This window comes from Herbaspirillum camelliae (genome assembly GCF_001929405.1).
GTDB lineage: Bacteria > Pseudomonadota > Gammaproteobacteria > Burkholderiales > Burkholderiaceae_D > Herbaspirillum > Herbaspirillum seropedicae.
The window spans coordinates 569,713-624,928 of record NZ_KV880769.1 but is presented as its reverse complement, the minus strand read 5'-3'; the positions used below and the strand labels follow the sequence as shown (position 1 = coordinate 624,928).

Annotated in this window: 55 protein-coding genes, 1 tRNA gene and 4 pseudogenes (2 of these 60 running past the window's edge); 45 read left to right on the top strand and 15 right to left on the bottom strand. The window is 62.0% G+C overall.

What is annotated here, in order from left to right; all coding sequences use genetic code 11:
* The 4 genes in view from BGK68_RS02840 to BGK68_RS02825 are tightly spaced (at most 20 nt apart) and all read left to right on the top strand, a layout consistent with a single transcriptional unit that may run on beyond the window.
* Nucleotides 1-286, top strand: partial view of a serine hydrolase domain-containing protein gene (locus tag BGK68_RS02840; protein WP_075255847.1) — the 3' portion only. The gene continues 905 nt to the left of window position 1, outside the view; the window shows 286 of its 1,191 coding nt (coding positions 906-1,191); its start codon lies off the left edge, out of view; its stop codon occupies nt 284-286.
* Nucleotides 287-306: 20 nt separating this feature from the next.
* Nucleotides 307-1,359, top strand: coding sequence for a zinc-binding alcohol dehydrogenase family protein (locus BGK68_RS02835; RefSeq protein ID WP_075255846.1), 1,053 nt, complete (start codon nt 307-309; stop codon nt 1,357-1,359).
* The gene (locus BGK68_RS02830) at nt 1,356-2,582 is read left to right on the top strand and encodes an MFS transporter (protein WP_075255845.1); all 1,227 of its coding nucleotides are present in this window, start codon (nt 1,356-1,358) and stop codon (nt 2,580-2,582) included. The genes BGK68_RS02835 and BGK68_RS02830 overlap by 4 nt, the downstream gene beginning before the upstream one ends.
* On the top strand, nt 2,579-3,748 hold the full coding sequence (locus BGK68_RS02825; RefSeq protein WP_075255844.1) for an MFS transporter: 1,170 nt from the start codon (nt 2,579-2,581) through the stop codon (nt 3,746-3,748). The genes BGK68_RS02830 and BGK68_RS02825 overlap by 4 nt, the downstream gene beginning before the upstream one ends.
* A 5-nt stretch (nt 3,749-3,753) precedes the next feature.
* Here BGK68_RS02825 and BGK68_RS02820 read toward each other — a convergent pair whose 3' ends face one another.
* Nucleotides 3,754-4,668, bottom strand: a complete 915-nt coding sequence (locus BGK68_RS02820) for a LysR family transcriptional regulator (protein ID WP_233149224.1) — start codon at nt 4,666-4,668, stop codon at nt 3,754-3,756.
* A gap of 142 nt (nt 4,669-4,810) precedes the next feature.
* Between BGK68_RS02820 and BGK68_RS02815 the strand changes: the two genes are divergently transcribed.
* Complete coding sequence (locus tag BGK68_RS02815; protein WP_075255842.1) at nt 4,811-5,998, top strand: MFS transporter; 1,188 nt, start codon at nt 4,811-4,813, stop codon at nt 5,996-5,998.
* Nucleotides 5,999-6,251: 253 nt separating this feature from the next.
* Here the strand turns inward: BGK68_RS02815 and BGK68_RS02810 are convergent, their stop codons facing one another.
* On the bottom strand, nt 6,252-7,163 hold the full coding sequence (locus BGK68_RS02810) for a LysR family transcriptional regulator (RefSeq protein ID WP_233149223.1): 912 nt from the start codon (nt 7,161-7,163) through the stop codon (nt 6,252-6,254).
* A 154-nt stretch (nt 7,164-7,317) separates the two neighbouring features.
* On the opposite strand from BGK68_RS02810, the gene BGK68_RS02805 reads away from it, so the two are divergent.
* The gene (locus tag BGK68_RS02805) at nt 7,318-8,022 is read left to right on the top strand and encodes a type 1 glutamine amidotransferase domain-containing protein (protein ID WP_075255840.1); all 705 of its coding nucleotides are present in this window, start codon (nt 7,318-7,320) and stop codon (nt 8,020-8,022) included.
* A gap of 3 nt (nt 8,023-8,025) precedes the next feature.
* Nucleotides 8,026-9,219 carry an MFS transporter gene (locus tag BGK68_RS02800; RefSeq protein WP_075255839.1) on the top strand — a complete coding sequence of 398 codons (1,194 nt, stop codon included), beginning with the start codon at nt 8,026-8,028 and terminating at the stop codon, nt 9,217-9,219.
* Between the two features lie 163 nt (nt 9,220-9,382).
* Here the strand turns inward: BGK68_RS02800 and BGK68_RS02795 are convergent, their stop codons facing one another.
* Nucleotides 9,383-10,315: a LysR family transcriptional regulator gene (locus tag BGK68_RS02795; protein WP_075255838.1), complete on the bottom strand. Its 933-nt coding sequence runs from the start codon at nt 10,313-10,315 to the stop codon at nt 9,383-9,385.
* A 129-nt stretch (nt 10,316-10,444) separates the two neighbouring features.
* Between BGK68_RS02795 and BGK68_RS02790 the strand changes: the two genes are divergently transcribed.
* From BGK68_RS02790 to BGK68_RS28625, 4 genes and pseudogenes are all read left to right on the top strand, one after another.
* Nucleotides 10,445-11,641, top strand: coding sequence for an MFS transporter (locus BGK68_RS02790; protein ID WP_075255837.1), 1,197 nt, complete (start codon nt 10,445-10,447; stop codon nt 11,639-11,641).
* Nucleotides 11,634-12,650 carry an EthD domain-containing protein gene (locus tag BGK68_RS02785; protein WP_075255836.1) on the top strand — a complete coding sequence of 339 codons (1,017 nt, stop codon included), beginning with the start codon at nt 11,634-11,636 and terminating at the stop codon, nt 12,648-12,650. Before BGK68_RS02790 ends, BGK68_RS02785 begins: the two co-directional genes overlap by 8 nt.
* Nucleotides 12,651-12,701: 51 nt before the next feature.
* Complete coding sequence (locus BGK68_RS02780) at nt 12,702-13,142, top strand: MaoC family dehydratase (protein WP_075259655.1); 441 nt, start codon at nt 12,702-12,704, stop codon at nt 13,140-13,142.
* A pseudogene (locus tag BGK68_RS28625) lies at nt 13,082-13,255 on the top strand (LysR family transcriptional regulator); the annotation flags it as partial. The gene BGK68_RS02780 and the pseudogene BGK68_RS28625, both read left to right, overlap by 61 nt.
* A 150-nt stretch (nt 13,256-13,405) precedes the next feature.
* On the opposite strand, the gene BGK68_RS02775 reads toward BGK68_RS28625, so the two are convergent.
* Nucleotides 13,406-13,753, bottom strand: coding sequence for an ArsR/SmtB family transcription factor (locus BGK68_RS02775; protein WP_075255835.1), 348 nt, complete (start codon nt 13,751-13,753; stop codon nt 13,406-13,408).
* Nucleotides 13,754-13,969: 216 nt separating this feature from the next.
* Between BGK68_RS02775 and BGK68_RS02770 the strand changes: the two genes are divergently transcribed.
* The 4 genes and pseudogenes from BGK68_RS02770 to BGK68_RS27135 all read left to right on the top strand — a co-directional run.
* The gene (locus BGK68_RS02770) at nt 13,970-15,349 is read left to right on the top strand and encodes an MFS transporter (RefSeq protein WP_233149436.1); all 1,380 of its coding nucleotides are present in this window, start codon (nt 13,970-13,972) and stop codon (nt 15,347-15,349) included.
* Nucleotides 15,350-15,364: 15 nt separating this feature from the next.
* Nucleotides 15,365-16,282: pseudogene (locus BGK68_RS28190) on the top strand (LysR family transcriptional regulator).
* A complete protein-coding gene (locus BGK68_RS02760; protein WP_075255833.1) occupies nt 16,282-16,521 on the top strand; it encodes an EexN family lipoprotein in 240 nt (79 codons plus the stop codon). The pseudogene BGK68_RS28190 and the gene BGK68_RS02760 overlap by 1 nt, the downstream one beginning before the upstream one ends.
* 117 nt (nt 16,522-16,638) lie before the next feature.
* Nucleotides 16,639-17,327 (top strand): annotated as a pseudogene (locus tag BGK68_RS27135) (DUF3363 domain-containing protein); the annotation flags it as partial.
* Here the strand turns inward: BGK68_RS27135 and BGK68_RS02750 are convergent.
* Complete coding sequence (locus tag BGK68_RS02750; protein WP_083657712.1) at nt 17,310-17,756, bottom strand: helix-turn-helix domain-containing protein; 447 nt, start codon at nt 17,754-17,756, stop codon at nt 17,310-17,312. The pseudogene BGK68_RS27135 and the gene BGK68_RS02750 overlap by 18 nt on opposite strands.
* A gap of 79 nt (nt 17,757-17,835) precedes the next feature.
* Between BGK68_RS02750 and BGK68_RS02745 the strand changes: the two genes are divergently transcribed.
* The 17 genes from BGK68_RS02745 to BGK68_RS02665 all read left to right on the top strand — a co-directional run bounded on the left by BGK68_RS02745 (nt 17,836) and on the right by BGK68_RS02665 (nt 33,310).
* Complete coding sequence (locus BGK68_RS02745) at nt 17,836-18,330, top strand: DUF2938 domain-containing protein (RefSeq protein WP_075255830.1); 495 nt, start codon at nt 17,836-17,838, stop codon at nt 18,328-18,330.
* A 47-nt stretch (nt 18,331-18,377) separates the two neighbouring features.
* Entirely contained in the window at nt 18,378-19,550 is a 1,173-nt protein-coding gene (locus BGK68_RS02740) for an MFS transporter (RefSeq protein ID WP_075255829.1), read from the top strand.
* 25 nt (nt 19,551-19,575) lie between these two features.
* Nucleotides 19,576-20,520, top strand: coding sequence for a LysR family transcriptional regulator (locus BGK68_RS02735; RefSeq protein ID WP_075255828.1), 945 nt, complete (start codon nt 19,576-19,578; stop codon nt 20,518-20,520).
* The gene (locus BGK68_RS02730; RefSeq protein ID WP_075255827.1) at nt 20,520-20,759 is read left to right on the top strand and encodes an EexN family lipoprotein; all 240 of its coding nucleotides are present in this window, start codon (nt 20,520-20,522) and stop codon (nt 20,757-20,759) included. Before BGK68_RS02735 ends, BGK68_RS02730 begins: the two co-directional genes overlap by 1 nt.
* A gap of 248 nt (nt 20,760-21,007) precedes the next feature.
* Nucleotides 21,008-23,008, top strand: coding sequence for a conjugal transfer protein TraG (locus BGK68_RS02725; RefSeq protein ID WP_075255826.1), 2,001 nt, complete (start codon nt 21,008-21,010; stop codon nt 23,006-23,008).
* Nucleotides 23,005-23,469: a CopG family transcriptional regulator gene (locus tag BGK68_RS02720; protein WP_075255825.1), complete on the top strand. Its 465-nt coding sequence runs from the start codon at nt 23,005-23,007 to the stop codon at nt 23,467-23,469. The genes BGK68_RS02725 and BGK68_RS02720 overlap by 4 nt, the downstream gene beginning before the upstream one ends.
* Nucleotides 23,466-24,533 carry a P-type conjugative transfer ATPase TrbB gene (gene trbB / locus BGK68_RS02715; RefSeq protein WP_075255824.1) on the top strand — a complete coding sequence of 356 codons (1,068 nt, stop codon included), beginning with the start codon at nt 23,466-23,468 and terminating at the stop codon, nt 24,531-24,533. Before BGK68_RS02720 ends, trbB begins: the two co-directional genes overlap by 4 nt.
* Entirely contained in the window at nt 24,530-24,922 is a 393-nt protein-coding gene (locus BGK68_RS02710; protein WP_075255823.1) for a TrbC/VirB2 family protein, read from the top strand. Before trbB ends, BGK68_RS02710 begins: the two co-directional genes overlap by 4 nt.
* Nucleotides 24,919-25,191, top strand: a complete 273-nt coding sequence (locus BGK68_RS02705) for a VirB3 family type IV secretion system protein (protein ID WP_075255822.1) — start codon at nt 24,919-24,921, stop codon at nt 25,189-25,191. The genes BGK68_RS02710 and BGK68_RS02705 overlap by 4 nt, the downstream gene beginning before the upstream one ends.
* 12 nt (nt 25,192-25,203) lie before the next feature.
* On the top strand, nt 25,204-27,663 hold the full coding sequence (gene trbE / locus BGK68_RS02700) for a conjugal transfer protein TrbE (protein WP_075255821.1): 2,460 nt from the start codon (nt 25,204-25,206) through the stop codon (nt 27,661-27,663).
* A complete protein-coding gene (trbJ, locus tag BGK68_RS02695; protein WP_075255820.1) occupies nt 27,660-28,397 on the top strand; it encodes a P-type conjugative transfer protein TrbJ in 738 nt (245 codons plus the stop codon). Before trbE ends, trbJ begins: the two co-directional genes overlap by 4 nt.
* Nucleotides 28,398-28,409: 12 nt before the next feature.
* Nucleotides 28,410-28,721, top strand: a complete 312-nt coding sequence (locus tag BGK68_RS02690; protein ID WP_075255819.1) for a hypothetical protein — start codon at nt 28,410-28,412, stop codon at nt 28,719-28,721.
* A complete protein-coding gene (trbL, locus tag BGK68_RS02685; RefSeq protein WP_075255818.1) occupies nt 28,718-30,076 on the top strand; it encodes a P-type conjugative transfer protein TrbL in 1,359 nt (452 codons plus the stop codon). Before BGK68_RS02690 ends, trbL begins: the two co-directional genes overlap by 4 nt.
* Nucleotides 30,077-30,094: 18 nt before the next feature.
* A complete protein-coding gene (trbF, locus tag BGK68_RS02680; RefSeq protein ID WP_075255817.1) occupies nt 30,095-30,799 on the top strand; it encodes a conjugal transfer protein TrbF in 705 nt (234 codons plus the stop codon).
* Nucleotides 30,796-31,788, top strand: a complete 993-nt coding sequence (trbG, locus tag BGK68_RS02675) for a P-type conjugative transfer protein TrbG (RefSeq protein ID WP_075255816.1) — start codon at nt 30,796-30,798, stop codon at nt 31,786-31,788. The genes trbF and trbG overlap by 4 nt, the downstream gene beginning before the upstream one ends.
* A gap of 2 nt (nt 31,789-31,790) precedes the next feature.
* Nucleotides 31,791-33,062 (top strand): TrbI/VirB10 family protein, encoded by a 1,272-nt coding sequence (locus BGK68_RS02670; RefSeq protein ID WP_075255815.1) that lies wholly within the window; start codon nt 31,791-31,793, stop codon nt 33,060-33,062.
* Nucleotides 33,059-33,310 (top strand): DUF2274 domain-containing protein, encoded by a 252-nt coding sequence (locus tag BGK68_RS02665; protein ID WP_075255814.1) that lies wholly within the window; start codon nt 33,059-33,061, stop codon nt 33,308-33,310. Before BGK68_RS02670 ends, BGK68_RS02665 begins: the two co-directional genes overlap by 4 nt.
* 140 nt (nt 33,311-33,450) lie before the next feature.
* Here BGK68_RS02665 and BGK68_RS02660 read toward each other — a convergent pair whose 3' ends face one another.
* Entirely contained in the window at nt 33,451-34,170 is a 720-nt protein-coding gene (locus tag BGK68_RS02660; RefSeq protein ID WP_075255813.1) for a glutamine amidotransferase, read from the bottom strand.
* On the bottom strand, nt 34,167-35,003 hold the full coding sequence (locus tag BGK68_RS02655) for a YggS family pyridoxal phosphate-dependent enzyme (protein ID WP_075255812.1): 837 nt from the start codon (nt 35,001-35,003) through the stop codon (nt 34,167-34,169). Before BGK68_RS02655 ends, BGK68_RS02660 begins: the two co-directional genes overlap by 4 nt.
* Before the next feature lie 65 nt (nt 35,004-35,068).
* Here BGK68_RS02655 and ptsJ point away from each other — a divergent pair, with 65 nt between their 5' ends.
* Nucleotides 35,069-36,376, top strand: coding sequence for a MocR-like B6 salvage transcription factor PtsJ (gene ptsJ, locus BGK68_RS02650; RefSeq protein ID WP_075255811.1), 1,308 nt, complete (start codon nt 35,069-35,071; stop codon nt 36,374-36,376).
* A 653-nt stretch (nt 36,377-37,029) separates the two neighbouring features.
* Here the strand turns inward: ptsJ and kefC are convergent.
* Nucleotides 37,030-38,847: a glutathione-regulated potassium-efflux system protein KefC gene (gene kefC, locus BGK68_RS02645; RefSeq protein ID WP_075255810.1), complete on the bottom strand. Its 1,818-nt coding sequence runs from the start codon at nt 38,845-38,847 to the stop codon at nt 37,030-37,032.
* A gap of 51 nt (nt 38,848-38,898) precedes the next feature.
* A complete protein-coding gene (kefF, locus tag BGK68_RS02640; RefSeq protein ID WP_075255809.1) occupies nt 38,899-39,420 on the bottom strand; it encodes a glutathione-regulated potassium-efflux system oxidoreductase KefF in 522 nt (173 codons plus the stop codon).
* 296 nt (nt 39,421-39,716) lie between these two features.
* On the opposite strand from kefF, the gene BGK68_RS02635 reads away from it, so the two are divergent.
* From BGK68_RS02635 to BGK68_RS02615, 5 genes are all read left to right on the top strand, one after another.
* Nucleotides 39,717-40,853: a gamma-glutamyl-gamma-aminobutyrate hydrolase family protein gene (locus tag BGK68_RS02635; protein ID WP_075255808.1), complete on the top strand. Its 1,137-nt coding sequence runs from the start codon at nt 39,717-39,719 to the stop codon at nt 40,851-40,853.
* Nucleotides 40,854-41,074: 221 nt separating this feature from the next.
* The gene (locus BGK68_RS02630) at nt 41,075-41,383 is read left to right on the top strand and encodes a DUF883 family protein (RefSeq protein ID WP_013236311.1); all 309 of its coding nucleotides are present in this window, start codon (nt 41,075-41,077) and stop codon (nt 41,381-41,383) included.
* Nucleotides 41,384-41,394: 11 nt separating this feature from the next.
* On the top strand, nt 41,395-41,802 hold the full coding sequence (locus BGK68_RS02625; protein ID WP_075255807.1) for a phage holin family protein: 408 nt from the start codon (nt 41,395-41,397) through the stop codon (nt 41,800-41,802).
* 19 nt (nt 41,803-41,821) lie between these two features.
* Nucleotides 41,822-42,253 (top strand): hypothetical protein, encoded by a 432-nt coding sequence (locus BGK68_RS02620; RefSeq protein ID WP_075255806.1) that lies wholly within the window; start codon nt 41,822-41,824, stop codon nt 42,251-42,253.
* Nucleotides 42,254-42,420: 167 nt separating this feature from the next.
* A complete protein-coding gene (locus BGK68_RS02615) occupies nt 42,421-43,146 on the top strand; it encodes an OmpA family protein (RefSeq protein WP_075255805.1) in 726 nt (241 codons plus the stop codon).
* 102 nt (nt 43,147-43,248) lie between these two features.
* Here BGK68_RS02615 and BGK68_RS02610 read toward each other — a convergent pair whose 3' ends face one another.
* On the bottom strand, nt 43,249-43,818 hold the full coding sequence (locus tag BGK68_RS02610) for a c-type cytochrome (protein ID WP_069375116.1): 570 nt from the start codon (nt 43,816-43,818) through the stop codon (nt 43,249-43,251).
* A 233-nt stretch (nt 43,819-44,051) separates the two neighbouring features.
* Between BGK68_RS02610 and BGK68_RS02605 the strand changes: the two genes are divergently transcribed.
* Nucleotides 44,052-44,127, top strand: a tRNA-Arg gene (locus tag BGK68_RS02605).
* A 477-nt stretch (nt 44,128-44,604) separates the two neighbouring features.
* On the opposite strand, the gene BGK68_RS02600 is transcribed toward BGK68_RS02605, so the two are convergent.
* Nucleotides 44,605-44,919: a hypothetical protein gene (locus BGK68_RS02600; RefSeq protein WP_075255804.1), complete on the bottom strand. Its 315-nt coding sequence runs from the start codon at nt 44,917-44,919 to the stop codon at nt 44,605-44,607.
* A gap of 57 nt (nt 44,920-44,976) precedes the next feature.
* On the opposite strand from BGK68_RS02600, the gene BGK68_RS02595 reads away from it, so the two are divergent.
* Complete coding sequence (locus tag BGK68_RS02595; RefSeq protein WP_075255803.1) at nt 44,977-45,405, top strand: helix-turn-helix domain-containing protein; 429 nt, start codon at nt 44,977-44,979, stop codon at nt 45,403-45,405.
* Here the strand turns inward: BGK68_RS02595 and BGK68_RS02590 are convergent.
* Nucleotides 45,311-46,087, bottom strand: a complete 777-nt coding sequence (locus BGK68_RS02590; RefSeq protein WP_075255802.1) for an IS3 family transposase — start codon at nt 46,085-46,087, stop codon at nt 45,311-45,313. The genes BGK68_RS02595 and BGK68_RS02590 overlap by 95 nt on opposite strands.
* A gap of 41 nt (nt 46,088-46,128) precedes the next feature.
* Nucleotides 46,129-46,443: a transposase gene (locus BGK68_RS02585; RefSeq protein ID WP_017455550.1), complete on the bottom strand. Its 315-nt coding sequence runs from the start codon at nt 46,441-46,443 to the stop codon at nt 46,129-46,131.
* A gap of 253 nt (nt 46,444-46,696) precedes the next feature.
* Between BGK68_RS02585 and BGK68_RS02580 the strand changes: the two genes are divergently transcribed.
* Nucleotides 46,697-47,095, top strand: coding sequence for a hypothetical protein (locus tag BGK68_RS02580; protein ID WP_075255801.1), 399 nt, complete (start codon nt 46,697-46,699; stop codon nt 47,093-47,095).
* Here the strand turns inward: BGK68_RS02580 and BGK68_RS02575 are convergent.
* On the bottom strand, nt 47,087-47,935 hold the full coding sequence (locus tag BGK68_RS02575; RefSeq protein WP_075255800.1) for a hypothetical protein: 849 nt from the start codon (nt 47,933-47,935) through the stop codon (nt 47,087-47,089). The two genes, BGK68_RS02580 and BGK68_RS02575, sit on opposite strands and share 9 nt — an antisense overlap.
* Before the next feature lie 119 nt (nt 47,936-48,054).
* Here BGK68_RS02575 and BGK68_RS02570 point away from each other — a divergent pair, with 119 nt between their 5' ends.
* From BGK68_RS02570 to BGK68_RS02560, 3 genes are read left to right on the top strand one after another with little or no spacing between them, the layout of a single operon-like run.
* Nucleotides 48,055-50,781, top strand: coding sequence for an integrase catalytic domain-containing protein (locus BGK68_RS02570; protein ID WP_083657711.1), 2,727 nt, complete (start codon nt 48,055-48,057; stop codon nt 50,779-50,781).
* Nucleotides 50,778-51,884, top strand: a complete 1,107-nt coding sequence (locus BGK68_RS02565) for an AAA family ATPase (RefSeq protein WP_075255798.1) — start codon at nt 50,778-50,780, stop codon at nt 51,882-51,884. The genes BGK68_RS02570 and BGK68_RS02565 overlap by 4 nt, the downstream gene beginning before the upstream one ends.
* Nucleotides 51,877-53,229, top strand: a complete 1,353-nt coding sequence (locus BGK68_RS02560) for a TniQ family protein (RefSeq protein ID WP_075255797.1) — start codon at nt 51,877-51,879, stop codon at nt 53,227-53,229. Before BGK68_RS02565 ends, BGK68_RS02560 begins: the two co-directional genes overlap by 8 nt.
* A gap of 53 nt (nt 53,230-53,282) precedes the next feature.
* On the opposite strand, the gene BGK68_RS02555 is transcribed toward BGK68_RS02560, so the two are convergent.
* Nucleotides 53,283-54,899 carry an OmpA family protein gene (locus tag BGK68_RS02555; protein WP_075255796.1) on the bottom strand — a complete coding sequence of 539 codons (1,617 nt, stop codon included), beginning with the start codon at nt 54,897-54,899 and terminating at the stop codon, nt 53,283-53,285.
* Between the two features lie 153 nt (nt 54,900-55,052).
* On the opposite strand from BGK68_RS02555, the pseudogene BGK68_RS27285 reads away from it, so the two are divergent.
* Nucleotides 55,053-55,216, top strand: a pseudogene (locus BGK68_RS27285) (IS21 family transposase) (its annotated part continues 160 nt past the right edge of the window); the annotation flags it as partial.

Sequence of the window (55,216 nt, the reverse complement as noted above, 5' to 3'; positions counted from 1 at the left end):
GATCGCGGAGATGGCGCGAGATCAAACGGCCGGTCGGGAACTGCCCGATGCGCCGGGCTTCGGCTTCGGACTGGGATTCTCGGTCTTGCGCGACCCGGTGCTGGCCGCTTCCCCTGAATCGGTGGGCACCTGGCGCTGGGGCGGCGCCTACGGCCATTCCTGGTCCGTGGATCGGGCGCAGGGCCTCAGTGTCGTCGCCTTCACCAACACGCTGTACGAAGGCATGTCCGGTCGCTTCGTCACCGACTTGCGCGATGCCGTCTATGGCGCGCTGGAGGTGCGGTGATGAAGACGACACCCGTACACATGGCCGCCATCGCGTTTCGCCGCGGTTCCACGCTGGACGCCCCCGACTGCCTAACCGATGTCGACACCGAGCGTCCCGAGCCGGGGCCGCACGACTTGCGCGTCGCGGTTCATGCCGTCTCGGTCAATCCGGTGGACACCAAGATCCGGGCCGGCCGGGTCGCGGTGCCCGATGGCGTCCGCTCGCTGGGCTGGAATGCCGCGGGCATCGTCGAAGCCGTCGGCGAAGCAGTCACGTTGTTCCAGCCGGGTCAGAAGGTCTACTACGCCGGCTCCTTTGATCGCAGCGGCAGCAATGCCCAGTTCCACCTGGTGGACGAACGCCTCGTCGGCCACATGCCACAGACCTTGGGCTTCGCCGAGGCGGCGGCGCTGCCGCTCACTTCACTGACGGCCTGGCAACTGCTGTTCGACCGCCTGGGCGTGGCACCCGGCAAGCCGGCCGATGCTGGCAGCCTGCTGGTGCTGGGCGGTGCCGGCGGCGTCGGCTCCATGCTGATCCAACTCGCGCGGCGGCTGACCGGCCTGACGGTGATCGCCACGGCCTCGCGCGAAGAAAGCCGCGACTGGTGCCTCGCCCTGGGCGCGCATCATGTCATCGATCATCGGCAGCCGCTGCTGGCGCAGGTCGGCGCGTTGCCGGCGCCACCGGTCACCCACATCGCCGCGCTGTCGCACACCGCCGAGCATCTGCATGAGCTGGTGGAACTGATCGCGCCGCAGGGCCGGCTGGCGATCATCACCGACCACGACACGCTTGACGCGGCGCCGTTCAAGGCCAAGAGCGTGTCGCTACATTGGGAGATGGTGTTCACGCGCCCGCTGTATCGCACCCCGGACATGGTCGCGCAGCACCGTATCCTCGACGAAGTGGCCGCGCTGGTGGACGCGGGCGTGTTGCGCTCGACTGCCAGCCACGTGCTGCATCCGCTGGACTCACCCCGCCTGATCGAGGCCCATCGGTTGGTGGAAGGCGGTGGTGTTGCCGGCAAGGTTGTCGTGGCCCGCACGCCGGACGACACGGCGCCACTCGTGCGAGAGGCCGGACGATGAGCGCCGCTGCCGATGACCGCCTGCCGTTGGCGTCGTTGCTGGCATTGGCGATGGCGGCCTTCATCACCATCCTGACCGAAGCACTGCCGGCCGGACTGCTGCCGCAGATGGCGCAGGGATTGGCGGTATCCGAAGCCTGGGTCGGCCAGACCGTGACGATCTACGCCATCGGTTCGCTGGTGGCGGCGATTCCGCTGACCGCCGCCACGCAGGGCGTGCGCCGCCGCCCGTTGCTGCTGGCGGCCATCGCCGGTTTTGTCGTCGCCAATACCGTCACGACGTTCTCCGGCAGCTATGTCCTGACGATGGTGGCCCGCTTCCTCGCGGGCCTGTCGGCCGGGTTGCTGTGGGCGCTGCTGGCGGGCTATGCCGCGCGCATGGTGCCCGAGCACCAGAAGGGGCGCGCCATCGCCATTGCGATGGTTGGTACGCCGCTGGCGCTGTCGCTGGGCGTGCCGGCCGGCACCTTTCTCGGCAACCTGGTCGGCTGGCGGACGTGCTTCGGCATCATGAGCGCGCTGGCGCTGGTGCTCATGGTGTGGGTGCGCGTCCAGGTGCCGGACTTCGCCGGGCAGGCAGCGGGCAATCGGCTCTCGCTGGGGCGTGTCTTCACCATCGCCGGCGTGCGCCCGGTCCTGTTCGTGGTGCTGGCGTTCGTGCTGGCGCACAACATCCTCTACACCTACATCGCGCCGTTCCTTGCGGCGGCGGGCATTGCCGAGCGGACGGATCTGGTACTGCTGGTGTTCGGCGTGACCTCGCTGCTGGGCATCTGGATCGTCGGTGTGCTGATCGACCGCTATCTGCGTGCGCTGACGCTCGCCAGCACCGTCGTGTTCGGGATGTCCGCGCTGGCGCTGGGCGTGGCGGGCGACGCGCCTGCCGTGGTCTATGCGGCGGTGGCCGCCTGGGGCCTAGCCTTCGGTGGTGCGGCGACGTTGTTCCAGACGGCGTTGGCCAAGACGGCGGGCGAAGCGGCGGACGTTGCCCAGTCCATGCTGGTCACCGCCTGGAATACGGCGATTGCCGGTGGCGGCATCGTGGGCGGTGTGCTGCTCGAACGGCTGGGCGTCGGCGCGTTCGCCCCGGCCTTGCTGGTATTGCTGGTGGCGACGCTGGTGGTGGTGTGGGCGGCCAGGCGGCATGGCTTTCCCGCTCCGGTGGGTGCGGCCGGGTCATGCCCGACAACGACGCCCGATCGAAAGACCGAGACGCGGCCATGAACGGCATCCGGCCATTGTTCTTCATCGCACTGGGGCTGTTCGGCCTGTATGCCGTCGAGTTCGGCGTGGTCGGCATCCTGCCGGCCATCGTCCAGCGTCACGGCATCAGCGTGGCCCAGGCCGGCTGGCTGGTTGCGTTGTTCGCAGGCGTGGTCGCGGTGTGCGGGCCGGCCATGGTGCTGTGGCTGTCGCGCTTCGACCGGCGCAAGGTGCTGGCTGCCTCGCTGCTGGTCTTCAGCCTGTGCAGCCTGCTGTCGGCCTGGGCGACCAGCTTCGGGGTGCTGATGGCGCTGCGCGTGCCGTCGGCGCTGCTGCACCCGGTGTTCTTCTCGGTGGCCTTCGCTGCGGCTGTGTCACTGTACCCGCCGGAACGTGCCGCGCACGCCACCTCGATGGCATTTCTTGGCACCACGCTAGGGCTGGTGCTGGGCGTACCCCTGGCCACCTGGATTGAAGCGACGGTTTCCTACGAGGCGGCGTTCTACTTCTGTGCCATGGTGAATCTGGCGGCCGCAATCGGGTTGTGGATCATGCTTCCGCCCAGGCACGAGGCCAGGACCAGCGCGCCGGGACAGGCTCTGGCGGTCCTGCGCAGACATGCGGTGTGGCTGTCGATCATGGCGGCGGTGTGCGTGTTCGCCGCCATGTTCTCCGTCTACAGCTATGCCGCCGAATACCTGGCGCGGCAGGCGCGCCTGGACGGCCAGGCGATCAGCGTATTGCTGGCGGTCTTCGGCGTGGGCGGCGTGCTGGGCAACCTGCTGGCCGGGCGTGCGCTGGGACGTCGGCTCGCCTGGACCGTGCTGGGCTATCCCTTGGTGCTGGCAATCGCCTATGGCGTGCTGCTGCTGTTCGCTTCGCCGTCGTTCGCGGCCATGCTGCCGATCTGCTTGCTATGGGGCGCGGCGCACACCAGCGGTTTGATCGTCAGCCAGATGTGGATGACCTCGGCGGCGCCGGACGCGCCCGAGTTCGCCACCAGCCTCTATGTCTCGGCGGCCAACCTCGGCGTGGTGCTGGGGGCGTCGGCTGGCGGCGGTTTCATCGACGCCGTGGGGATGCGGGGAACGGTCTGGAGCGGCTGGTTGTTCGCGGCGTTGGCGATGGCTGCCGTGCTCGCCAGGAAGCCGTGGCGCTCAAACCTGCATGAATACACGGAGGGATGAGAATGTCAGGATTCCCAAGGTGCCTGCCGCCACTGCTCGACCAGGAACTCCACGAAGGCGCCAACCCGGCGCGGGAGCGGATCACGCCGCACCCGCACGATGCTGATCGTCGAGGGCGTGGCTTCCCATTCTGGCAACACGCGTACCAGCCGCCCGTCACCCAATTCCGCGTGGATATCCCAAGTCTCGCGCAGCGTGACCCCCATCCCGGCAACACTCCACGCACGCACGGCGTCGCCGTTGTCGCTGCGCAGATCTCCCACAATGTCCACCACCTCGGTTCTGCCGTTTCGGCCTCTTTGCTTGAGCGTCCAACGGTTCTGCCTGAGGTCGGGATAGGCAAACAGCAAGCATTGGTGCTGGGGCAACTCGCGGGGATGCGAGGGAGTTCCCATACGCTGCAAATACGCCGGGGCCGCTACCAGAATTCGTCGACTGTCGGTCAGCTTGCGGCTGACCAACCGGGAGTCTGCGAGGTGGCCGGCGCGCACAGCCAAGTCGATATTGCTGTCATAGAGATCGACCACATGGTCGCTCAACTGCAAATCGAAGCCCACCTGGGGATGACGCTCACGGAAGGCAGCGATGACGGGCGCGAGATAACGCACCCCTACCGCCACTGGCGCCGTCACGCGCAACATCCCAGTCAAGGTCTGCGCACCTTGTCGGGCCACATCGGCTGCCTCATCAAGCAAGGCGAGTGCCGGCCGCACCCGCTCAGCGACGGCTCGACCCTCATCGGTGATGCGCAAACGCCGAGTGCTGCGCTCGAACAGCCGTGCGCCCAAAGCCACTTCCAGACGCGCGATCTGCTTGCTGACATTGGCCGGAGCCAAGTTCAGTGCCCGCGCCGCAGACGAAAAGCCCTCGCAGTCCACCACTTTGAGGAATACACAAAGGTCATCGAGATTGCGCAACATCACTTGTTCCATATCAGCATAAGTATTCCGCCAATTTACTCCTTTTCGGAAACCTCCATCACCCCAAAAATGACGGTTGTTTCCCTTGCCTGTGTCCGCTCGAGATGGTTCGTCGCCGCAGGTCCTATTCTGGAGTTGCTCGATGCCCGTCGTAATCTACGTTTTCACGCTCTGTGCATTCGCCATCGGTTTTACCGAGTTCATCAGCATTGGCCTGGCGGCGTCTTTGGCCGAGAGCCTGAAGGCCAGTACGGCTCAGGTTGGGTTGGCGGTTACGCTCTACGCGACTGGCGTGGTGATCGGCGCGCCGGTCCTGACCGCACTGGCGTTGGGATGGTCGCGCAAGCGCCTGCTACTGGTCGCCATGCTGGCCTTTACCGCCAGCAATGTCTTGGCGGCGCTGGCTACGCATTTGCCACTACTGCTGGCCGCACGTTTACTGTCGGGGTTGGCACATGGCGTGTTTTTCGCAGTCGCCTCCAGCGTCGCGACTCGGTTGGTGGCGCCGCAGCGTGCAGGCGCGGCGCTGTCACTGGTGTTCGGCGGGGTGACCGTAGCGATGGCGCTGGGCGTGCCTGCGGGCACTTGGTTGGGCAGCGTACTGCCGTGGCAGTGGATCTTTGCCTTGATCGCTGGCTGTGGCCTCATCGGCGCGCTGGGGCTGGCTTGGTGGATGCCCGCCGGTGCAGGCGACCTCGACAAGGCCGGTGCAGGTTGGCGGCAGTTGCCGGTGCTGTTCGATCGGCGCTTGCTGGCCGGAGCCAGCTTGCCGTTGCTGTCCTATACCGGTTCGTTCGCACTCTATACCTTCATCACGCCGTTGCTTCTGCAAGTCACCCTCACCGATATTCGAGGTGCGAGCGCGATGTTGCTGGCTTATGGGATTGGTGCGGCGGTCGGCAATGTCGTGGGCGGGCGGATGACCGATCGCATGGGCATGGATCGCGCCTCCCTCTGGCTGTTGGTTGGTATTGCAACGGTGCTGGCCCTGATTGGCATAGGCCAGGCAAATTTTTCGCTGATGCTGGCGTTGATCATGGCACTCGGACTGACGACCTATGGCGCCATCCCACCATTGCAGTCGCGCATCCTGGCACTGGCGCACCGGCACCGGCCACAGGCACTCGACGTGGCGTCGGGCTTGAACATCGCCGCCTTCAACGGTGGCGTGGTCGTGGGCTCGATGTTGGGCGCAACCGCGCTTGCGCGCTGGGGACTGTCCAGCTTGGCTTGGGTGGGACTGGCCTTTGCGATGTTGGCCGTTCTCACCTTACTGTGGCAGCGAGGCTCGCCGGCCATGCGGCTCGATGCCCCCATGGCATCGGAATGAGGCGGGCTCCCATGCCACCACATCCCCAAGTCCGTGCTTTTCTTGATGAGCGGAATCGAGCTGATCTGCACATTACCGCTCCCAAGTTGCGCGCAGGTTTTTCCATCCCAGCAAGTGCTGCGCCATCGGGTACGCGATCGCTGCGAGGCGAGGAGGCAACATGGGCCAAACCATGATGAGGGCACCGCCACGGCCAAAAGCGGGTAAGTGCTTCGTCAAGTTGCCAGTCGGTCTGCCTGCCAATGCCGGATCGTCAGACCTCCTCCCACGGAGCGTTCTGCCACCGTTCCAGCAGGAAATCGCTGAAGGCTGTCAGCCGGCACGGCACGGGTTCGCGCCGTGCCCGCACAATGCTGATTTTCGAGGGCGTGGCTTCCCATTCCGGCAACACGCGCACCAGCCGTCCGCTGCGCAATTCCTCGTGGATGTCCCAGGTTTCGCGCAGCGAGATGCCCATACCGGCCAGGCACCACGCATGCAGAACGTCGCCACTGTCGCTGCACAGCGTACCGCTGACCGCAATGGGCTTCTCCCGGCGGCCCTTGCGCAGCGGCCAGGTGCTTTGCAGCAAGCCCGGATAGGCGAACACCAGACAGTTGTGCCGTTCCAGCTCCTCCGGCTGCGCAGGACTGCCATGTGCTTTCAGGTAGGCGGGAGACGCCGCCAGGATGCGCCGGTTGTCGACCACGCGCCGCGCTATCAACCGCGAGTCGGCCAACTCGCCCATGCGGATCGCCAAGTCCAGGTCGCCGCTGTACAGATCCTGTACCTGGTCGGACAGGCGCAGGTCGAAGGCAACGCGGGGGTGTAGGCGGCAGAAGTCGTGGATTGCCGGGGCCACGAACTTGCGCCCGAATGGCGCGGGTGCCGTCAGGCGGATGGTGCCGCTCAGTTCTTGACTGCTGCCGGTCGCCAGTTCCTGCACCTCCTCCAGCACCGCCAGGGCGACCCGCGCCCGTTCGGCGATGGCGCGGCCTTCGCCGGTGATGCGCAGGTTACGGGTATTGCGCTCGAACAGCGTGGTGCCCAGCGCCTGCTCCAGCCGCGCGATCTGCTTGCTGACCGTCTTGGGCGCGAGGTGCAAGTCGCGTGCGGCAGCCGAAAAGCTCTGGCGCTCTACTACACGCACGAACACCACCAGGTCATCCAGATTGCGCAAAGCCATTTGGGCCATTCCGTAGAAAGTGTTTGTCTATTTTGGTCATTTCAAGGGTACACCAAATTCATCAGAATGACTTTCCTAGCACTTCATGTCGCAACGTGCGCGCACCCTCGGGAAGCGTATGACGGCGTGCTCAATTCGCTTGCAGGAGCTACTGATGACTCAACGTATTCTTTTCGTCCTGACCAGCCACGACCGCAAAGGACCGTCCGGTGCCACCGACGCCGCGCCCAGCGGCTTCTATCTCTCCGAAGTCACGCATCCTTACCGGGTTCTGGCCAATGCCGGCTATGCGGTCGATTTCGTCAGCCCCAAGGGCGGCAAGGCGCATGTCGATGGACTCGATCTGGACGACCCGATCAACGCGGCGTTCTGGAACGATGGGGCGCTGCGAAGCGCCACCGAGAACACCTTGGCACCCGCGCAGGTCGATCCCGATGCCTACGCCGCGATCTTCTACGCAGGTGGCCACGCGACGATGTGGGACTTTCCGGACAACACCGAACTGGCCGCCATCGCGGCGCGCATCTACGAGCGCGGCAGCGTGGTCGCGGCGGTCTGCCACGGCCCGGCCGGGCTGGTGAACGTCAAGCTATCCGATGGCAGCTATTTGGTCGACGGCAAGGACGTGTCGGCCTTCACCAACGACGAGGAACGTGCAGTTGGCTTGTACGACACGGTGCCGTTCCTGCTGGCCGATGCCTTGCAGGAACGCGGTGCCCGGCACGTTCCCGCGCCGAATTTTCAGGCGCAGGTGGTGGTGAGCGAGCGGCTGGTGACAGGTCAGAACCCCGCTTCGGCCAAGAGCGTGGCCGAAGCGATGCTGCCGCTGCTGGCGGCGGCATCCACGGATCGGGCCTGAGGCATGAACGAGCGCCTGCCTTTCGTCATCTACGTCTTCGCGCTTTGCGCGTTCGCCCTGGGCTTCACCGAGTTCGTGACCATCGGCCTAGTGTCCACCATTTCCGCAGATCTGAATGCCAGCGTCAGTCTGGTCGGCACGGCGGTCACAGCTTATGCGCTGGGCGCAGTGATTGGTGCGCCGGGCCTGACGGCGCTTGCAACTCGCTGGCCGCGCAAGCGCCTGCTCCTGGTGGCGATGGGGCTGTTCACGGTGGGCAACGCGGTGGTCAGCATGTCCGATGCGCTGACGCCCCTGTTGGTCGCTCGCTTCGCGTCGGGGCTGGGACATGGCGTGTTCCTGGCTGTGGCCTCCAGCGTGGCGACTCAATTGGCGGGCCGGCATCGCGCCGGCGCGGCGGTGGCCGTGGTGTTCGGCGGCCTGACGATGGCACTGGCGCTGGGCGTACCGCTCGGCACCTACCTGGGCAGCGTGTTGAGCTGGCAGGTCATCTTCATGGCCGTGGCCGCAAGTGGTGCCATTGGGTTCGTCGGCCTGCTGGCCCTGATGCCGACAGATCGCAACGATGCCTCGGCACAGGCCAATGCGATGGATGGCCTGAAAGCCATGTTCAATCCACGTCTGCTGGCCGGGGCTGGCATCACTGTGTTGGCGTATGCGGGGTCGTTCGCGCTCTATACGTACATTTCGCCGATCCTGCTGCACGTGACGCATGTCAGCGAGAGCACTGCCAGCCTGCTGATGCTGGGCTATGGCGTGATGGCCGCTATCGGCAACATCTGGGGCGGACGATTGACCGACCGCAAAGGCGCGGACTTCGCGGTGATGTGTGTACTGGTCGGCCTGGCCGTGGTGTTGGTGGCGATTTGGGCATCGGCGCCCTCGTTGCCACTGATGGTGCTGTTGACGGGACTGCTGGGCGCGCTGACCTACGCGGCGGTGCCGGCCTTACAGGCGCGGGTGATCGGCCTGTCGCATGTCCACGCACCACAAGCGCCAGCGGTGGCGGCTGGTTTGAACATCGCTGGGTTCAATGGCGGCATCGCACTGGGTTCGCTGCTGGGTGGTGCAAGCCTCGAAGCCATGGGCTTGACCAGTACCGCCTGGGTTGGCGCGGTTGCCGTGGGCTTGGGGATCATGTGGATGCGGCGGCAGATGCGACGTCCCGCATTCCTCGGAACAAGACTTCAAGGGTAGGGGAGCGATGGAACTTCGGCATCTCGGATGTTTCCTGGCCGTTGCCGAAGAATTCTACTTCGTCCGCGCGGGAGGGCGGCTACAGATCGAGAAGCCGCGTTTGCTGCAGGCGTTCAAGCTTACAAGAGCAGAGCCCAAGATGACTTATGCTAAAACTGCGTTGTCACCGTGCAGCCGGTTTGGCTTCCCAAGGAGGCTTCGGAAGAAACCGCTCAGCCAGAAGATCCACGACGCGCCGCACCTTGGCCGACAGGTGCCGGTTCTTCTGCCACACCGCATGGATCGGAAATCCCTGGGTTCCGACCTTGGGCAATACCCGCAGCAACCTTCCTGCGCGCAGGTGCTCGGCAACCAACCAGTCGGACAGCAGCGCGATGCCATGCCCGGCCAGTGCGGCGTCCAGGATGGCTTCGCTGTGATTCAGGCCCAGCCGCCCTCGCACCGCCAGCGGTTGACTGCGGCCGTTGCGATCCAGAAAGTGCCAGGGCCGCGCCTGCCCGCCGCTGCCAAAGGTGATGCAGGCGTACCGGTGCAGGTCGTCCGGGGTTTGCGGTTCGCCGTGTCGGGTCAGGTAGTCAGGATTAGCGACCAGCACCGCCTGCTGCACGCCCAAGGGCTTGGCGACCAGCGTGGCGCTGTCTTGCAGCGGCCCGATACGGATCACCAGGTCGATGCCGTCTTCGACCAGATCGACCCGGCGATCGGTCAGGCTCACGTCCAGTTCGAGCGCGGGGTGCTGCGTGGCGATTTCCAACAGCGCCGGCAGCACCCAGTGCCGGCCGAAGACCACGGGCAGATCGACGCGCAGGCGCCCGGCCAGTTCCTGCCGTTGCGTCGTCGCCAGCGCCTGCGCGTTCTCCAACTCCGCCAAGGCCCGCTGGCAACCGTCGCTGAACTGGCGGCCTTCTTCGGTCAGATTCAGGCGGCGCGTGGTCCGCTGGAACAACCGCACGCCCAGCGTGGTTTCCAGGCGGGCGATGCTCTTGGCGACCCCCGACTTGCTCATGTCCAGCCGCTCGGCCGCCAGCGTGAAGCTGCCGGCCTGCACGACCTGCATGAAGACGGCGATGCCCTGGAAAGGGTCTGGGGTATTCATGGCGCACCTATTGGCGAATCTCAGTCAACTATATTACGATTTTCAAGTGATATATCAAACTACTATTCGCCAATAAGATATCTCGCAAGGACGGTTCGTTCGGACCGTCGATCTTTCTGCGAGGGTCTGATGCCACAACCCGCCGTTACGTCTGCTTTTCGCCTGGATGGCGCGTTGTTGCTGTTGGCGACCTGCGCTGGGCTGGGCGTGGCGAACGTCTATTACCTTCAACCGGGTCTGTCCCAGGTGCAGTCTGAGTTCGGCGCCAGCCCGGAACAGGCCGGCTGGGTGCCGACCCTGACGCAGATCGGCTACGCGCTGGGCATGCTGTTGCTGGCTCCCCTCGGGGACGTGGTGCCGCGACGGCGGCTCATCTTGGTCAAAGCGGCGCTGCTGGTGCTGTCCCTGCTGGCGGCCGGTATCTCCCCCGGCCTCGGCTGGGTGGTGATTGCTAGCGTCGCCGTCGGCCTGCTGGGCAGCATCGGCCAGGACTTCGTGCCCATCGCCGCGCAACTGGCCCCCGACGAACAGCGCGGCCGGGCCGTGGGCACCGTGACGACCGGGTTACTCAGCGGCATCCTGCTGTCGCGCACCCTGGGCGGCTGGGTCGCCGAGTCCCTGGGCTGGCGGGCCATGCAGTTCGTGGCGGCTGGCCTGATGCTGGGGGTGATGGTGATCGCCTGGCGCACCGTGCCGAACCTGCCGCCCGCCAGCCGCAGTCGCTACGGCGCGCTGATCGCCAGTTTGTGGACGCTCTGGCGGCAGTACCCGACCGTGCGCTTGGCCGTATTGGCACAGGCGCTGCTCGCGTCAACGCTGGGCGCGTTCTGGTCCACGCTTGCCCTGGTGCTGGCGGCGGCGCCGTTCCACCTGGGCGCTGGCATAACGGGCACCTACGGTATCGCCGGCGCGGCCGGTGCCCTGGCCGCGCCCTGGTTCGGCCGACTCAACGACCGCCACGGGCCGCTGCCCGCCATCCGCCTCGGATGCGCGCTGGTGATTGTGGCGTTCCTCGGCATGGGAATCCTGCCACCCAGCCTCTGGAGCCTGGCGGTCGGTGCCATGGTCTTCGATCTGGGCGTGATGGCGGCGCTGGTTTCGCACCAGGCCATCGTCAACGGGCTGGACCCGCAGGCCCGCAGCCGCCTCAATGGCCTGCTGATGACCGGCGCAATGGTTGGCGTGGCGGCAGGTGCCGCCATCGGCAGCGCCTTGTGGGCGCATGCGGGCACGCTGAGCCTTTATGGCTTTGCGGTAGCGGCCGGGCTGGCGGCGTTGGCCGTGTCCTTCCTTCACCATCTCCCTGGAGAACATCCCCATGACTAAAACTGTCGAGGAACGGCTGTTCCGCCCCCCCTACCTACAACCCCAATCCGGCAGCGACCGGCCGCTCACCGTGTTGTGCTCGTTGCTCTCGCGTGCCGACAACACGCCGCTGGCCGAGCGGCGCCGCGCCGACGGCCATGTGCTTGACCATGCCGGCAACGTCATTGCCGACCCGGCTACCGACGCCAGCGTGAATGCTTTCGAGGGCAATCCGAACCTCAACTTCGAGCATTGGGGCGAATATTGGCGCAAGGTGCATGGTGTGCGCTTCCTCCATGCCGAGGAAGCGGACGACCGCAGCCTGGAACGGCTTCTGCGCTACGACCAGTTGCACCGCTTCGCCCCTGGGCCGACGCATACCGATGCACCGCCGTATCGCGCACCTGCCGATGCGCGGGGCGAACTCTGGCCCACCGTCATCGGACATATCGAAGCCTACCGTCGCCCACGCTGGGATGGCATTGCTTACCTGAACTTCGCCGACCCCGAGGATATTGCTGTCGTGCTGGCGAATGCCCGTGTGCGCGAGAAGATCCTGCCCGAAGATCAGGCAATCTTCCGCGACATTGCACCGGTACTGTCGCGCCAATTCATCATCGTACCGAGTGCCACTGGCAACGAGGCCGTCACGCTCGTCAAACTGCATGGTCGGGTGGAGTCAGTCAGCCGCGAGGCTTTCCAGCATTGGTGGCTGCATGAGCATGCGCCACTGGCGGCGGCAAAGATCGGCGCTTGGGTGAAGCGCTACGTGCAACTCCACAACATTGGGCCGACGGACCCAGGGCAGCCGTTCTACCACCCGCAGGCCAGAAATATCGACGGCGTAACGCTGATGAACTTTGCCAGCGTCAACGATCTGGAGGATTTCCTTCGCAGCGCCGAATACAAACTGATCGCCGAAGACGAGGCACGTATGGGGAATGTGGCGGCTAGCGAGTGGTGGACAGCCATTGGCATGGTCTTGGTGAATCGCATTACCCCGGAACGGACTACAGAGGTGGGCGCTTAAACAGCCGAACGATCAACAGTTATGAGCGTGCGTTCATTGAAGGACTTACAGATGACATCCCCTTTCAGAGTTGGCGAGTCGGTATCGAAAATGGCCGTTTTCGATGCTGAAGCTATTCGATCATTTGCAGTCGCTACAGGGGACATGAGCCCGTTGCATCACGATGCGAAGTTCGCATCATCGACTCGCTTCGGCGGCTTGATCGTTAGTGGCGGCCAACTGTCCGCATTGATGATGGGGATGGTGGCCACGTTTCTAACCGCTAGGCGCGTTGGCCTTGGCCTGGAGTTCGACTTCAAGTTCAAGAAAGCGGTCATCGCTGGAGAGTCATTCACCGCGGAATGGAAGATTGTCGCGATGGAGTCGGCTGCGAAATATGGCGGAGACGTGATCGAGCTTGAAGGCAGTATCGTCAATGAAAAAGGCGAGATGTGCGTAGCGGCTCGATCCAGAAGTTTGAGTTTTCCGGAACAAATGCTGACTCTTTCGTAATTGCTCATCGAAGCATTGATAAAGGGAGCAATACCTTGGAATTGCGCCACCTACGCTGTTTCCAGGCGGTAGCCGAAGAACTCCACTTCGGCCGCGCAGCGGAGAAACTGCATATCGAGCAGTTGCAGCAACTCAGAAGACTCACCGACGATCTGTATGACATGGGCTTTGCCCAGTTTGATGAAGTAGATCAGGGCACCGCGACTGAGGCAGTGTGGAGTGATTCTTTAATAGTAACGGTGTCTGCACCAGCCAAGATTTACTCAACACTTGGGCAGATTCTTCGCCGTCATTTCGGTTGTGAGCGAATCCTCCCGTACGGCCAGAAGCAACGAGTCGAGCAGGCCCGGAAACCGGGCATCCAGATCCTCGCGGCGCAACGACAACAGGTTCTCACGACCATCGGGGCGCTGCCAGATCACACCACTGTCACGCAATACCCGCCAGTGGTGGGTCAGTGTGGATTTGGGGATGCCGTGCAGCACGGCGCTGCACGCATGCTCACCACCTTGGGCCAGCATCCGTATCACAGTCAGGCGCAACGGGTTACCCAAAGCGGTAAGCACGTTTTCCAGACGAATCTGATCACGGTCAGGATGGTTGGCAGTCATCCCAATAATTTATCCAATAGTACGAGGACAGTCAAACTATCTTTGTGGCATGGGTCGGATGAGGTGCAAGGGCTTGTCAAATGTACGAATATACGCGTACAGTATAACTGTTCGTATTTATTCGTACTTTCGATCACCTTGCCCTGGAGTACGCATCCCATGTCCTCTATCCCCCTACCACCCGGCACCCATCGCTCTCTCGGTTGGAGCTTGGCCTTGCTGGCATTCGCCCAGCTCATCATCTCGCTCGATATCAACATCGTGTTTGTGGCCCTACCGGAGATCGGCAAGGGTCTGGGCTTCTCGGAGCAGACGTTGCAATGGGTGGTCAGCGCCTGTACGGTGTTCTGCGGCGGCTTCCTGCTGCTGGGTGGACGGGCCGCCGATTTGCTGGGACAGCGGCGCGTCTTCATCTTCGCGCTGTGGCTCTATGCGCTGTCGTCAATGCTCGGCGGGCTGGCCTGGAATCCCGAGGTCATCATCGCCGCACGAGCGGTGCAAGGCATCGGCGGCGCGCTGCTCTTCCCGTCCACACTGTCACTCATCAACCGGCTGTTTGCCGAGGGCGCGCCGCGCAACCGCGCGTTGGCGATCTGGGGCGGTGCGGGGGCCAGTGGCTTGACGCTGGGGTCACTGGCAGGTGGTTTCCTCACCAGCGCTTTCGGCTGGCCCTCGGTGTTCTTCGTGAACGTGCTGCTCGCCAGCATTGCCATCGTGGCAGCGTTCTTCTTAATCCCTAAAGATGCACCCAGAACCGAGCGTCGCAGTTTCGACCTGCCGGGTGCGCTGACGGTGACGGCGGGTGCCACGCTGCTGGTCTATGCGCTGGTGCAGGGTCCGGAGGACGGCTGGCGTGCCACGTCCATCGTGACATCCCTGGTGCTGTCCATGCTGTTGCTGCTGGCCTTTGCGATCATCGAGTCACGCAGCCGCGATCCACTGATGCCGGTGCGGCTGTTCGGCAATCGCAGCCTGGTAGCAGGTATGACGATCACGTTCATCTACATGGGGACGTTCGGCGCACTGCCGTACTTCCTGACGGTGCTGTTCCAGAGTGTGCATGGGTATACCGCGCTGCAAACCGGCCTGGCTTTCATCGTGCCATCGGTGGCGATCTTCACGGGAACACAGGTGGGTGCGCGGCTGGCAAACAAGCTGTCCACACGCGGCACGCTGGTGGTGGGGAGCTTGGTCGGCATCGCAGGCACGCTTGCGATGGCACCGGCCACCTTTGTGGGCGCGGGCTATGTGTTGATCGTGCCTGGGCTGGTGATCTCCGGCATTGGCCAAGGCATCGTGTGGACAGCGATGTGGATCGCGGCCAGTTCGGGCGTGGCCCATCACGAGCAAGGCATCGCTTCGGGTATGGCCTCGACCACACTCAACGTGGGCAACGCGATTGGCTTAGCAGTGCTGGTGGCACTGGCGAACGCCGGGCTATCCGGTCTGCACGGCGAACCGCTGCGCAGCGGCCTAGCGCATGGCGCACAGCAGGCTTTCTATTTAGCGGCAGCAGGGATGGTCTTGGGACTGCTGGTAGCGCTTACGTTGCCGCGTAAGGCGGTGAGCGCCACGCAGTCCGGCGAAGCAACTTGAGCGAAGGAGACGGCCATGGAACTGCGACATCTACGTTGCTTCTTGGCTGTCGCCGAAGAACTCCACTTCGCCCGTGCCGCCGAACGGTTGCATATTGACCAGTCACCTCTGTCGCGCACGATCAAGGAGCTGGAAGAAGATCTGGGTGCGCCTTTGTTCGCGCGCACCACGCGCAGCACCCGATTGACCCGTGCCGGCAAGCTGTTGCTCGAACACGTGCCACGCGTGTTTGCCACACTGGATCAAGCCCGCGCCAGCGTCCGCGCGGCCGCCGCAGGCTACGACGGTCAACTGCGTATCGCGCTGTCCGATGGCATCGCCCCGGCGCGCTTCTCCTCGCTCATGGCACTGTGCCGGCAGGAAGATCCGGAGATTGCGATCCACTTCGATGAAGTCCCGCTCACCCACCAGCTCAAGGGGCTGCACGAGGATTTGTACGACGTGGGATTTGCGCAGTCCGCCGATGTCGGCGACGGCATTCTTGCCGAACCCGCATGACGCGATCCGCTGCGCGTCGCTATTCCGGCGCGCCATCCCTTGCTCGCGCATGCACGCATTCCCCTGGACGAGGTATTTCGCTATCCGCTGGTGATGGGTGACCCGCAGGTCTGCGAGGGCTACAACCACCAGATCGAACGGGTGCTGCGTGCGCTGGACAAGGAGCCGCTGGTGACCGAACGCGTGATGTCCTTCGACTTGATGATGGCCCTGGTCGGCGCTTCGCAGATTGCCGCCAGCCGCGAGCCCAACATCGTCGCACGCCCACTGGCCGGCGGCTCGCCAATGCTCACCACCTACCTGCTAAGGCGAGATAGCGATCCGTCAGAAGCACTGAGTCGGTTTGTTGCCCGCGTCGGAAGACTGGAAGCCGATACCAGCAAGGAACATGTGCATGCTGGCGACGCTCCTTCCGATGAACCGGAGGATTCCTGATGAACGCCATTTTCCGCACTGCTCATGCACTCGCCCTGGCCGGCTTGCTGTCGGCCTGCGAACCATCGCCCGCCAATGACACGGTGGAGTTCCTGACCGCCCATCCCGAGCGCATCAAAGAAGTCCAGCGACTGTGCCGTGAAGAGCGCTCAAAGGTTTCAGATGACCTGTGCCTGCGCGCGGCTGAAGCTGCCAAACGACGCTTTTTCGGCGACGGACCCGAACAGCCCGCCAAGTAATTCGCCGAACGTCTCCTGTCGCAAAGTCGCGACGGATTTACTCCCGAATAGCTCATCACCCCGCAGCACGATTGGGCTGCCGCCGCCACCGAGCCATTGAGCAAAGCCGCGCCAATCGATCCGAAAGAGGTTACGGCGGCCCACTTCCGTCGGTGGGAAACCCCTGCGCCAGGTCACCATCGTGGACACGTGTGGCGAAAGGGCTATGACAGATGCGGGCAACCTGCTGGAACGTGGTCTGCAGTGCCACGCGCAACGCCTAGGAGGTGTGGCGGTGGAACTAATCACACCTGCCCATCGAGCGCCAAGCACGCGTCATTGGCACCACCTTGCTGGATCAATAGTGATCGGCGGCGGCAAGAACTTGCGCGACTTGGGCTTTGGCAGCGACGTCAAGCAAGCGACGCAGCAACACGCTGACAGCCTGATCGAATAGGGGCTGACCGAGCGGCGCGGGCAGCGTGTGATCCTGGCGCGCAACCTGCTGGGCATATGGCGCAACCGGGAGCTCGCACAAGCCTCCAAGGACATTGCCGCCGAAACGGGCCTTGAGCATCTGCCCGTGACCTTCGGACCGCGCGTGGCCTGCATCTACCGGGGCAGCGTTATACCCGCCCGCGAGCGTTACGCAATGCTCGATGACGGTATGGGTTCAGCCTGATCCTATGGAAGCCGGTGATTGAGCAGCAACGGGCCACAAGATCACCGCGACGGCAAGCGGCGGTAGCGTGTCATTGGCAATGGGCACGCACGGGTCTTACCTCACAAACGCCAGTCTTGCAGCGTCACTATGGAAATTGCCCTAACTTTCGTTGGCCTGTACTGATGCTTGGCGCCCGGCTTTGCTTCAATCGGGCCGCGGCAGCGACCTTGACCAAGCGCTTAAACGTCGGGCACTGCGCATGGCTGGGAGCGGTGCATTCCGCTGCATGGCGCAGGCCCTCGCTCATAGCTCGCAAGCGCTTGATGGTAGCGTCGATTTCATCCGCCTTGGCCATCAGCACGCTCCTGTTCACTTTGGGGACGCCGGCGGGAGTAAGCATGGCGCCAATCTCGTCCAAAGAGAGCCCCCCGGCTTGCCCTAACGCAATCAATCCAAGCTGATCAAGCACATCTGGCGCGAAGTTCCGCCGTTCGCCGGAGCGGCTCGTTGCTGAGATCAAACCTTTCTTTTCGTAAAACCGCAGCGTGGAGGCAGGCACGCCCGTGTGACGGGCAACTTCAGAAATGTCCATAGCATATCCTTGACTTGAAGTTGACTTCAACTTCTATCATGCCTGCAAATCTGGTTTTCAGCAATGCAAGGAGTGATCGATGGCATCGGTGGACGAAGTGACAAGGATGGTCGCAGTCGGCATTGGCGCGACCATGGTGATGGATGTATGGACAGCGATCCTGAAAGGTCTGGGTGTCCCTACGCTCGACTACTCACTCTTGGGTCGGTGGGCAGGCCACTTGCGCTATGGCCGTCTTGCACACGCCAGCATCGGCAAGTCCCCGCCTATACAAGGCGAGTTGCCGCTGGGTTGGGCCATCCATTACGCAGTTGGCATCGCGTTTGCGATGCTGCTGATGGGCATCTGCGGTATTGAGTGGCTACGCGATCCTGCATTGGGTTCGGCCTTGGCTGTGGGCGTGGCGACGATTGCCTTTCCCCTGTTCGTGATGCAACCGGCTATGGGTGCCGGCATTGCAGGGTCGCGCACGCGCACGCCCCTGAAGAACGGTCTGCGCAGCTTGGCAACCCACGCCATTTTTGGATGCGGTCTCTATCTGTCGGCCACCGTGCTCAGGCTCGTTTGGGCGTAAGGGACGTACCAGAGACCACCACCGTGAACGAAATGAGGAACCACACCATGAACATGAGAAAGCATGTCAGGTCGATGCCGCCGGCCATCTATCTTCTCGCCCTGAGCCTGTTTGCAATGGGCAGCGCTGAGTTTCTGATGGGGGGCATTCTCCCAATGATTGCAACCGACTTGCAGATCACACTGCCCATGGCCGGTACCTTGATTTCTGCGTTTGCAATCGGCGCGCTGATCGGTGGGCTGCCATTCGCCATCCTGACGCTGCAGTGGCCCAAACGCACCACACTGGTAGCCAGTCAGATTGCATTCGTCGCCGCAACGGCGGTCAGTCTGCTTGCACAAGGCTACTGGCCTTTGCTTGCCGCACGCTTTGCCATGGGGCTGGCATATGCCTGCTTTTGGGCTGCTGCAGCATCGACTGCCGTTCAACTCTCGCCTCCTGATCGTCGCGCCAAAGCGCTTTCCATTGTGGTCAGCGGCCTGACCGTAGCCATGATCGTGGGTGGTCCCGTGGGGACTTTCATCAGTGACATCACCGGTTGGCGCGGCGGGTTCTGGGCGGTGGCAGCAGTCACGGCGATCGCAGCGGTTGCCGGATTTCTCGTTCTGCCTGAGAAGACCTCCGGGGAGGCAAAGGAGCCCGATCTCAAGATCGAATTGCGCGCCATGAAGCGTCCCGTCCTTTGGGTGGCATTTGCCACCACGGCAACCACTACAGCGGCCTACATGGGCACGTTCGGCTATCTCGGGGCTTTGCTGCTCGACGTGAGCGGACTGCCCTCGCACTGGCTGCCGGCTGTGCTGACCCTGTTCGGTGTGGGCGCCTTCATCGGATTGACCATTGGTGGTCGAACGGCAGATAGTCGCCCGTTCACCACACTGGTGGTCGGAATCTTTGGGCTGGTCCTCATCTCCGGCGCGATCGCTCTGCTGGCATCGGATGCGGGAACGACTGTCGCGCTGGTGTTTCTGCTCGGCGTCGCGGGTTTCCTGCTGAATCCGGCGGTGTGGGGCCGAGTCTACGCGGTCGCTCCCGACGCTCCGATGCTGGCGGGAGCGGCAAATTCGTCGGCCTTTCAGGCTGGCCTGACACTCGCACCACTACTGGCCGGGATACCGATCAGCTTGGGTCATGGACTTTCAGCGGTCGGCTGGATGGGCTCTGCCATTGGTGTTGCTGCTCTCGGTTTGGCCGTTCTCGGCAAGCGGTGGATTGCGTAAGAAGCCTTTATCTTGAGGAGGAAACATGGAGCTTCGCCACCTCCGCTGTTTCTTGGCTGTCGCGGAAGAACTCCATTTTGCCCGTGCCGCTGAACGGCTGCATATCGACCAGTCGCCCCTCTCGCGCACGATCAAGGAGCTGGAAGAAGATCTGGGTGCGCCTTTGTTCGCGCGCACCACGCGCAGCACCCGATTGACCCGGGCAGGCAAGCTGTTGCTCGAACACGTGCCACGCGTGTTCGCGACACTGGATCAAGCCCGCGCCAGCGTGCGCGCGGCCGCCGCAGGCTATGACGGTCAGTTGCGTATCGCGCTGTCCGACGGTATTGCCCCGGCACGCTTTTCCTCGCTCATGGCACTGTGCCGGGAGGAGGACCCAGAGATCGCCATCCACTTCGATGAAGTCCCGCTCACCCAGCAGATCAAGGGGTTGCACGACGATCTGTACGACGTGGGATTTGCCCAGTCCGCCGATGTCGGCGATGGCATTCTTGCCGAACCCGCCTGGCGCGATCCGTTGCGGGTCGCTATTCCGGCGCGCCATCCCTTGCTGGTGCATGCACGCATTCCTCTGGACGAGGTCTTGCGCTATCCGCTGGTAATGGGTGACCCGCAGGTTTGCGAGGGCTACAACCACCAGATCGAACGGGTGCTGCGTGCGCTGGACAAGGAGCCACTGGTGACCGAACGGGTAATGTCCTTCGACTTGATGATGGCGCTGGTCGCGGCCGGGTTCGCCCTGGCGTTGGTCGGTGCCTCGCAGATTGCCGCCAGCCGTGAGTCCAACATCGTTGCACGCCCACTGGCCGGTGGCTCGCCAATGCTCACCACCTACCTGCTAAGGCGAGATAGCGATCCGTCAGAAGCACTGAGTCGGTTTGTTGCCCGCGTCGGCAGACTGGAAGCCGATACCAGCAAGGAACATGTGTCTGCTGGCGACGCTCCTTCCGATGAACTGGAGGATTCCTGATGAACACATCTTTCCGAACCGCTCATGTACTCACCTTGGCCGGCTTGCTGTCGGCCTGCGGCCCATCGCCCGCCAATGACTCGGTGGAGTTCCTGACCGCTCATCCCGAGCGCATCAAAGAAATCCAGCGCCTGTGCCGTGAAGATCGCTCAGAGGTCTCGGACGAGCTGTGCCTGCGTGCGGCTGAAGCTGCCAAACGACGCTTCTTCGGCGACCGCCCCGAACAGCACACCCAATAGTTCGCCAAACGTCTGCTGTCGCACAGTCGCGACGGATTCACTATCGATTTGCTTGCCACGCCGCAGCACGCTCGTGCCTGCGGCATTTTTATGGGCTTCGCCCCCGCAAGAAGTCCGGCTTTTTCTGCCTTAATTCCCGCCACAACGGCCTTTGACCGGCCCTGATCCCGCACCGAACCTGACGACTGCGGCACGTCCCCGTGCTGCTTTTCTTGGGCTTCATTTTGCGGGAGCGTTGGGAGGTCGGCATGCAAGGTCAAGGGGTCCTGTTCGGGCAAATCGGTGTCGTCTTCGGCATTGTGATTGTCGGTGTGTGGTCCGCCACCCAATGGACAGCCGCCGCCCTGGGCTACCAGCTACGCCTGGGCTCGCCCTGGTTCGATCTCTTGGGGACGCCGATCTATCACCCCTGGCGGTTGTTCGAGTGGTGGTTCTTCTACGACGCCTATGCGCCGCGCATCTTCGACACCGGCGGCCTGATCGCAGGCGGCAGCGGCCTGGCTGCCGTGGTGGTCGCCATCGCCATGTCGGTGTGGCGTTCGCGGCAGTCGAAACTGGTCACCACCTACGGTTCGGCACGCTGGGCTGATGCGGCCGATATTCGAGAAGCAGGGCTCACCCAGCCCGCCGGCGTATTCCTCGGCCGGCATGATGACCAGTACCTGCGTCACGAAGGCCCGGAACACGTCCTGACCTTTGCCCCCACGCGCTCGGGCAAGGGCGTGGGCCTGGTGGTGCCGACGCTGCTGTCCTGGCCGGCGTCCGCCGTCATCCACGACATCAAGGGCGAGAACTGGCAGATCACCGCCGACTGGCGCTCGCGCTTCTCGCACTGCCTGCTGTTCAACCCGACCGATGCGAAATCGGCCGCCTACAACCCACTGTTGGAGGTCCGGCGCGGCGCGCATGAAGTGCGCGACGTGCAGAACATTGCCGACATCCTGGTCGACCCCGAGGGTGCTTTAGAACGTCGCAACCACTGGGAGAAGACCAGCCATGCGCTGCTGGTCGGCGCCATCCTGCACGTGCTCTACGCGGGCGAGGACAAGACGCTGCGCGGCGTCGCCAACTTCCTGTCTGATCCGGCCAGCCCGTTCGAGCTGACCTTGCACCGGATGATGACGACGAAGCATCTGGGCGATGCACCCCATCCGGTGGTCGCCTCGGCCGCGCGGGAAGTGCTCAACAAGTCCGACAACGAGCGTTCCGGCGTGCTGTCCACGGCCATGTCCTTCCTCGGCCTGTACCGCGACCCTACGGTGGCCGAAGTCACGTCACGCTGCGACTGGCGCATCGCCGACCTGATTGCTTCCGGGCATCCGGTGTCGCTGTACCTGGTGGTGCCGCCCTCGGACATCAGCCGCACCAAGCCCCTCATTCGACTGATCTTGAACCAGATCGGGCGACGCCTGACGGAATCGCTCGACGGTTCGGACGGCATCGCGCGGCGCCACAAGTTGCTGCTGATGCTCGACGAGTTCCCGGCGCTGGGCAGGCTCGACTTCTTCGAGACGGCCCTGGCGTTCATGGCTGGCTATGGCATCCGCAGCTTCCTCATCGCGCAGTCGCTCAACCAGATCGACAAAGCCTACGGCCAGAACCATTCGATTCTGGACAACTGTCATGTGCGCGTGACGTTCGCCACCAACGACGAGCGCACCGCCAAGCGTATCTCCGAAACGCTCGGTACCGCGACCGAATTGCGTGCGCAGCGCAACTACGCCGGCCACCGGCTGGCGCCCTGGTTGGGACACCTAATGGTGTCGCGCCAGGAAACCGCGCGGCCACTGCTGACGCCCGGTGAAGTGATGCAACTGCCACCGGACGAGGCCGTGGTGATGGTCTCCAGCGTGGCACCGATCAAGGCCAAGAAGTTGCGCTACTACACCGACGCCAATTTCAAGCGTCGCGTGTTGCCACCGCCTGTTCTCACTGCCGGGCGTTACGCCGACGTCCCTCCCTCGCGGCCCGACGACTGGAGCGGCTTGGCGATTCCCACCGTGCCGGCAGCACCCACCACCCATGCGGACGAAGGCTTCGCCACTTCCGTCGATGACGGTGGGCCGCGCCGGCAACGCGAGCTTTCCGAAGTCGCCGAGTTCGATCCGGACGTGGCGCCATCGGGCGGCGACGTGTCGCTGCTCGATGACGACGACTTCCCACTTTCCCTTCCTCGCCAGTTCGATCCAGCCATGCAGCGCACGGCCCGGCTGGCGTCCCTCGATCCCAACGACGGAATCGACTTATGAGCCACTACCGCCTGAATCTGTTCATCCAGCACGAGCATGCCCAGCGCCTGGAAGAGCTGGCCGCCAAGAAAGGCGTGTCCAAGTCGTCCATCGTCGCGGCGGCGCTGGCGTCCTGGCTGTCGCCCGACGCGGGTGACCAGCGCGAGGCGGCCATGACCAAGCGCTTGGATCGGCTGTCACGCCAGGCCGAACGGTTGGAGCGCGACCAGAACATCGCCATCGAAACGCTGGCGCTGTTCATTCGCTACTACCTGACCGTGAGCACGCCGGTTCCCGAGGCGCACCAAGACGCCGCCCGTGCCCAGGGCAAAGCGCGCTTCGAGCAGTTCACCGAGCAGCTTGGCCGCCACCTGCTGCGGGGCCGAAGCCTGGTGCGCGACGTGGTGGAGGAACTGCATCCCGACCCGATGCGCATGGAGGACGCCGAGGCAGCGGCCGAGGCGCGGGAGCGTGCGTCATGAACGCCAACATTGCCCCAGGTAGGCAATCCTCGCCCGAGCTGCGTTCGTCCGCTGCGGCGTCGATGGATCGCCGCATCCAGATGCTGCGCACGGCGATGGGGCCGCTGATCGCCGCCGCGCTGGAAGACCCGGACGTGGTGGAAATCATGCTCAACCCCGACCGTACCCTATGGGTGGATCGACTGTCCTCGGGCCGCGCGCCCCTGGGGATCGAACTGCCCATGGCCGATGGCGAACGCATCATTCGCCTGGTCGCAGCCCATGTCGGCGCGGAAGTGCATCGCGGTAAGCCGCTCTTGACCGCCGAGCTACCCGAGACGGGGGAACGCTTCGAGGGAATCCTGCCGCCCGCCGCACCGGGGCCGGCCTTCGCCTTGCGCAAGCGGGCCATCGGCGTGATCCCGCTGGAGCGCTACGTCACTGACGGGATGATGACCCGCGCCCAGGCGGACTTCCTGGTGCGTGCCGTGCGCGAACGCAAAAACATCCTGATCGCTGGTGCCACCAGCAGCGGCAAGACCACACTCGCCAATGCCTTGCTCGCGGAAATCGCCGCCACGGGCGACCGCGTGCTGGTGCTCGAAGACACGGTGGAACTGCAATGCGCGGCCCGCGACCACGTGCCGTTGCGTACGCGTGCAGGCGTGGTGTCGATGACCGAGCTCGTGCGCTCGTCCATGCGTCTGCGGCCGGATCGCGTCGTCGTCGGCGAGGTGCGCGGCCCCGAGGCGCTGGATCTCATCAAGGTGTGGGGCACCGGCCACCCCGGCGGCATTGCCACGATCCACGCCGGCTCGGCGCTCGGCTCGTTGTTGCGCCTGGAACAACTGATTCTCGAAGTGGCAATGAACCCGCCCCGAGCGCTGATCGCCGAGGCGGTGGACGTGGTGATCCACATCGGCGGACGCGGACGCAAGCGCCGCATCGAGAGCATCGCCTGCGTCATCGGCTTCGACGGCGCGGGCTACCAACTGGCGGATGCGCTGGGCGCGCTGTTTCCCGCGCTGCCATCGCCGTCCGACCTTTCTTCCCTGTCCCTCAACCACCCTGGAGAACTGCTATGACGCAGATATACGTTCCTGCTTTCCGTGTTTGCGTACATCCGTTTTCCCACCTGTCCGGCCTCGTGCGACTGCGCAGCCTGGCTCGCCCTGCGGCGCAGGGACTGTTGCTGGCCGCGCTACTGCTGTTGCTGGCGGGCACCGCGCAGGCCGCCGGTTCCTCGATGCCGTGGGAAGGCCCCTTGCAGTCGATCCTGGAATCGATTCAAGGGCCGGTGGCGCGCATCGTGGCCGTGATCATCATCATTTCGACGGGGCTTGCGCTGGCCTTCGGTGACACCTCGGGTGGTTTCCGCAAGCTGATCCAGATCGTCTTCGGCCTGTCCATCGCGTTCGCCGCCTCCTCGTTCTTCCTGTCGTTCTTCAGCTTCTCCGGCGGGGCGGTCGTATGAGCGCGCCGGATACCTTCGCGGCCGGGTTCGAGGTGCCGCTGCATCGCTCGCTCACCGAGCCGATCTTGCTGGGCGGCGCACCGCGCACCGTGGCGATCGCCAACGGCACGCTGGCCGCCGCCGTCGGGCTGGGCCTGCAACTGTGGATTCCGGGTGTCCTGCTCTGGATCGTCGGCCATTCGCTCGCGGTCTGGGGGGCGCGTGTCGATCCGCAGTTCATACCCGTCTTCGCGCGGCACATCAAACATCGCCCGCTGCTGGACGTGTAGGGAGACGCCGCCATGCTGAACCTTGCCGAATACCGCCAGCGACCCGCGTTGCTGGCCGACTGGCTGCCCTGGGCCGGACTGGTGGCACCGGGTGTCGTCTTGAACAAGGACGGCAGTTTCCAGCGCACGGCCCGGTTTCGTGGGCCGGACCTCGACAGTGCGACGCAGAGCGAGCTGATCGCCACGTCGGCGCGGCTCAACAATGCGCTGCGCCGTCTGGGTTCAGGCTGGGCGCTGTTCATCGAGGCCGAGCGTCGCGCGGCCGCCGACTATCCGCACGCCGAGTTTCCCGAGCCGCTGTCCTGGCTGGTGGACGAGGAACGCCGCGCAGCATTCGAGGAATCGGGTAATCACTTTGAGAGCGGCTATCACCTGACATTGATGTACCTGCCGCCCGAGGAGTCGCGCGTCCGCGCGGCAGGGATGCTGTACGAAAATCGACCCACCGAAGGCGTGGACTGGCGCGAGCGCCAGACGGCCTTCGTGGCAGAGACGGATCGCATCTTCGACCTGCTCGATGGCGTCATGCCTGAGATCGCATGGCTTGATGACAGCCTGACGCTGACCTACTTGCACGCGACCATTTCGACGCGGCGCTATTGCGTGGGCGTGCCCGAGGTGCCGTTCCACATCGACACGCTGCTGACCGATTCCGCGCTGGTCGGTGGCCTGGCACCTATGCTGGGCAACCAGCACCTGCGGGTGGCGTCGGTACGGGGTTTCCCGACTTCGACCTGGCCGGGGATGTTGGACGACCTCAACCGCCTGGGCTTTGCATATCGCTGGAGCACGCGCTTTCTGTGCCTGGACAAAGCCGAGGCGGAAAAGGAACTCGCCCGCCTGCGCCGTCAGTGGTTCGCCAAGCGCAAGAACGTCATCGCACTGCTGCGAGAGACGATCTTCCAGCAGGAAAGCCCGCTGGTCGATACCGACGCCAACAACAAGGCCGCAGACGCCGATGCCGCCTTGCAGGAACTGGGCAGCGATCAAGTCGCGTTCGGCTACCTCACCGCCACGGTTACGGTGCTCGATGCCGACCCCGCCGTGGCCGACGAAAAGCTACGCAGGGTGGAGCGCGCCATCCAGGGACGCGGGTTCGTCACCATCCCTGAAACACTCAACGCCGTGGATGCGTGGCTGTCGTCCATTCCCGGCAATGCCTACGCCAACGTGCGCCAGCCCATCGTCTCGACGCTGAACCTGGCGCACCTGATGCCGGTGTCGGCGGTGTGGGCTGGCCCGGAGAAGAACGACCACTTTGACGGCCCACCGCTGATCGTCACGCGTACCGATGGCGCGACGCCGTTCCGGCTGGTCACGCACATCGGCGACGTGGGCCACACGCTGGTCGCGGGCCCGACTGGCATGGGCAAGTCGGTCTTGCTCGCCACGCTGGCGATGCAGTTCCGCCGTTATCGCGGCTCACGCATCTTCGCCTTCGACATGGGGCGCTCGATGCGAGCCACGATTCTCGGGCTGGGCGGCGAACACTACGACCTCGGGATGGATGGCGAAATCGCCTTCCAGCCATTGGCACGCATCGACCGCGAGGGCTACCGCACCTGGGCCGCCGAATGGATTGAAGGCCGTCTGCGACACGAAGGCGTGGTGGTCGGCCCGGACGAGAAAGCGTCCATCTGGTCGGCGCTGGGCAGCCTTGCCGGTGCACCGGTGGAGCAGCGCACGATGACGGGACTGTCCGTGCTGCTGCAATCGAACGCGCTGCGCCAGGCGCTCGCACCGTATGTGCTCGGTGGCGCCCACGGCAAGCTACTGGATGCGGATTCCGACCGTCTGGGTGCCGGCTCGGTGCAGTGCTTCGAGATGGAAGAGCTGATGCACAGCAAGGCCGCCGTCATGGCGGTGCTGCATTACCTCTTTGCGCGCTTCGATGAGCGCTTTAACGGCGCGCCCACACTGTTGATCCTCGATGAAGCGTGGCTGTTCCTGGGCGACCCGGTATTCGCCGCACGCATCCGGCAGTGGCTCAAGACGCTGCGCAAGAAGAACGTCAGCGTCATCTTCGCCACGCAGTCGCTCGCGGACATCAAGGATTCGAGTATCGCGCCCGCGATCATCGAAAGCTGCGCCAGCCGCATCTTCCTGCCGAACCCGCAGGCGACCGAGCCGCAGATTCGCACGATCTACGAGGGTTTTGGCCTGAACTCGCGCCAGATCGAGATCGTCGCCACGGCGCAGCCCAAGCGCGACTACTACTACCAATCCCGTTTCGGAAATCGCCTGTTCGACCTCGACCTGGGGCCGGCGGCGCTGGCCTTTGCGGGCGCTTCCACGCCGCAGGACCAGCGTGACATCGACAGCGTACTGCTGGATGCCGGCGTGCCCGGCTTCGCGGGCGCCTGGCTGCGCCATCGCGGTCTCGATTGGGCAGCCGACCTGCTGCCATCGTTCCCCGGCTTCACGCCGGGCTCCTTCCGTTCCACTGACCACCCCCTGGAGAACCGGCCATGAAGATCGGTGCGCTTTCCATGTCGCTCGCCGTCGCGCTGTCGGTATCGCTGCTGACCGTGCAGTCCGCAGCCGCCATCACGGTGTTCGACCCCGCCAACTTCGTGCAGAACACGCTGACCGCCGTTCGCACGCTGGAAGAAATCAACAACCAGATTCGCCAGCTCCAGAACGACGCGCAGATGCTGATGAACCAGGCCCGCAACCTTGCCAGCCTGCCGTCCAGTGTGGTCAGCCAGTTGCGCGTCAACCTGGCTACAACCGAGCGGCTGATCGTCCAGGCTCGTGGCTTGGCGTACGACGTGACGAACCTCGATCAGGAATTCGCGCGCCTGTATCCCGAGCAGTACGCCGCCACCGTGAGCGGCGATCAGATGGTTCGCGATACGCAAGCGCGGTGGAAGAACACGCTCAACGGCTTGCAGACCACCATGCGGATGCAGGCGCAGGTGTCGCAGAACTTGAGCGAAGACGAAAGCGTGTTAGCCGACCTCGTCCGCAAGAGCCAGTCGGCCCAAGGCTCACTGCAAGCGATGCAGGCCATGAACCAGTTGCTGGCCTTGCAAGCCAAGCAGTCGATCCAGTCGCAGCGGCTGCAGATCACGCAGGATCGGGCCGCCGCACTGGAGCTGGCGCGGCAGGCGGCGGCCACGGAGCGTGGGCGAGAGGTGACCCGCCGCTTCCTGGGCAGTGGCACGCCGTACACGCCGCAGTCCGTCGATTTCTACAACCACTGACGAGGTGCGGCCATGAAGTACGCACCTGTCCTGTTCGCTTTCGCGTCCTTGCTGTCCGGCTGCGACCGGCCGCTGTCGGTGGAGGCACTGGCTGCCGATCCGTCCCGGCTGCACACGCTGCGCGTGCAATGCCGCGCAGGCGAGCACGACGGCGCGTTCTGCGCGCAGGTGGCACAGGCGGATCTGCGGCGCTTTCTCTCCGGCAATGCCGGCCCCGGCGAGTACCAGACGCTGGCTGACCTGCCGCCGATCCCGCCCAGCTTCGATGAACCCACCGATGGCAGTGACGCAATGGCCCTGCCTGGGCAGAAGGACTCGCCATGAACGACGTGACGGTCATCGACCGCTTCCTCGATACCTTCTCGCGTTACATCGACTCGGGCTTTGGCCTGCTGCACGGCGAGGTCGCGTTTCTGACCGCCACGCTGATCGTCATCGACATGACGATCGCCGGGCTGTTCTGGGCAATGGGCCATGCTGCCGGCCAAGGTGAGGACGTGATCGCCAAGCTGATCCGCAAGGTGCTGTACGTCGGTGCCTTCGCCTACATCATCGGCAATTTCAACGGGCTGGCAGGCATCGTGTTCCGCTCGTTCGCGGGCCTTGGCCTCACGGCCAGCGGCTCGACCTTAAGCATGGGGAACTTCCTGCAGCCGGGTCGGCTGGCCAAGGTCGGCATCGACGCCGGGGCCCCGATCCTGCAGCAGATCAGCAACATGGCGGGCTTTCCCGAGGTGTTCGTGAACCTCACGCCCATCGTCGTGATGTTCCTCGCCTGGCTGATCGTCATCCTGAGTTTCTTCGTGCTGGCGATCCAGCTCTTCGTCACGTTGATCGAGTTCAAGCTGACCACGCTCGCCGGCTTCGTGCTCGTGCCGTTCGCACTCTGGAACAAGACCGCGTTCCTGGCCGAAAAGGTGCTGGGCAACGTGGTGTCCTCCGGCATCAAGGTCCTGGTGCTGGCGGTGATCGTGGGCATCGGTTCTGGTTTGTTTGCCGAGTTCCAGGTGCAGCCGGCCGAGCCGTCCATCGACCATTCGCTCGTCGTCATGCTGGCCGCGCTGACCTTGTTGGCTTTGGGCATCTTCGGTCCGGGCATTGCGACCGGGCTGGTATCGGGCGGCCCGCAGCTCGGCGCAGGCGCGATGGCTGGGGCTGCACTGGGCGCGGCTGGCACTGCCGTGGCGATCGGCGCGGCGGCCACGGGCGTCGGCAGCGCCGTTGCGGCGGGCGCGCGCATGGCACCGGCGGCGGCCAAGCTGGCCGGCAGTGGTGCACGGGCCGCCGCTGGGACCGCGAGCAGCGCGAAATCAGCGTTCCAGACCGGCTCCGCTTCGGCTGGCGGCGGCTTCAAGGGCGCTGCCGCTGGCGTGGGCCATGTCGCCAAGACCGGCGCGCAGGCCGCCGGACAGAAGGTGGCGCAAGGTGCGCGCTCGATCCGAGACCGCGCTGCCGCCGCGTTCAGCGCCGACGCGCCTGCATCCGCGCCCACAACAGGCAGCGCTGCCCCCGGCGGCGATACGCCGCCAGCAGCCCCCCAGGAGCAACCGGCCTGGGCCAAGCGCCTGCGCCGACGCCAGCAGCTCACCCACGCCGCCACAACCGCCGCCCACACGCTGCGCGGGGGTGACGGCGGCAGCGCAAGCCAGGGGCCGAGCTTGCGTGATGCCGATGCCTGATCGTCAAGGAGAACTCTCATGCGATTCAAACGACCGCAGGTGCGCTATGCCGACACACCGCAACCTGCCACCCCGTATCAAGCCGCCGCCCAGGTCTGGGACGAGCGTATCGGCTCTGCCCGCGTGCAGGCGAAGAACTGGCGCTTGATGGCCTTCGGCTGCCTGACGCTCGCGCTGCTGATGGCCGGCGGGCTGGTGTGGCGCTCGGCGCAGTCCATCGTCACGCCCTATGTGGTGGAGGTGGACAACGCAGGCCAAGTGCGCGCCGTGGGCGAAGCCGCCACGCCGTACCGGCCCAGCGATGCCCAGGTGGCCTATCACCTGGGCCGCTTCATCGGCCTGGTGCGCTCGCTGTCCATCGACCCGATCGTCGTCCGACAGAACTGGCTCGACGCCTACGACTACACCACCGACAAGGGCGCCGTGGTGCTCAACGACTACGCCCGCACCCATGACCCGTTCGCGCGCATCGGCAAGGAGTCGGTCACGGTGCAAATCACCAGCGTGACCCGCGCCAGTGACACGTCATTCAACGTGCGCTGGACGGAGCAGCGCTTCGTCAACGGCGCCGCCGCCGGCACCGAGCGCTGGAACGCGGTGATGTCCATCGTGCAGCAGACCCCACGCACCGAACAGCGCCTGCGCAAGAACCCACTGGGCATCTACGTCAACGGGCTGTCGTGGAGCCGCGAACTGGATTCTTCTGAAGGAGCCAAGCCATGAAAATACTTTTCCGTAAATCCGCTTTGCCGTTGATCCTGCTTGCCTTGGCAGGCTGCGCCTCGCAGGGCACGCCGCCACCGTCCATCTCGCTCGATGAACCCGTGCAGGCCCAGCCGATCCCGGAGCCGCCCGCACCGGTGGAAGTGGTCAACGTGCCCGAGCCGCTGGCGTTGCCGGCGCAGTTGAAGCCATTGCCCGAGGGTGAAGGCGCCAAGGCTGTACCGGAACCGGCCGACGAGAAGGTGCGCGTTGCGCGGGCCAATACGGAGGCCCGCGTCGCGCCCACGCGGGAGGGCTATGTCAATGCGATTCAGGTCTGGCCCTTCACCGATGGCGCGCTGTATCAGGTCTATGCGGCCGTGGGCCGCGTGACCGTGATCGCGCTTCAGCCGGGCGAGGAGCTGGTGACGGTGGCCGCCGGCGACACGGTGCGCTGGATCGTGGGTGACACATCGAGCGGCAGCGGCGATGCGCTGCGGGTCAATGTGATGGTGAAACCCATCCGCTCGGGATTGAAGACGAATCTGGTCGTCACGACCAGTCGGCGCACCTACCTGCTCGAGCTGACCTCGACCGACAAGACATGGATGGCCTCCGTGTCCTGGGAATACCCCAAGGACAAGATGCTGGCCTTGCAGCGCCAGGCGCAGGCCGCGAGCGCGGCTGCACCAGTGGACTCAGGGCTGTCACTGGAGAAGATCCGTTTTCGCTACGCGATCAGCGGCAGCAACCCACCGTGGAAACCGCTGCGCGCCTTCGACGACGGCGACAAGGTCTATATCCAGTTCCCAGCGGGCATTGCACAAGGCGAACTACCGCCGCTGTTCGTGATCGGTGCGCAGGGCGACGGACAACTGGTGAACTACCGATTCCGCTCGCCGTACACCATCGTCGATCGCCTGTTCGGCGCGGCCGAACTGCGCCTGGGCGGGGACAAGGGCGATGTGGTGCGGATCGAGCGCACGGATGGCGTGGCGCGGAGGAACTGAGCATGAGCCAGAACGATATCCCCGACCCCACTGCGCCCCATGCGGGCAAGGTCGCGCCCGAGTCGGTGGCGCTGCGCGCGCAGCCGCGCTCGGTGACTCGATTGAACCGGCGCACGCTGGCGATACTGGTAGGCAGCCTATCGGTTGCCGTGCTTGGTGCGACGATCTGGTCGCTGCAACCACACCGACGCGGCGCGGGCGAGCAGACCGAGCTTTACAACGTCGATCGCGTCTCCAAGTCTGAAGGGCTGGACGCGCTGCCGGCCGACTACTCGAAGCTGCCGCCCAAGGTGCCCGAGCTGGGGCCGCCGCTGCCGGGCGATCTCGGCCCGGCCATCGTGGCCTCGCAGCAGCCGGTGACACCGGCCTATGCGCCGCCAGGCCATGATCCCGAGGATGCCTTGCGCAAGGAGGCGGACGCGGCGGCGGCGTCATCGGTGTTCTTCCGCTCGGGCCAGCAGGGCAAGGCGGCAGCCCCGGCCGTAGCCCAAGTAGCTGCGGCTGCGCCCGGCAACGCTTTGGCGGGCCTCGACCCGCTGGCGGCCGGGCCGGCCTCAACGGCGGCCCAGCCCACCGACCCAACCGCCACGCAAAACAGGCAAGACCAGAAAGAAACTTTCCTGAAAGGCGGTTCTAAGGAAACCCGTAATTCCGGCAACCTGCAAATGCCTGCCTCGCCGTATCAGGTGATGGCCGGAACGGTAGTCGCTGGCGCACTGGTGACGGGCATCAAGTCGGATTTGCCGGGCGACGTGATCGCCACGGTGACTGAGCCGGTCTATGACACGGCCACAGGCAAGTTCCTGCTGATCCCGCAAGGCTCAAGCCTCCTGGGCAAATACAACAGCCAGGTCAGCTATGGACAGAGCCGGGTTCAAGTGGTGTGGAACCGCATCATCCTGCCGGACACATCCTCGCTGACGCTCGACAACCTGGCTGGCACTGATCCGGCCGGCTATTCCGGACTGGAAGACGGTGTGGACTACCACTGGAACCGCATCGTCGCCGGCGCGGTGCTGACCACGCTGCTGGGCGTGGGCGCCGAGCTGGTTGCCCCGGAGAACCGCCAGGACGGCAACCGCATCGTCATCGCCGGGCGCGACAGCGCCCAGGACAGCGTTAACCAGGTCGGCCAGGAGATGACCCGGCGCAACATGAACATCCAGCCGACGTTGACCGAGCGACCGGGCCTGCCGGTTCGCATCATCGTCAATCGCGATCTGGTGCTGCGGCCGTACCAGCCACTGTTCTTCAACAAGGGGGCGATGCGATGAGCACAACCAAGAAACTGCGGCTTGGGCCGCTGCCCAAGCTGGAGTCCACGAAGCTGACCTTCGCCTGCCCGGCCAGCTTGAAGGCCAACCTCGACCGCTACGCCGCGCTGCATGCGCAGGCCTATGGCGAAACGGTCGATGCGGTGACACTGATTCCGCACATGCTGGAGGCGTTCATCGCGGGCGATCGGGGATTCAATAAAAAAGAAAAGGCCGCGCTTGCAGCCGGACTCCGACCTAATGTGTGATCAGGAGCGTGTCCTCCGATGTCTTCCTGGCTCAACGCCAGCCATTGCCATTCGAGTGGGCTCTGCGTCATTCCGCCACCGGGCACCGGTGCCCAAGGTGCATCACGAGAGCGCTGGTCCGCCGGACGTGCACAGCCGCATCACCCGGTTCGCACACCCGTCTGCTCGACCCCATCCAGCCAGCGCGACATCACGTCACGTGCGGCACGCCGTAGGGCCACGCCGTGCGCCTGTGCCTTTTCGCGTAACTCGCGTGGATCGATCTGCGCTTGCCCTAGCTCACAGGCATGGCCTACCAGCCATTGCTCCAGCGCTGCCGGATCGGCTTCCAGATGGAACTGAAGGCCCAGTACGGCGTTACCCATCGAGAAGGCCTGGTGCGCGCACGTGGGCGTGCGGGCCAGATGCAAGGCCCCGTTGGGGATGTCGAATTGGTCGCCGTGCCAATGCAGCACTGGTACGCCGTCTAGCGCCGTCAGCGGGGAGGAGTGGCCTTCGGGGGTGAGCGTCAACGCGCCGAAGCCGATCTCCTTGATGCCCATCGGCGCGACACGCGCACCCAGTGCCCGGGCGATAAGTTGGGCACCCAGGCAGATACCCAGCATAGCGCGCTGGCTACCCAAGCGCTGGCGAATCAACTCGACCTCGTTCGCAATGAACGGATAGCAGGCATCGTCGAACGCGCCGATCGGTCCGCCGAGCACCACCACTAGATCGGGCGACAGCACGTCCAGCGACGCGAGGTCATTGATCGCCGCATCGACGTAGCGCACCGCATAGCCGCGTTCACGCAGTAGCGGCTCCAGCGTGCCGAGGTCTTCGAAGTGGACGTGCCGAATGGCGAGGACCGTGCGATTCATGGGTTTGTACTTTCAAAAGAGGGGTTGGAAGAAGCACCCGGCCAGTAGTCACTGTCGGGAGTACTGCGCGCACCAAAGATGGCCTGGCCGACCCGCACGACGGTGGCGCCTTCTTCGATCGCCACCTCGAAGTCGCCGGACATGCCCATGGACAGCTCATCCAAACCGACAGTGGGGGGGACATCCTGCCGTAGCCGGTCGCGCAGCGTGCTCAACCGCGCGAAGCAGGCGCGTACGCGGGCGGTGTCTGCTGAGAATACCGCTAGTGTCATGAGCCCTCGCACCCGCAACGCGCCGAAGACCGGCAAGGCCCGTAGGAAACCGGGCACCTCGTCCGGGGCCAGTCCAAACTTGCTGGCTTCGCCCGACGTGTTGACCTGCACGAACACGTCCAGCGACCGGCCTTGGGCCTGCAAATGGCGGTCCAACGCCTCGGCGACGCGCAGGCTGTCCAGTGCCTGGAACTCCGTGGCGAAGCGTGCGACCCGCTTGGCCTTGTTGGTCTGCAGATGGCCGATTACCGACCAGCGCAGATCGGAGAGATCGGCCATCGCCTCCCACTTGCCATGCGCCTCCTGCACCTTGTTTTCACCTAGCAGGCGGCAGCCCGCCACATAGGCAACCCGGAGGCGAGCCACGTCCACGGTCTTGCTAACCGGCAGCAGTCGAACGCTGGCAGGATCGCGGTCCACGCGGGCGCAGGCGGCGGCAATGCGGTCTCGCACGACAGCGAGGTTGTACCGGAAGTCTTCCACCGATTCTGCGCGAGGCCAGCGTCCATGCCGAAGGCCGTCCACCGCATCGGCGGTATGGGGATGAGAGCTGCAAGTCATGTGAGAAATCGTCAAAATATTCTACAATTTGTCCTAGGACAAATTTATCATGCCGGGAGCCATTCATGCAAATTAAAGGTGAGACCGCATCCGACATCTTCGACAGCGTGCGTGCCCTGGCGCGCGGCGGCGACCTGTTGCCGGGGCAGGCCCTGCCCACGGTGCGCTCGCTAGCTGCGACGTTGGGCGTGAATCGCAACACCGTGTCGCTGGCCTATCAGCGCTTGGCGGCGGCCGGGGTGGCTGTGACCCAAGGGCGGTTGGGTACGGTGATCTGTGAGCCGGCCGGTTCCGACGAACAAGAGGGCGTGCCTCCCGACTCTCCCTTGGCGGACTTGTCCAGTGGCAACCCGGCCCCGGCCTGGCTGCCGGACATTGGCGCCGCGATGCCCGGTCGGGTTTATCAGTCACGCCTGTACGGCGAGCCGCCCATCGGCCCCGCACTCGACACCCTGGGTCACCATTGGCTGGCCCCCGATTCGCGGGACGGCCTGGCCTTGAACCTGACCCACGGCGCCGTGGATGCCGTGGAGCGGCTGCTGGCCACTTACCTGGTGGCCGGCGACCGCGTGGCCGTGGAAGACCCCTGCTTTCTGGGCAGCATCAACACCTTGCGCACGCAGGGCCTGCAGGCGGTGGGGGTGCCGATGGATGGCGAAGGCATGCAGGCATTGGGCTTGGAGCGCGCCTTGGCGCAAGGGGCGCAGGCTGTCATCGTCACGCCCCGCGCGCAGAACCCGACCGGCTGCAGTCTGAGCCCGGAACGCGCGCAGGCGCTGCGCGAGGTACTCGCCCAGCATCCGCACGTGTTGGTGATCGTCGATGACCATTTTTCGCTGCTATCGACGATGGAGTACTACAGCGTGCTGCCGGCGAACGCGAGGCGCTGGGCGCTGGTGCGGTCGGTGTCCAAGATGCTCGGGCCGGATCTGCGGCTGGCCTTCGTGGGCAGTGACGGACAGACCGCGGACCGACTGCGTCTGCGACTGTCCGGCGGTACCACCTGGGTCAGCCATCTGTTGCAGGACGCGGTGTCGGCCTGCCTGTCGTCAGCCAAAGTCGGCGCGCAGATCCAGCAGGCGCGGGATGACTACGCGCGGCGCCGGTTGGGGATGGCGGCAGTTTTACAGGCACGGGGATTACGGTGCAGTTTGCCCGCCGATGGGCTCAACCTGTGGTTACCGCTGCCGCACAGTGGCCAGGCCGTGGTCTCGGCCATGGCGCTCAGGGGCTGGTTGGTGCGAGCCGGGGATGCCTTCGGGATCGAGACACCGGCGCATGGCCTGCGCATTACGGTGTCCGGCCTGGAGCAGAACGCGTTCGACACGTTCGGCGATGCGCTGAGGCAAGTGATGGACGCGATGACCGGCTGACCGACCCGCCACGCATTCGTTGACACCGCTCTGCACGCACGTCAGCCGGCAATGGGTCGCCGGGAGCGCAAGGCCACCGCGACGGAGCGTTTACCTGCCGCCGCTCGTACCCAGAAAGTCGTGCCGATGCAGGTGCAACCAGGCTTCCATGTCGGTGGACTGGAAGTGTTGTAACGCTACTATTGGCGGGGCGTAGCGCGCCGGCGTCGGCGTCGTCGAGGTCCGCTTCCACCCATTCGACTTGCGCCGATGGGAACCGGTGCACGCGTGACAGGTCACGCACCAGCGTGCGAACCGGTAAGCCGCGCGCCAGTTCGGAGGGATGATGATGCTTATGTCTGGCGCTCTTGCAGACGAATCTAAAGCCTCAGCAGTGAGTTCACGAAGCTCATCACCAAGAATCGGCGTTCGATCGTGAAACGTTCGCTGACCCCGGCATTGAACTATTGCGAAACTCAAAGTGGACGCGGCAAGTGCTGTTTGTTTACGTCTTCTTCAACGCGCTCCTGCTTGCGCTCCCGACGCTCCTATGCGGCACCTAGCCCATGTGGGCGTCCTCGTCCCAAACGGCAAAAGGTAGAGTCAATCGGTTATCCCGTCACGGGTTTACGCCAAAGTGCGATGATCACAAAATGCTTGACGCCGGACATTTTTTATTGCGGCGGCTCGCCGCGCCACTGGTCATGGCTGTGCTCACGCTCCATGGCCTGGCGATCGCCGGCGAACATGGCTTCCAGTTCCTCGCGCGCCTGCACGGCCATGGACACCATCTGCGCCTGGTTCTTGTAATGCGGATAGAGCGCCTCCAGGGTCTTGAGGTTGTGGGCGCGGAACTTCATGGCCGCCTCGCGCGCGCGATAGGCGCCGAAGTCCAGCTGCTGCAACACCTGGCGGCCCATGTGCAGGGCGCTCTCGAAGGTCTCGCGCTCCAGCACCGTGACGCCGCGATCCATCAGGTCGTAGTAGTGGGTGACATTGCGGGCGCGGGCGGCGATCTGCAGGTGCGGGAATTCCTCGCGGACCTTGTCCACCATCTCCAGCGCCGCCTGCGCATCGTCGATGGCGATCACCAGCACGCGCGCCTTGTCCGCCCCGGCGGTGCGCAACAGGTCGATGCGGGTGGCGTCGCCATAGAAGACCTTGAAGCCGAACTTGCGCAGGAAATCGATCTGGTCCGGATCATGGTCCAGCACGGTCGCGCCGATCCCATTGGCCGCCAGCAACCGCCCGATGATCTGGCCGAAGCGGCCGAAGCCGGCGATGATGACCGCATGGTCCTGGGGATCGATCTTGTCCTCGGGGCGGCGCTTGCCGCCTTCCATCCAGCGCACCAGCAGACGGTCATGCACCAGCAACAGCAGCGGCGTGACCAGCATCGACAGCGCCACGACCACCACCAGCAGCGACGAGGTCTCGGGCGTGAGCACCTTGGCCGTGACTGCCGCGCCGAAGACGATGAAGGCAAATTCCCCGCCCTGCGAGAGCAGGAAGGCAAAGAACAATTGCTGCCCGCGCGGGATGCCGAAGCAGCGTCCCAGCGCCCACATCACGCAGGTCTTGATGGCCAGGAAACTCAGCACCATGCCGAGGATGCGCCAGGGCTGGGCGAAGAAGACGCCGAAATCCACCGACATGCCCACGGCAATGAAGAACAGGCCCAGCAGCAGGCCCTTGAAGGGTTCGAGATCGCTTTCCAGCGCGTGGCGATATTCGGAATCGGCCAGCAGCACGCCGGCCAGGAAGGTCCCCAGCGCCATCGACATCCCCACCGATTGCATCAGTAGGCAGGTGGCAATGACCAGCAGCAGCGCGAAGGCGGTGAAGATCTCGCGCATGTCGGTCTTGGCGATGATGCGCAGGATGGGGCGCATCAGCACGCGCCCGCCGAAGATCAGCAGCGCAATCACCAGCACCACCTGGCCTGCGTGCAGCCAGCCCTGTCCGCTGCCCTGGCTGGCCGCCACGCCCAGCAGCGGCACGGCGGCCATCATGGGGATGGCGGCGATGTCCTGGAACAGCAGGATGGAAAAGGCCGCTGAACCGGCCGGCGTGGCCGTGAGCTTGCGCTCGCCCAGGGTCGCCAGGGCGATGGCGGTCGACGACAGCGACATCCCCAGCGCGGCAATGAGGCCGATGCGCCAGGGCACGCCAGCGGCCAGCGCCGCCGCCAGCAAGGCCAGCGAGACCGCCGCGACCTGGATGCTGCCCCAGCCGAAGATGGAACGGCGCAAGGCCCAGAGCCGCTTGGGGTCGAGTTCCAGACCGATCAGGAAGAGCAGCAGCACCACCCCGAATTCCGAGAATTCGAGAATGTGCTTGACCTCGGTGATCAGCCCCAGCCCCCACGGACCGATGACGATGCCGGCCAGCAGGTAGCCCAGCACGGCGCCCAGCCCCAGGCGCTTGGCGATAGGCACGGCGGCCACCGCCGCGAGCAGATAGACGAGGGCGATGAGCAGTTGTTCATCCATGGGCAGTTCCAGTCGTGGGCGTGAAGAAGGGCAGGTGGGGCAGGCGTGGGCTCATGCTTGCAGGCCCGCCAGGTAATGCTGCAGATGGTGCTGGAATTGCTCCGGCGGGATATGGTGCGCGCCATGCAGGATGAGCGGTTCCTGCCATTGCATGCCGCACAGCGCGGCAGTTTGCTGATAGGGCGGCAGGAAGTCGGCGAAGGGGTGGCCGTGACGGCCCTCGGGCCTGTAGGCGGCGTCTTCTCCACCGGTGGTGGCCACCAGCCACAAGCGCTTGCCATGCAGCGCGTGACCGCCGTGGCCAAAGGCCCAGCCGCGCGTGAGGACGCTGTCCAGCCACTGCTTCTGCAGGGCCGGCATGCTGTACCAGTGGATGGGATGCTGCATCACCACCAGTTCGACCGTGCCCAGCAATTGCTGTTCGTGTTCCACGTCGATGTGGAAGTCGGGGTAGTGTTCGTAGAGGTCATGGATCTGCACATCCGGCAGGCGGGCGGCTGCATCAAGCAGCAGGCGATTGGTGCGCGACAGCTCGGCGGTGGGATGGGCGTAGAGGATGAGGGCCTTAGGCATGGGGAGTCGGGCGGTGGAGAAAGGCGGACCAGCAAAATTGGCCGGAACATGGGCGGGCCTGGTGTTGTCTGCTCTGGTGAGCGCAAGGAGTTTGCCACGAAAGCACGCGCCCGGCTTGTACGAAACTGCTTGCCATGGCGTCACGGCGTTTTGCCGGAAAACGCCTGCCCTCGGGCAGGTGTCCAAAGCCCGGCAATGCGCTTATACTCAGCCACTCCCCGGATTCTCCGCCGCAGCCTCGCGCGGCAGAGGATGACGCTCGCCGCAGTGCCCCCTATTGACCCCTGATTGCAGCCATGTCCGACATCCAAGACTCCGAAGCCAACCTGCCGCCCGACCGATCCTCCACCCCGGCCCAGTCTGTCTCCGCCGACGCCTCTGGCACACCGGCCGCCTCCCAGACTCCTGCGCCGGCTGCTGCTGCTCCTGCTTCTCCTGCCGCTCCGGCCCCGGTCGCAGCGGCGGCCCCGCCAGCCGTACCGCCAGCCCAGCCCAGTCCCGAAGCCGCGCCCACCGGCCAGGCCCAGCAGTCTGCCCACAGTTACTACTCGGCCGTGCCGCCGCCGCATCATGCCGGTGACGCGCCGTGGGCGCAGACCTGGCGCTTCCTGACGGCGCGCTTGCGGCAACTGTCGGACAAGGCGGGTCGCCGCGTGATGCAGCGTACGCTCAAGATCGGCGTATCGGCCCGCATCTTCCACCCCGAGGCGGGCGCCAAGGGCCTGCGCAGCAAGACCCTGCAATACCTGGAAGAATCGATCGCCCAATGGGTCATGTCGCGCGACGTGCTGGTCTTCATGATCCCCACCGTCAATACCAACGGCCTGGTCCACCCCAGCAACATCCGCCTGCGCGACTACGCCAAGCATCTGGACGGGCTGGTCCTGCAAGGCGGCGCGGATGTCTCGCCGCAGAGCTATGCGCAGTCGGCGACCCGTCCCGAATGGAGCGGCGACCGCGTGCGGGACATGTACGAACTGGAGCTGCTGCATGAGTTCATCGAGGCGGGCAAGCCGGTGCTGGGCATCTGCCGCGGTTGCCAGCTGATCAACGTGGCCTTTGGCGGCACGCTCTACCAGGACATCGCCACCGACGTTCCCACCGCCATCCCGCACGTCAACGAGCAATACGACAGCAATTACCACACCCTGCATTTCCCGCAGGGTTCGTCGCTGGCCAATCTGCTCAAGGCCGAGAATGCCGTGGTCAACTCCATCCACCACCAGGCCGTGCGCGACTTGGGGCGCGATCTGTCGGTGGAGGCCGTCTCGGGGCCCGACCAGATCGTCGAAGCGATCCGCTACCGCAAGGCGCCCTTCGTGATGGGCTTGCAATGGCACCCGGAATTCCACCGCGCCGGCAGTCCCGAACTGCTCGATTGCACGCCGGTGCTCGACAGTTTCCTGCGGGCGGCGCGCGAGACCCGCTTCTGATGGGCTGCAAGTCGGCTGTCATCGCGCGGAAAATTGCCTGAAACTAATGCCTGCATGCGCCATCGAACTGGTTTGCGCTGGCGCAAGCCAGCTGCAGGCAGCTATCCGCAGTGCTGCAGGCTAGGTAGAATCATTCATGTCTGCATTGCAGCATCTGTGGACAGCCAGCACTGACAGCACTGCCTGTCTTTTCCCTGAACCGGCTAAAAAGGAGAATTTAAATGCCTCAATCCCCCGCACTGAAGACCGTCCGCAACGACATGAAAACGCTGGTCAAGGACGCCCAGGCCCTGTTCGCCGAGGCGGCTGCCGCGACCGGTGAAAAGGCCGACGAGCTGCGCGCGCGCGGCCTGACCCTGCTGGAAGCCGCAGCCGAAGCCGCCCAGAGCGCCCAGGCCGCCGCCATCGAGAAGGGCAAGGAAGTCGCCGCCAAGACCGATGACTACGTGCATGAGAATCCGTGGCGCGCCGTGGCCATCTCGGCCGGCCTGGGTCTGCTGGTGGGCCTGGTCATCGGTCGTAGCAAGTAAGCGCTGCAGCGATGGCCAATCCCCACAAGGAAGGCCAGGGCGCACCCGCCCCGGCCGCCCATCCCGGGCTGACGGCAGGCCTGCTGGGCCTGGCCAAGAACCTGCTCGGCCTGATCATCAGCCGCATCGAGCTGGCCTCGCTGGAGATGTCGGAGATCGGCGCCAACCTGGTGCGTTTCGCCGTCATCTTCGTCCTGGCGGCGGTGGGGCTGTGGTTCGCCATCGCCTTCTGGTCGATATTGATCGTCATGCTCGCCTGGGATACCTGGGGCTGGAAGATCCTGGCCCTGCTGGGCATGGTGTTTACCGTGGCCACGGTCGGCCTGGTCTGGTATGCGCGTTCGGTGCTGTTGCAGGGCAAGCTGTCGCTGCCGCAGACCATGGCCGAGCTGCGCAAGGACCGTGACGCGCTGCTCTAAGTATTTTTCGAGGATAGCCATGCAGACAACAGACCAGGATCACGGCATGACCCACGAGGAGCGCAAGCGCAAGGTGTTGGCGCAGGGCGCGCTGTACCGGCTGGGCGTGATGGAGGCGCGCGAAGTGGTGCGCGAGAACCTCAGCGCCGAATCACTGGCCAAGGGTGCGCTGAGCCGCGTGGGCCATTTTGCCGTTTCGCTCTTCGGCGGCGGCAGGACGGTGCAATCCATCAAGTCCCTCACCGCGGGCGGTCTGGGCAACCTGAACCTGCAGACAGTGACGCCCTTGCTGATGACGGGCGCTTCCCTGCTGTCGCGACGCTGGCTGCGCAAGCCCCTGATGCTGGGCAGCGTAGTGGCCGTGGCGGGCGGGCTGGCTTATTACTTCAGCCAGCGCGGCGCAGCGGCAGAGCAGGAGCAGCTGCCGCTGGAAGGACCGCCCGAGCCGTAAGGCAATGGCTAATGGCAATGGTGGGCAGGGCAGACACAAAGGCATCCGTTTTCCGGATGCCTTTGTCATTTGGGCAAGCCCATCAGGAACATATTCGCTGCAAGTCGCTCTGAAGAACACCGGCCTAGGGCCTGGACAACAACATGAGAAGGCAGAAAGGACGTGACATGAAGAAACTTTCCATTGCAGCCATCGCCGGCGTACTGGCCCTGTCGGGCTGCGCCGATATGAGCCCGACCCAGCGCGGCACCGCGACCGGCGCGGGCATTGGTGCGGGCCTGGGCGGCATCATTGGCGCCGCCACTGGCGGCGGGGGCGGCGGACGCGCCCTGGGCGGTGCGGCCATCGGCGGCGCGATCGGCGCGGTGGCGGGCAACATCTGGTCCAATCGCATGGAAAACCAGAAGCGCGCCATGGAAGAGGCCACCCAAGGCACTGGCGTGCAGGTCTCGCAGACCGCAGACAATCGCCTGAAGCTGGAAATCCCTAGCGACATCTCCTTCGACACCGGCCGCGCCGACATCAAGCCAGAGATGCGCCCGGTGCTGGACCGCTTTGCCGCCACGCTGGTCGAGAACCCGGCCACCACGGTCACCATCGTCGGCCACACCGACAACACCGGCAGCGACGCCATCAACGACCCGCTCTCGCTGCAACGCGCCAGCCGTACCCGCGACTACCTGAGCTCGCGCGGCGTGGCGGCCAATCGCTTCAGCATCCAGGGACGCGGATCGCATGAGCCGCTGGTGGCCAATACCTCGGACGCCAACCGCGCTCGCAACCGCCGCGTGGAAATCTTCGTGGCCGAGCAGCAGGCCGCAGCACCGCAGCAGGCTCCGGCTGGCTACGCCCCGGGCAACTACCCGCCGCCGCCTCAACCGCAGCGTTACTGATACGGTTAGACGGCGCGGGAGCGCCGCAACGAGCAATGAAAAAGCCCCGAGGCGACGCCATCGGGGCTTTTTCATGGGCCGGCCAGATTGGCCGGGTACGAATTACTTGGCTGCAGCGGCGTCGGCAGCGGGGGCTGCGCCCTCGGCGGGTGCGGCAGCCGGTGCTTTCACCTCGGGTTCCTTGAACTTGGCCCCGGACTGGTTGGCCATGTAGACGACGGTGCGCTGGATTTCCACGTCATCCAGGTCGGGGTTGCCGCCCTTGGCCGGCATGGCGCGCAGGCCGTTGATGGCGTGCGAGACCAGGGTGTCGTAGCCCTGGGCGATGCGGGCTTGCCAGGAAGCGGCATCGCCCACCTTGGGCGCACCGGCCACGCCAGCGCTATGGCAGGCGGCGCAGGTGGTCTTGTAGACTTCTTCGCCGGAGAGCAGTTGCTTGGGACCGTTGGCGTCGCGGAAGGTGAAGCCATCGTCGGAGACCGGCTTGATGCGCGCGGCGATCATGTCAGGGGTCTGGCTGTCGGAACCGGCGCCGGTCTTGGGGCCATTGGTCACGTACTGCACCAGCAGCACGATGCACACGATGGGGACCATAAAACCTGCGACCACAGCTGCGATCAATTGTTTGGGAGTCTTGATTGCTGACTCGTGTTCATGCTGAGCTGAGCTCATTGGCGTCCCTCCGTAATGTTTCCTCGAAATTGGGGCGGAAAACGTCGCTTCCCTTTGTATCGCCTGGCATTGCGTGGAACTAGGATCAGGCAGGGCTTTCATTGCGCTCTCTCGCCGAACTCTTGATTATAGTCACAATGCTTTCCGTTTGACACGGAAAAACCGCCAGCGCCATGGACGTGCCGATGGAAAGACGGTATCCTTCAGGCCTTCTCGGGGTTCGCCCCATCAGCGCGGCTGTAGCTCAGTGGATAGAGTATTGGCCTCCGAAGCCAAGGGTCGTGGGTTCGATCCCCGCCAGCCGCGCCATTTCATCCCGTCCCATTCCATCTAGTTGAAAACGGAACCATAAGTTTGCCGTTTGGCAGCGTTATGCTTCCAAACTACCACGGCAAAAATATGCTTCCACTTCAATCAAGGCGTGGCAACTGTATACCGATCCTGTTGCGTACAAAGAAAAACCAACGCAATTAACTAAATTGCAACGTATTCCGCTGGGAAATATTATCGTGTCGTTTCACCTGATATGCTTTGCGCAATATCAATTAGAGTCTCGTACTCGGTTTTATGATCAGAAATGAACGACGACTCACCTAGGTGAGCCGTTCTGTATATCTCGGTTGTCTTGTGGGGGAAGCCCTTACCCAAAGGCTTGATCCGCTTGGTCTCAACCGTACGGGCTAGGTTTGGCAGTATTTCAAATGCCATAATCGGGGCTTTGCAGTGCCGAGGAGGATCGCGTGGCGCGGGTGAGCATGCCATAGTTAAAAATGTTGCTTCGAAGCATTATTTGTATTTCTTCGCCTCTTCACGCATACGCTCTTGATATTGCTTGTAATTACTTTCCGATCGGGCGTCGGATGCATTCTTGCAATTGATCCCTTGTGGAGTTCCTTCCCACTCCAGGCGTTGTGCAGGAGCCATCCGGCTAAGCTCATTGTTCTGCAACTCCTGGCACCTACCGAACACAGTATTGGCTTCCGCGGAATGGTCTTTGTAGTAGGCCAGCGATTTCACTTCCTCAGATGTGCTCTTGTCGCATGCAGATAGCGTAGAGCATATGAATACAGCCAAGATCCGGACTGCGTTTCCAGCATTCATCCAAACTTCCTTTCATGCTTTTCTACGTGTGGAGTTCATGAGCGAGCGAATGTTTTGATGAATTCTGCATCACTCATATATGACTTCTATAGTACGAATACAAAACAAATTATAAACGCGAAATTCTGTCTTTTGACAGAATTAAGGCGTGCCGTGGAACTGAAGTTTAGGAAGGCCTTGGGGCGTGCTGTGCGCCGCCTCAGGATTCAGGCCGCTATTACTCAAGAAGATTTAGCATTTGAGGCTGGCCTGGAGCGCAGCTACGTGAGCTCTATTGAGCTTGCCCATAAGGATCCGTCTTTTACTACGTTGCAGAAGATTGCAGCTGCGCTGAATCATTCGTTGTTGGATCTCTTTCAAATCTGTAATGACCCAGCGAAACCTGCTCAAGTTATGCGGCTAAAGCAAACGCCTCAGCCGGTGTCTTCATGCCCAGCGCCTGATGCGGCCGGCGGTGGTTATAGAAGCCGATCCAGTCACCAATGATGCGACTGGCGTGCTGCAATGTTTCGAAGCGATGTCGATGAGCGCATTGCTCCTTTAGGGTTCTGATGACGCGTTCGACCATGCCATTCTGCTGTGGGCAATGCGGCGTGATGAACTCTTGCTGAAGCCCGTAACTGCGGACCAACGCGGTGTAACTACGGCTGGTGAACACCAAGCCGTTATCTGAGCGCAGCAAGAACGGCGCCGTCACGCGACCCAGTGAGCCATAACGCGCGATCAGCGCTTGCTCCAAGGCCGACTCTGCCGTCTTCGACTTGCCCGAACGCGACAGATGCCAGCCCAGTAATTCCCGCGTGTGGCAATCAATCACCAAGGCTAGCACCGCCCAGCCATCTCGCCCTGTCCAGATCCGACACAGATCGGTTGCCCAGCGCTGGTCTGGTCCTGTGGCTACCGACGGCAAGGCCTTCACCCTGGGCCGGAAACCAATAGGACGCTTCTTGACCTGCCAACCTTTGATCTGGAAGATCCTCTGCACCGTGTTCTTATTGAACCCGAGCAGGCCAGCCACCGTGCGATAGCCGAAGGACGGCTCTTCCAGGATCATCTTGCGAATGGGTTCGGCAAAGCGCTCCTGCACCTTGGGCTCAGCCTTCACCGGCTTGTAGTAAGCGCTGCGCCTGGCAATCCCAAACCACGCGCATATCTTGCTGACAGCCACATCGAAACCGTCTTGTTTGAGTCCCTGGCGGATGGTCTCGATTACTTGTCTTCCTCGCCCAACAGGGACGCCAATTTTTTTCTGGCGCGCAGCTCCAGCATGGCTTCTCCGTAGGCTTCCTGCAGCTCCTTGAGTTGCCGCTCGTACTGTTCTCTCACATCCAGCGGCTTGGCGCGCAGGGCGTTCTCCATCCCTTTGCGGCCTTCATCGACCCATTCTTCGATCTCGGATGGCGGGATATCAAACGACCGGCTAGCCTCGGCTACCGTCGTCTTTCCCTGGATGATTTCCATCACCAGCGCCGCTTTGCGCTTGGCTGTCCAACGTTTGAATTCTTCTTCCATGACCTTGCTCATTTTGATTCCCTTTTAGGATTATCTACTGAGCAGGTTTTTAGTGGGTCATTACAAATCTACGAAGAAGAGCTGCGGTCGACAACTGAGCAGCCAACTCCTCGGCGTGGCCGCCCGTCATCCAAACGAGATGATTAGTTGATGATTCGGTGGGCTGATTTGATGAATTGGGAAATTGCGCTTACTTATATTGCAGCTATAACTAAGTCATGAGGTGCGACGGTGCACTGTTCATCACCAAGTTAGAAGGCCCAATATGGCGTTGATCCAACAATTTCTTGTCCCCGAAATTTATCGCCCTCTTTTTGAGATCGATCGTCGTTGTGTCTACCGCGCGCATGAACTCGAAGTGGCTACTCAACGCTTTCAGGAATGTGTCTTGTGTAGGGAAGACACGGAGCTGGTTGAGGTGGTACGCCGTGATTTTTCGGGAAGTACCTGCCTATTAGAGGTAGACCTTAAAGCGCACACAATTCGCTTGGTTTCTGAGTCAATGGAAAACTCATTGGCAAGCGAGCTACTGGAGATGCATTTCAGGAAGGTTGTGGAATTGCTGCTCAAAGAGCGGGATCCGGAAGGCGCGCATGTCGTCACCTTTCAGATGAACGTTAATGTCGACTCTCCTAGTCTGCAGTCGGCGAGTCTCTCACTTTAAATAGCGAGGCGGCGGAACGAACCCGTGGTGCTGCGCTGTAGGTAGCCAATGAGGTTGCCGAGAGAGGTGCTCAAATAAGCTCTCCCATGCCGTGTCAGGTTGCTTTGTTTTGAACAGCGACATATTTCCATGTCCCTTGAGTGTCCAAGACATAAGATCCGTCAGCGGTATGAGCGCTCGATGAAAGATATCGATGGGAAGATGTTTGAGCAGCGGGTGCCGGTGGCGTAGCTCCTCAGCCATTGTCCACGCGATACTCAATGTTTCCACGCCAGCTGTATTGGCCCGTAATAGTTGTTCCTGAAGCATTAAAAATAAAGTGCTCAAGGCGCTCATACCCAGCTTCGGATCCGGGATCTTCAATATGACCTCTTCAAGCAGTTCTCGATAGTAGAAAACTATATCTGACTCAAACTTACCGTCCTCGTCAAATTCGGCCAATTCGTCTTCAATCGGCTCCAGCCAAGGTGGCAGGTGCTGATAATCCTCAAAGTCCCAACGTAGTCTTGATCTAAAAGACGGCGCCAGCTTGGCGATGTGGCGGTCAAGATCATGTTCATCGAAGCGCTTAGGTGAATAGAGACTCCATATTGGCGAGCGGTAATACTGTGCCGTTCCTGGCAGCACCTTTTCAATTCTGTTTAGCCTAGACTCAGAAGGCGCAACGACTCCGCGGCAGTATCGAATCCACATGCCGTGCCATTGGCCGTCATAGCCCAAGAGTTCTTCTACGGACTTTGCCCGCCGATTTGCCTCTTCAAGGGCCGCCAAGGTCCAAATTTTGATCCTAGTCGCCTCGAAACGTCCTCGAAAAGGACGTCCTTTCTTTGTTTTTATCATTTAAATCAATAACTTGTACATTTAATTTCATTTTTTCTTGCCCGAAGAATGCTACCAAATATTATGAATTCACGAGTGCCAAATTCATGCGTGCCGCCGTGCAATAGGTATGCAGGAGCTTGGATGAGATAAATAACACCGAGGACGACAAGTCGTCTTCAAGGCAGGGAATGATGCTTACGCAAGAGAAGCTTGATGCACTGATGACTCGCCACGGCTTAAGCCCGCAGGCGCGTGCCGTGGTGGAACGCATTCGTAGCGCGCCGCCAAGTCGGCGGGTACGCAGCGGCCCGGGCAGTGTGGCCTGCAAATACCCTAGCAAAAAGATGGGACATGTCATCCAAGCAGAAAGCCATACCTGTGAGTTGCCGGCCATCATTCTTTGGGAGCACGAGCAGGAGGTCTATGAGTTCTATGACCAGTGCCCAAAGATCTCTCTGCCCTATGTCGATAGAAATGGTGTCCGGCGTGGCTACACCACCGTTCCTGACTTCTTTGTTATTGCAGAAAACTACATAGGATGGGTCGAGTGTAAGACCGAGTCTTGGCTGCATCAGAAGATTAAAGAGTCCAATGTCTATGCCTATACCGACCAGAAATGGCGATGCCCTCCTGGGGAAGCTTTTGCGGCCGCATACGGATTGAATTTCTCCGTATGGGTGGATACCAGCGTCAACCAGATATTTCTAGCGAACGTCAAATTTCTGTCTGACTTTCTTGATGTAGATGCGCCGGCAGTTGTTTCCCAGACGGAGGAGGAAATATATGACGCGTTTGAGGGCGCCAACGCTATCTTGTTGAAAGACCTGATTGGCACATTTGACGGTATCCGATCGGGAGCGATTTACAAACTTATCGCAGATAGAAAGCTGTTCTTTAACTGGGACGTCGATTCAATTGTGGAAGCACGTTTCACAAGAATCTTCCGAGACGAGCGAGTCATGGTGGCGTACAGCCAGATTGCTGGTACTCCAAGAACAGTGAGCGCAAGCCTCCCTGCGATTCGGACTTTGACCCTCGATGCGGGCCAGAAGCTTCTTTGGGATGGTCAGCCCTGGGAAGTCGTCAACGCCGGCACCGAATCAGTATTTATTAAGTCTGCGAGCGGCCCTATTTTGAGCATGCCGCTTGCTGATATTCAAAGCCTGATCAGCGACGGTCATATTTCGGGGGAGCTGGTTGCATCTGTTGATCTGGCTGATGAAGTCCAGCGGCGACTTCTCAGCGCATCAGCATCCGATATGGATACGGCAATTGCGCGCATGGACATATTGAAGGCGCTGGCTAATGGCACGCCGCTTAAAAACGTTCCAGAACGCACACTCCGCGAGTGGCGGCGGAAACAAACAATCGCTGAGCGAGAGCTAGGAAATGGTGTCGTTGGCCTCATTTCTAGGGTCAAAGATCGTGGAAATCGCGAAAGAAAGATAAGCGACGAGGTCATTCAGCTCATTGACGCCGTCATCGATGAACACCTCGTGGGAGAGTCCCCTAAATCAATCTCGGCCTGCTATTCGATATTGCTGGCACTTTGTGACCAGATGGGTATTGCCGGACCAAGCATAAAGACCTTCCGTGCAGAGATAAACAAGAAGAAAACGATAGGTGATCGCAAACGGGCCGTTCAAGGTGACAAGGGTGCGTATCAGTACTCAGAGTTTGTTCACTGGCGGCTTGATAATGCAGCCCCTGTGCATGGCCAGCGTGCTTTTGATATCGCACATGTCGATCACACGCAAATGGACCTGCAGCTAGTTGACAGTGTATTTGGGAAATCGATGGGCAAACCTTGGCTCTCAGTCATGCTGGATGCCAATACGCGCATGGTTTTAGCGTTTGTGATTACTTACGAACGCCCCAGCTATCGGACGTGCATGTTGCTCATGCGAGACTGCATCCAACGACACCGACGCGTTCCAGACACGATCGTGACTGACAAAGGAAGTGAATTTGAGGGTGGCTATTGGGAAATTCTCCTGGCTTGCTTGAAGGTGTCCAAGAAGACCAGGCCCACCGCAAAGGGGCGCTATGGATCGGTGATTGAGCGCTTTTTCGGTATCGCGAATCAGCAGTTCTTCCATCAGTTGAAGGGTAACAACCTGCCCCTGCAAAAGCCGCGCTCCACATCGTCGACACACGATCCGCGTAAGACGGCTGTATGGACGTTGCAGGAAATCGCGCTGTCGTTCGAAGACTATATCGAGAATACCTATTCACGGCTGGAACATAGCCGACTTGGCGTATCACCCCGTGAGGCCTTTGACCACAGTCTCCGAGTCACTGGTGTTCGTCACATGAGGATGATTACGGAGTCTGAAGAACTAGCCATTCTTTGTCTGCCAGATGTGCGTGGAGGAGTTAGGCGCATTGCGCACGGCCGCGGAATCAAGGTCGGAGCGAACTTCTATTTCAATCCAATGTTCCGGCAAACAGCATTGGCTAATACCAAGGTTCCAGTGAAATACGACCCCTTCAATCTGGGATACGTGTACGCCCAAGTTGGAAGGGAATGGATTCGATGCGATTGCCCGGAGTCGGCACAGCTTGTTGGTAGATCTGAAACAGAAATTCAGCTGATCTCTCATGAGGCCCGGACGCGTCAAGGCGCGGCCACACAACGTGATCGTGGCAATCGAGTGGTGCACGGTCGGAATCTGCTGGCTGTAGATGCAAAAGAAAAGTTGCTGCTTCATCAAAAGAAGGCAGCTGAAGTGCGTGCCGCAGAGGATGCATTAGGCATCGTGAACCTTCTGGAAGGATCTGGCAAGGAGCCGGAGGAGCAGGCAAACAAGGCCGCTAATCCATTCGATGTGAAAGCTGTTGAGCGATTCGGAGAATTGAAATGAAAAAGCAAGAAATGCAGCAACAGAAGATCGGATTCATCAATTACACAGTCGCACATCCACATATGAGAGCCGCCCTTGATGCTGCATTGGCAGCAGTGCGGGCTGGAGGCGCTGGGAGCAGCCTTGTGATCGTGACGGGACCGACTGGCGTGGGGAAGACAACGCTGGCTCGGAAGCTTCGACAAAATCTACAAGCGGATTACCAGGACATCATCGACGAGAATCCGGAGCAGATCCCTATCCTCTACGGAAACGCAGTAGCCGCGCAGGGGGCATCCTTCAGCTGGAAGGACTTCTATTCCCGTCTCCTGAAGAGATCTGGAGAACCATTGGTGGAGCGCAAACTAGATATCGATCACCAGCAAGAGCTGTTCTCAGACATTCCACTTGCGCGATACCGTGGTAATGAAACCGCAGACGTGCTGCGCCAATCCGTTGAGATTTGCATGCGAGAGCGGAAGGTACGTTGTTTGATTATTGATGAAGCTCACCATATTCTGATGGTGAACGATCCAAAGAAACTTGAATTCCAGTTTGAAGCTATCAAGTCCTTGGCTATTCAGACTGGGGCCGTCATTGTCTTGGTAGGCACCTATCGATTATTGGATATCCGGGATCAGAGCGGACAACTGGTGCGTCGGAGCGAGATCGTTCATCTGCCCAGGTACGACGTCAATACTCCATCCGACGTGGCTAAATTCAAGACGGCTCTATTGGAGCTGCTGGAAAAGATCCCGGTTGCACACAAACTGAATGGCGAGAAAGATGCAAAGCATTTCTACGTAAAAACAGGCGGTGAGATTGGTATTCTCAAAGATTGGCTTGTGCGCGCTGTGGACCGTTTTTATCAAGTCGGCGCCAAGAAGTTCGATCGGGATTTTGTCGATCAATACGCCTTGGACAATAAAGCGCTTCGTCGGATCATCCTGGAGGCTCTGGAAGGAGAGGAAAAGCTCCGTGACATCGATGAGAAGGATCTTGAAGCATTGCTTATGGGAGATGTTCCGCGTTCTGCGATAGCCCCCAGCAAGAGAGGACGGAGCGCTGGGCGTGTTGGTGAACGCAAGCCTGTACGAGATCCAGTTGGAGGGGCTTATGCCTGATCCGAATGATTTGTCCTCATCTGAGCTTGGGGATTTCCAGGCGCCGGCCGGCAGGACCTGGTTGTATAAGGTCGAGCCAGCCAATATAGGCGGTCGTGAAGCGCTGACTTCATACATCGTCAGGCTAAGTCGTCGCCATATGATCAATCCGCGTATCCTGGTCCAGAAGATTTTTGCGCAGGCGGACAAGCGAATAGAAGATGTGGTTAACAATCGCTTCTACACAAAGGATGGACGGACAATTAATGCTCTTGGGCTATATGCCCGGATGTTTGCAGGAGTGGTTGGAACGCTGACCGGACGGGACGACATCGAGCAGCTAACCATGCTTCCCTGGCAAGATGTATTGCCAGAAAATGGAGAAGCGCTAATAGCGAGGGCACCTAAATGGTGTCCTTTTTGTTTTGCGGAGCAGGCGCTATCCATCGGATATACCTACCTGCCACTTGCTTGGTTTCTCGAACTGTATCGTCGTTGTCCTAGGCACGGAGTGCGGCTGGCGGAGGCCTGTCCCCGATGCGGACGATCACAACCGTTTATTCCAGCTTTCCCCGACATTGGGCATTGCGGGCATTGTGGTGCGTCTTTGTGTCTCTCTGAAGAACAGATGCCGCAAGCTCGTCCAAGCGAGGTAGTGCTAGAAGAAACCATAGAAGAAATGCTGCGAAATGCCGCGACGCGGCCATCTCTTAGCGACTTCAAGTCAAATTTGGTTCGGCTTATTCAAGATCGTGCAGCCGGCAACAAATCTCTTTTCTGTAAAGAGCTTGGATGGGATTCGTGGGCAGCAAATGCTTGGCTGCAGAAGGGACGGAAGCCGACGCTACGGCGCCTACTCGATATCAACCTCCATTGCCAGGTGCCCGTTGCCGCTATGTGTTCCGAGAACCTGGTCCAATCGTCCCTTCCTCTGTCGGCTCCCGAGCAGAAGGCCTGCTCTATTCGACGGGGGCGGGCAACGAGACCGAAGTTAAGTCCCACTCGTGTGAAGGACTTGCGGCGAATTCTAGCGGGCTTTTTGAAGATCAGCCCGCCTTTAACGCTAAATGCAATCGCGAGAATTCTGGATATCAGGCGCTCTGCATTGAAGTATTGGTGTTCTCAGGAGAGCGAGCAGATATCACAGAAATATCTGCAATACAAAGCCGAAATGGGGATGAACGCCAAAAGGGGCCGTGCGAAGCTTGTGGCCAAATTGCTCGAAGAATCCATCCGCCGCGGAGACGGTATTACACGCCGTCATATTGACAAACTCCTGCGAGAGAATGGATTGGCTCTGGCGAGGCCTGATGTCTCGGAAATATACCGCCGCTTTCAATATGGCGGCGGTGAAGTAGGGATTTAGGGCCATTGGATGAGTGTTCGGTTACTAGAGTCATTCCCTACATTATTGAACAGTCATTTTTCTTGTGTATCTGTCTCCGCCTTAGGCACCTCAAAGTACAACTTCACTGACGCGCGGCGATTCACTTCATAGCATTCAGAGAGCCGCTTGGGATCTGCTATTGCAGCGCATTTGGCGTAATCTGTCGTTCTTGCCCCGTTTGCAACCAGCTTCTTCTTAATAGAAATATCATTTCCTGGGATATCTTGTTCAAGATCATCTCTGAGGCGCTGAGCTCGCGCGAGTGACAGCTTTTGATTCCCTTGTTCGCGCGGAAGGGGATCGGCATAGCCTACAAAATTAATCTGTGTCAGCCTCCAAGGAGCCGACTTTGAAGACACCACCTGTTTAAATTCCGCCCGAAGGTTTTCTAGTTGCTCTTTACTTGTGGGGTCTGTCTTCCCTGAAGGAAAGTGTACGGTGCTACTGAGTTCGTGACAGCGACGACCAATGTTTCTCACAAGTGCAACTTCTTTGGAGTTGACTTCGATTTCTGGTTTGCCCTTCTCTCCAAGGCGAATGAGAGAGCGTGTCCCCATCCCGTGCCAAAGGATATCAATTCCAGAAACCGTAGCGCTTCCAACCCCGTTGTTACAAATATCCAGACGTAGCTCGGATTCGGCATTCTGGTCTTCTAGGGCCCTGAGAGCTCCACCAGTGAGTATCACCGTGGCATCCGCACTGTTCAATCCGATCCAATTGAAGACGCTTTTTGTCAGCCGGTATTGCCCCTGTGTTCCGTCCCAGTAAAGCGGAATGGAGCTAGCAATCGCGACCAGGAACAGCGGCAGCACCAACCTGTATCTAAAGACTTTCCCGGCGTTCTGATTAGGTTTCTGATCCAGACTATCCGCGGCCAACGCCAAAACTACACCGGAGGCACAAGCGCTGATTACCAGCAGTACTCCTGCGTCACGTCCGTAATGGACTGCGATGATGGCGAACAATAAGCCAAGAACGTAAGTAATCGACTTTAGTGTCACATCAGCCGTAGCCGCCCAAATAGTTTCTTGCTGTTTAGCTGAAACTGGAGGCTGCTGGGAGCCTTCGGTAGAAACCTGTGCGGAACGATGCTTCTTCTGAATTTCATGCCCTCTCTTGTTCCCACGGTATCGAGCTATCCCGATCAGCAAGATAGCAATAGTGACCACGGCGATTAGACGCAGATAGAAATTAAATTCGTTGGCTGTATCTTCGAGAACATATTTTCCAGAGACGATTGGAAGAGTCAGGCCTAAAACGACGTAGAAAATAATTTCGAGGGGCGTCTTTGCTGCGGCAAGGCCCTTGGTACGCACATCTACGCGTTCTTTAAATATTGATGCCGGGATCAGCAAGATCATTCCGCTACCGGCGATCGCCCAGAAAAATAGCGTGTAGCCGAGTGTAATGAAGACAAGGAGTAGCGTGTCACCTACGTTCAGGCCTGACGGGAAGAAGTTTAACGCTCTGGAAAAATAGAGGAACGATAAAACAATTCCATAGCCAATCAGAACCGCAGGGACAAGCTTGCAGGTCATATCGATCTGGGTCGCGAGCGTCTTTGCCCTAGCTTCTTCGGCTTGTGCGAGTTCCTTCTGTTCAGTGGGTGTAAGTGGTTGCGTTGTTGAAGAGAGACTATTTTTTGTCATTTTTTCGGTTCTTTTTATTCATTCGGGAGGACGATTTGTTGCACGCATGTTGAGTCGCATCGAAAATTGACCCACTTTCCCTGGAAATTTGCATCCTAAGTTGCCCCATGTTTAGACCACAATCCTGCTTATCACAGCGAGCTGGAGAACGGGGTGATAGACGTAGCCCTACTTGGAATTATTCGGCGCTGGTACATCCGTGATCGCATCTCGATCAGGGAAATCTTTTGCCGGCTGGACATCTCGCGAAACACGGTTCGTCGCTATATCCGATCGGGAGCGGTCGAGCCTTCCTACCCATCTAGGCAATCATCCAG

Bases quoted from the DNA above. Each gene is read 5' to 3' on its own strand.
- BGK68_RS02835 (WP_075255846.1), top strand. From the start codon at position 307: ATGGCCGCCATCGCGTTTCGCCGCGGTTCCACGCTGGACGCCCCCGAC.
- BGK68_RS02830 (WP_075255845.1), top strand. From the start codon at position 1,356: ATGAGCGCCGCTGCCGATGACCGCCTGCCGTTGGCGTCGTTGCTGGCA.
- BGK68_RS02825 (WP_075255844.1), top strand. From the start codon at position 2,579: ATGAACGGCATCCGGCCATTGTTCTTCATCGCACTGGGGCTGTTCGGC.
- BGK68_RS02820 (WP_233149224.1), bottom strand. From the start codon at position 4,668: ATGTTGCGCAATCTCGATGACCTTTGTGTATTCCTCAAAGTGGTGGAC.
- BGK68_RS02815 (WP_075255842.1), top strand. From the start codon at position 4,811: ATGCCCGTCGTAATCTACGTTTTCACGCTCTGTGCATTCGCCATCGGT.
- BGK68_RS02810 (WP_233149223.1), bottom strand. From the start codon at position 7,163: ATGGCTTTGCGCAATCTGGATGACCTGGTGGTGTTCGTGCGTGTAGTA.
- BGK68_RS02805 (WP_075255840.1), top strand. From the start codon at position 7,318: ATGACTCAACGTATTCTTTTCGTCCTGACCAGCCACGACCGCAAAGGA.
- BGK68_RS02800 (WP_075255839.1), top strand. From the start codon at position 8,026: ATGAACGAGCGCCTGCCTTTCGTCATCTACGTCTTCGCGCTTTGCGCG.
- BGK68_RS02795 (WP_075255838.1), bottom strand. From the start codon at position 10,315: ATGAATACCCCAGACCCTTTCCAGGGCATCGCCGTCTTCATGCAGGTC.
- BGK68_RS02790 (WP_075255837.1), top strand. From the start codon at position 10,445: ATGCCACAACCCGCCGTTACGTCTGCTTTTCGCCTGGATGGCGCGTTG.
- BGK68_RS02785 (WP_075255836.1), top strand. From the start codon at position 11,634: ATGACTAAAACTGTCGAGGAACGGCTGTTCCGCCCCCCCTACCTACAA.
- BGK68_RS02780 (WP_075259655.1), top strand. From the start codon at position 12,702: ATGACATCCCCTTTCAGAGTTGGCGAGTCGGTATCGAAAATGGCCGTT.
- BGK68_RS02775 (WP_075255835.1), bottom strand. From the start codon at position 13,753: ATGACTGCCAACCATCCTGACCGTGATCAGATTCGTCTGGAAAACGTG.
- BGK68_RS02760 (WP_075255833.1), top strand. From the start codon at position 16,282: ATGAACGCCATTTTCCGCACTGCTCATGCACTCGCCCTGGCCGGCTTG.
- BGK68_RS02750 (WP_083657712.1), bottom strand. From the start codon at position 17,756: ATGGACATTTCTGAAGTTGCCCGTCACACGGGCGTGCCTGCCTCCACG.
- BGK68_RS02745 (WP_075255830.1), top strand. From the start codon at position 17,836: ATGGCATCGGTGGACGAAGTGACAAGGATGGTCGCAGTCGGCATTGGC.
- BGK68_RS02740 (WP_075255829.1), top strand. From the start codon at position 18,378: ATGAACATGAGAAAGCATGTCAGGTCGATGCCGCCGGCCATCTATCTT.
- BGK68_RS02735 (WP_075255828.1), top strand. From the start codon at position 19,576: ATGGAGCTTCGCCACCTCCGCTGTTTCTTGGCTGTCGCGGAAGAACTC.
- BGK68_RS02730 (WP_075255827.1), top strand. From the start codon at position 20,520: ATGAACACATCTTTCCGAACCGCTCATGTACTCACCTTGGCCGGCTTG.
- BGK68_RS02725 (WP_075255826.1), top strand. From the start codon at position 21,008: ATGCAAGGTCAAGGGGTCCTGTTCGGGCAAATCGGTGTCGTCTTCGGC.
- BGK68_RS02720 (WP_075255825.1), top strand. From the start codon at position 23,005: ATGAGCCACTACCGCCTGAATCTGTTCATCCAGCACGAGCATGCCCAG.
- trbB (WP_075255824.1), top strand. From the start codon at position 23,466: ATGAACGCCAACATTGCCCCAGGTAGGCAATCCTCGCCCGAGCTGCGT.
- BGK68_RS02710 (WP_075255823.1), top strand. From the start codon at position 24,530: ATGACGCAGATATACGTTCCTGCTTTCCGTGTTTGCGTACATCCGTTT.
- BGK68_RS02705 (WP_075255822.1), top strand. From the start codon at position 24,919: ATGAGCGCGCCGGATACCTTCGCGGCCGGGTTCGAGGTGCCGCTGCAT.
- trbE (WP_075255821.1), top strand. From the start codon at position 25,204: ATGCTGAACCTTGCCGAATACCGCCAGCGACCCGCGTTGCTGGCCGAC.
- trbJ (WP_075255820.1), top strand. From the start codon at position 27,660: ATGAAGATCGGTGCGCTTTCCATGTCGCTCGCCGTCGCGCTGTCGGTA.
- BGK68_RS02690 (WP_075255819.1), top strand. From the start codon at position 28,410: ATGAAGTACGCACCTGTCCTGTTCGCTTTCGCGTCCTTGCTGTCCGGC.
- trbL (WP_075255818.1), top strand. From the start codon at position 28,718: ATGAACGACGTGACGGTCATCGACCGCTTCCTCGATACCTTCTCGCGT.
- trbF (WP_075255817.1), top strand. From the start codon at position 30,095: ATGCGATTCAAACGACCGCAGGTGCGCTATGCCGACACACCGCAACCT.
- trbG (WP_075255816.1), top strand. From the start codon at position 30,796: ATGAAAATACTTTTCCGTAAATCCGCTTTGCCGTTGATCCTGCTTGCC.
- BGK68_RS02670 (WP_075255815.1), top strand. From the start codon at position 31,791: ATGAGCCAGAACGATATCCCCGACCCCACTGCGCCCCATGCGGGCAAG.
- BGK68_RS02665 (WP_075255814.1), top strand. From the start codon at position 33,059: ATGAGCACAACCAAGAAACTGCGGCTTGGGCCGCTGCCCAAGCTGGAG.
- BGK68_RS02660 (WP_075255813.1), bottom strand. From the start codon at position 34,170: ATGAATCGCACGGTCCTCGCCATTCGGCACGTCCACTTCGAAGACCTC.
- BGK68_RS02655 (WP_075255812.1), bottom strand. From the start codon at position 35,003: ATGACTTGCAGCTCTCATCCCCATACCGCCGATGCGGTGGACGGCCTT.
- ptsJ (WP_075255811.1), top strand. From the start codon at position 35,069: ATGCAAATTAAAGGTGAGACCGCATCCGACATCTTCGACAGCGTGCGT.
- kefC (WP_075255810.1), bottom strand. From the start codon at position 38,847: ATGGATGAACAACTGCTCATCGCCCTCGTCTATCTGCTCGCGGCGGTG.
- kefF (WP_075255809.1), bottom strand. From the start codon at position 39,420: ATGCCTAAGGCCCTCATCCTCTACGCCCATCCCACCGCCGAGCTGTCG.
- BGK68_RS02635 (WP_075255808.1), top strand. From the start codon at position 39,717: ATGTCCGACATCCAAGACTCCGAAGCCAACCTGCCGCCCGACCGATCC.
- BGK68_RS02630 (WP_013236311.1), top strand. From the start codon at position 41,075: ATGCCTCAATCCCCCGCACTGAAGACCGTCCGCAACGACATGAAAACG.
- BGK68_RS02625 (WP_075255807.1), top strand. From the start codon at position 41,395: ATGGCCAATCCCCACAAGGAAGGCCAGGGCGCACCCGCCCCGGCCGCC.
- BGK68_RS02620 (WP_075255806.1), top strand. From the start codon at position 41,822: ATGCAGACAACAGACCAGGATCACGGCATGACCCACGAGGAGCGCAAG.
- BGK68_RS02615 (WP_075255805.1), top strand. From the start codon at position 42,421: ATGAAGAAACTTTCCATTGCAGCCATCGCCGGCGTACTGGCCCTGTCG.
- BGK68_RS02610 (WP_069375116.1), bottom strand. From the start codon at position 43,818: ATGAGCTCAGCTCAGCATGAACACGAGTCAGCAATCAAGACTCCCAAA.
- BGK68_RS02600 (WP_075255804.1), bottom strand. From the start codon at position 44,919: ATGAATGCTGGAAACGCAGTCCGGATCTTGGCTGTATTCATATGCTCT.
- BGK68_RS02595 (WP_075255803.1), top strand. From the start codon at position 44,977: ATGAATTCTGCATCACTCATATATGACTTCTATAGTACGAATACAAAA.
- BGK68_RS02585 (WP_017455550.1), bottom strand. From the start codon at position 46,443: ATGAGCAAGGTCATGGAAGAAGAATTCAAACGTTGGACAGCCAAGCGC.
- BGK68_RS02580 (WP_075255801.1), top strand. From the start codon at position 46,697: ATGGCGTTGATCCAACAATTTCTTGTCCCCGAAATTTATCGCCCTCTT.
- BGK68_RS02575 (WP_075255800.1), bottom strand. From the start codon at position 47,935: ATGATAAAAACAAAGAAAGGACGTCCTTTTCGAGGACGTTTCGAGGCG.
- BGK68_RS02565 (WP_075255798.1), top strand. From the start codon at position 50,778: ATGAAAAAGCAAGAAATGCAGCAACAGAAGATCGGATTCATCAATTAC.
- BGK68_RS02560 (WP_075255797.1), top strand. From the start codon at position 51,877: ATGCCTGATCCGAATGATTTGTCCTCATCTGAGCTTGGGGATTTCCAG.
- BGK68_RS02555 (WP_075255796.1), bottom strand. From the start codon at position 54,899: ATGACAAAAAATAGTCTCTCTTCAACAACGCAACCACTTACACCCACT.